General features: G+C 59.1%; 42 protein-coding genes and 3 pseudogenes (1 of these 45 running past the window's edge). 26 read left to right on the top strand and 19 right to left on the bottom strand.

Features of this window, described 5'->3' with window-relative positions; all coding sequences use genetic code 11:
• The first annotated feature begins 432 nt into the window (after window positions 1-432).
• The 10 genes and pseudogenes from NCR39_RS26120 to NCR39_RS26165 all read left to right on the top strand — a co-directional run bounded on the left by NCR39_RS26120 (window position 433) and on the right by NCR39_RS26165 (window position 13,293).
• Window positions 433-1,047 carry a tyrosine-type recombinase/integrase gene (locus NCR39_RS26120; RefSeq protein ID WP_250455315.1) on the top strand — a complete coding sequence of 205 codons (615 nt, stop codon included), beginning with the start codon at window positions 433-435 and terminating at the stop codon, window positions 1,045-1,047.
• A gap of 664 nt (window positions 1,048-1,711) precedes the next feature.
• Window positions 1,712-2,638, top strand: coding sequence for an SIR2 family protein (locus NCR39_RS26125; RefSeq protein WP_250455317.1), 927 nt, complete (start codon window positions 1,712-1,714; stop codon window positions 2,636-2,638).
• 229 nt (window positions 2,639-2,867) lie between these two features.
• Window positions 2,868-3,740: a hypothetical protein gene (locus NCR39_RS26130; RefSeq protein WP_250455319.1), complete on the top strand. Its 873-nt coding sequence runs from the start codon at window positions 2,868-2,870 to the stop codon at window positions 3,738-3,740.
• 322 nt (window positions 3,741-4,062) lie between these two features.
• The gene (locus tag NCR39_RS26135; RefSeq protein WP_250455321.1) at window positions 4,063-4,362 is read left to right on the top strand and encodes a hypothetical protein; all 300 of its coding nucleotides are present in this window, start codon (window positions 4,063-4,065) and stop codon (window positions 4,360-4,362) included.
• Window positions 4,363-5,031: 669 nt separating this feature from the next.
• Window positions 5,032-5,787 carry a lysozyme family protein gene (locus NCR39_RS26140; protein ID WP_250455323.1) on the top strand — a complete coding sequence of 252 codons (756 nt, stop codon included), beginning with the start codon at window positions 5,032-5,034 and terminating at the stop codon, window positions 5,785-5,787.
• Between the two features lie 340 nt (window positions 5,788-6,127).
• Window positions 6,128-6,820, top strand: a complete 693-nt coding sequence (locus NCR39_RS26145; protein ID WP_250455325.1) for a pentapeptide repeat-containing protein — start codon at window positions 6,128-6,130, stop codon at window positions 6,818-6,820.
• A gap of 1,313 nt (window positions 6,821-8,133) precedes the next feature.
• The gene (locus NCR39_RS26150; protein ID WP_250455327.1) at window positions 8,134-9,036 is read left to right on the top strand and encodes a hypothetical protein; all 903 of its coding nucleotides are present in this window, start codon (window positions 8,134-8,136) and stop codon (window positions 9,034-9,036) included.
• Window positions 9,033-9,953, top strand: a complete 921-nt coding sequence (locus NCR39_RS26155; RefSeq protein WP_250455329.1) for a S1 family peptidase — start codon at window positions 9,033-9,035, stop codon at window positions 9,951-9,953. The genes NCR39_RS26150 and NCR39_RS26155 overlap by 4 nt, the downstream gene beginning before the upstream one ends.
• A gap of 1 nt (window position 9,954) precedes the next feature.
• A complete protein-coding gene (locus NCR39_RS26160) occupies window positions 9,955-11,943 on the top strand; it encodes a S8 family peptidase (RefSeq protein WP_250455331.1) in 1,989 nt (662 codons plus the stop codon).
• Between the two features lie 729 nt (window positions 11,944-12,672).
• Window positions 12,673-13,293: pseudogene (locus NCR39_RS26165) on the top strand (ATP-binding protein).
• 74 nt (window positions 13,294-13,367) lie between these two features.
• On the opposite strand, the pseudogene NCR39_RS26170 reads toward NCR39_RS26165, so the two are convergent.
• Window positions 13,368-13,523 (bottom strand): annotated as a pseudogene (locus NCR39_RS26170) (IS3 family transposase); the annotation flags it as partial.
• Between the two features lie 456 nt (window positions 13,524-13,979).
• Between NCR39_RS26170 and NCR39_RS26175 the strand changes: the two are divergent.
• The 3 genes from NCR39_RS26175 to NCR39_RS26185 all read left to right on the top strand — a co-directional run bounded on the left by NCR39_RS26175 (window position 13,980) and on the right by NCR39_RS26185 (window position 18,714).
• Window positions 13,980-14,960, top strand: coding sequence for a hypothetical protein (locus NCR39_RS26175; RefSeq protein ID WP_250455333.1), 981 nt, complete (start codon window positions 13,980-13,982; stop codon window positions 14,958-14,960).
• A 40-nt stretch (window positions 14,961-15,000) separates the two neighbouring features.
• Window positions 15,001-17,016: a hypothetical protein gene (locus tag NCR39_RS26180; RefSeq protein ID WP_250455334.1), complete on the top strand. Its 2,016-nt coding sequence runs from the start codon at window positions 15,001-15,003 to the stop codon at window positions 17,014-17,016.
• Between the two features lie 474 nt (window positions 17,017-17,490).
• A complete protein-coding gene (locus NCR39_RS26185; protein ID WP_250455336.1) occupies window positions 17,491-18,714 on the top strand; it encodes a PDDEXK family nuclease in 1,224 nt (407 codons plus the stop codon).
• A 746-nt stretch (window positions 18,715-19,460) separates the two neighbouring features.
• Here the strand turns inward: NCR39_RS26185 and tnpC are convergent.
• Window positions 19,461-21,008, bottom strand: a complete 1,548-nt coding sequence (tnpC, locus tag NCR39_RS26190; RefSeq protein ID WP_502800286.1) for an IS66 family transposase — start codon at window positions 21,006-21,008, stop codon at window positions 19,461-19,463.
• A gap of 16 nt (window positions 21,009-21,024) precedes the next feature.
• Window positions 21,025-21,162, bottom strand: a pseudogene (locus NCR39_RS29940) (IS66 family insertion sequence element accessory protein TnpB); the annotation flags it as partial.
• A gap of 125 nt (window positions 21,163-21,287) precedes the next feature.
• On the opposite strand from NCR39_RS29940, the gene NCR39_RS26200 reads away from it, so the two are divergent.
• On the top strand, window positions 21,288-22,403 hold the full coding sequence (locus tag NCR39_RS26200) for a hypothetical protein (protein ID WP_250455340.1): 1,116 nt from the start codon (window positions 21,288-21,290) through the stop codon (window positions 22,401-22,403).
• An 849-nt stretch (window positions 22,404-23,252) separates the two neighbouring features.
• Here the strand turns inward: NCR39_RS26200 and bktB are convergent.
• The 7 genes from bktB to NCR39_RS26235 all read right to left on the bottom strand — a co-directional run bounded on the left by bktB (window position 23,253) and on the right by NCR39_RS26235 (window position 31,038).
• The gene (bktB, locus tag NCR39_RS26205; RefSeq protein ID WP_250455342.1) at window positions 23,253-24,449 is read right to left on the bottom strand and encodes a beta-ketothiolase BktB; all 1,197 of its coding nucleotides are present in this window, start codon (window positions 24,447-24,449) and stop codon (window positions 23,253-23,255) included.
• A 56-nt stretch (window positions 24,450-24,505) separates the two neighbouring features.
• Window positions 24,506-24,886, bottom strand: coding sequence for a BON domain-containing protein (locus tag NCR39_RS26210; RefSeq protein ID WP_250455344.1), 381 nt, complete (start codon window positions 24,884-24,886; stop codon window positions 24,506-24,508).
• A 24-nt stretch (window positions 24,887-24,910) separates the two neighbouring features.
• On the bottom strand, window positions 24,911-26,062 hold the full coding sequence (locus NCR39_RS26215; protein WP_250455345.1) for a porin: 1,152 nt from the start codon (window positions 26,060-26,062) through the stop codon (window positions 24,911-24,913).
• A gap of 22 nt (window positions 26,063-26,084) precedes the next feature.
• Window positions 26,085-27,761 carry a 3-(methylthio)propionyl-CoA ligase gene (locus NCR39_RS26220; protein WP_250455347.1) on the bottom strand — a complete coding sequence of 559 codons (1,677 nt, stop codon included), beginning with the start codon at window positions 27,759-27,761 and terminating at the stop codon, window positions 26,085-26,087.
• Between the two features lie 46 nt (window positions 27,762-27,807).
• Window positions 27,808-28,656 carry a TauD/TfdA dioxygenase family protein gene (locus NCR39_RS26225; RefSeq protein ID WP_250455349.1) on the bottom strand — a complete coding sequence of 283 codons (849 nt, stop codon included), beginning with the start codon at window positions 28,654-28,656 and terminating at the stop codon, window positions 27,808-27,810.
• A 10-nt stretch (window positions 28,657-28,666) separates the two neighbouring features.
• Window positions 28,667-29,647 carry a quinone oxidoreductase family protein gene (locus tag NCR39_RS26230; protein ID WP_250455351.1) on the bottom strand — a complete coding sequence of 327 codons (981 nt, stop codon included), beginning with the start codon at window positions 29,645-29,647 and terminating at the stop codon, window positions 28,667-28,669.
• A 74-nt stretch (window positions 29,648-29,721) separates the two neighbouring features.
• On the bottom strand, window positions 29,722-31,038 hold the full coding sequence (locus NCR39_RS26235) for an MFS transporter (RefSeq protein WP_250455399.1): 1,317 nt from the start codon (window positions 31,036-31,038) through the stop codon (window positions 29,722-29,724).
• A 270-nt stretch (window positions 31,039-31,308) separates the two neighbouring features.
• On the opposite strand from NCR39_RS26235, the gene NCR39_RS26240 reads away from it, so the two are divergent.
• Complete coding sequence (locus NCR39_RS26240) at window positions 31,309-32,310, top strand: AraC family transcriptional regulator (RefSeq protein ID WP_250455353.1); 1,002 nt, start codon at window positions 31,309-31,311, stop codon at window positions 32,308-32,310.
• Window positions 32,311-32,355: 45 nt separating this feature from the next.
• Here the strand turns inward: NCR39_RS26240 and NCR39_RS26245 are convergent, their stop codons facing one another.
• Window positions 32,356-33,414, bottom strand: coding sequence for a beta-keto acid cleavage family enzyme (locus NCR39_RS26245; RefSeq protein WP_250455354.1), 1,059 nt, complete (start codon window positions 33,412-33,414; stop codon window positions 32,356-32,358).
• Window positions 33,415-33,779: 365 nt separating this feature from the next.
• Here NCR39_RS26245 and NCR39_RS26250 point away from each other — a divergent pair, with 365 nt between their 5' ends.
• Window positions 33,780-34,583 (top strand): MipA/OmpV family protein, encoded by an 804-nt coding sequence (locus tag NCR39_RS26250; RefSeq protein ID WP_250455356.1) that lies wholly within the window; start codon window positions 33,780-33,782, stop codon window positions 34,581-34,583.
• A gap of 150 nt (window positions 34,584-34,733) precedes the next feature.
• Window positions 34,734-35,135 carry a hypothetical protein gene (locus NCR39_RS26255; protein WP_250455358.1) on the top strand — a complete coding sequence of 134 codons (402 nt, stop codon included), beginning with the start codon at window positions 34,734-34,736 and terminating at the stop codon, window positions 35,133-35,135.
• An 81-nt stretch (window positions 35,136-35,216) separates the two neighbouring features.
• Here NCR39_RS26255 and NCR39_RS26260 read toward each other — a convergent pair whose 3' ends face one another.
• Window positions 35,217-38,405 carry a bifunctional diguanylate cyclase/phosphodiesterase gene (locus NCR39_RS26260; protein ID WP_250455359.1) on the bottom strand — a complete coding sequence of 1,063 codons (3,189 nt, stop codon included), beginning with the start codon at window positions 38,403-38,405 and terminating at the stop codon, window positions 35,217-35,219.
• A gap of 307 nt (window positions 38,406-38,712) precedes the next feature.
• On the opposite strand from NCR39_RS26260, the gene NCR39_RS26265 reads away from it, so the two are divergent.
• The 3 genes from NCR39_RS26265 (at window position 38,713) to NCR39_RS26275 (ending at window position 40,934) form a co-directional block, all read left to right on the top strand.
• Window positions 38,713-39,945, top strand: a complete 1,233-nt coding sequence (locus tag NCR39_RS26265) for an NAD(P)/FAD-dependent oxidoreductase (RefSeq protein WP_250455360.1) — start codon at window positions 38,713-38,715, stop codon at window positions 39,943-39,945.
• A 148-nt stretch (window positions 39,946-40,093) separates the two neighbouring features.
• Window positions 40,094-40,381 carry a DUF4148 domain-containing protein gene (locus NCR39_RS26270; protein ID WP_284507375.1) on the top strand — a complete coding sequence of 96 codons (288 nt, stop codon included), beginning with the start codon at window positions 40,094-40,096 and terminating at the stop codon, window positions 40,379-40,381.
• Between the two features lie 121 nt (window positions 40,382-40,502).
• Window positions 40,503-40,934, top strand: coding sequence for a PRC-barrel domain-containing protein (locus NCR39_RS26275; RefSeq protein WP_250455401.1), 432 nt, complete (start codon window positions 40,503-40,505; stop codon window positions 40,932-40,934).
• A gap of 397 nt (window positions 40,935-41,331) precedes the next feature.
• Here NCR39_RS26275 and NCR39_RS26280 read toward each other — a convergent pair whose 3' ends face one another.
• A complete protein-coding gene (locus NCR39_RS26280) occupies window positions 41,332-42,009 on the bottom strand; it encodes a GntR family transcriptional regulator (protein WP_250455361.1) in 678 nt (225 codons plus the stop codon).
• 312 nt (window positions 42,010-42,321) lie between these two features.
• On the opposite strand from NCR39_RS26280, the gene NCR39_RS26285 reads away from it, so the two are divergent.
• From NCR39_RS26285 to NCR39_RS26295, 3 genes are all read left to right on the top strand, one after another.
• A complete protein-coding gene (locus tag NCR39_RS26285) occupies window positions 42,322-44,568 on the top strand; it encodes an alpha/beta hydrolase domain-containing protein (protein WP_250455362.1) in 2,247 nt (748 codons plus the stop codon).
• Window positions 44,569-44,605: 37 nt separating this feature from the next.
• Entirely contained in the window at window positions 44,606-45,355 is a 750-nt protein-coding gene (locus NCR39_RS26290; RefSeq protein ID WP_250455364.1) for a hypothetical protein, read from the top strand.
• A gap of 401 nt (window positions 45,356-45,756) precedes the next feature.
• Window positions 45,757-48,459, top strand: coding sequence for a PAS domain-containing hybrid sensor histidine kinase/response regulator (locus NCR39_RS26295; protein WP_250455367.1), 2,703 nt, complete (start codon window positions 45,757-45,759; stop codon window positions 48,457-48,459).
• Here NCR39_RS26295 and NCR39_RS26300 read toward each other — a convergent pair.
• The 6 genes from NCR39_RS26300 to NCR39_RS26325 all read right to left on the bottom strand — a co-directional run bounded on the left by NCR39_RS26300 (window position 48,456) and on the right by NCR39_RS26325 (window position 53,801).
• A complete protein-coding gene (locus tag NCR39_RS26300; RefSeq protein WP_250455369.1) occupies window positions 48,456-49,004 on the bottom strand; it encodes a phosphonate degradation HD-domain oxygenase in 549 nt (182 codons plus the stop codon). The genes NCR39_RS26295 and NCR39_RS26300 overlap by 4 nt on opposite strands.
• A 12-nt stretch (window positions 49,005-49,016) precedes the next feature.
• Window positions 49,017-49,859: a 2-aminoethylphosphonate ABC transport system, membrane component PhnV gene (gene phnV / locus NCR39_RS26305; RefSeq protein ID WP_250455371.1), complete on the bottom strand. Its 843-nt coding sequence runs from the start codon at window positions 49,857-49,859 to the stop codon at window positions 49,017-49,019.
• Window positions 49,849-50,751: a 2-aminoethylphosphonate ABC transporter permease subunit gene (locus tag NCR39_RS26310; protein WP_502800285.1), complete on the bottom strand. Its 903-nt coding sequence runs from the start codon at window positions 50,749-50,751 to the stop codon at window positions 49,849-49,851. Before NCR39_RS26310 ends, phnV begins: the two co-directional genes overlap by 11 nt.
• A complete protein-coding gene (phnT, locus tag NCR39_RS26315) occupies window positions 50,729-51,736 on the bottom strand; it encodes a 2-aminoethylphosphonate ABC transport system ATP-binding subunit PhnT (RefSeq protein ID WP_250455403.1) in 1,008 nt (335 codons plus the stop codon). The genes NCR39_RS26310 and phnT overlap by 23 nt, the downstream gene beginning before the upstream one ends.
• A 77-nt stretch (window positions 51,737-51,813) precedes the next feature.
• Entirely contained in the window at window positions 51,814-52,905 is a 1,092-nt protein-coding gene (gene phnS / locus NCR39_RS26320) for a 2-aminoethylphosphonate ABC transporter substrate-binding protein (protein WP_284507374.1), read from the bottom strand.
• 128 nt (window positions 52,906-53,033) lie between these two features.
• Window positions 53,034-53,801, bottom strand: coding sequence for a DUF2278 family protein (locus tag NCR39_RS26325; RefSeq protein ID WP_250455375.1), 768 nt, complete (start codon window positions 53,799-53,801; stop codon window positions 53,034-53,036).
• A 165-nt stretch (window positions 53,802-53,966) separates the two neighbouring features.
• Between NCR39_RS26325 and NCR39_RS26330 the strand changes: the two genes are divergently transcribed.
• From NCR39_RS26330 to NCR39_RS26340, 3 genes are all read left to right on the top strand, one after another.
• Entirely contained in the window at window positions 53,967-55,637 is a 1,671-nt protein-coding gene (locus NCR39_RS26330; protein WP_250455377.1) for a purple acid phosphatase family protein, read from the top strand.
• 172 nt (window positions 55,638-55,809) lie between these two features.
• A complete protein-coding gene (locus tag NCR39_RS26335) occupies window positions 55,810-57,360 on the top strand; it encodes a methyl-accepting chemotaxis protein (protein WP_250455379.1) in 1,551 nt (516 codons plus the stop codon).
• Window positions 57,361-57,463: 103 nt separating this feature from the next.
• Window positions 57,464-57,671: the 5' end (the start) of a GGDEF domain-containing protein gene (locus NCR39_RS26340; RefSeq protein ID WP_250455381.1), read on the top strand. 1,592 nt of this gene lie beyond the right edge of the window; only the first 208 of its 1,800 coding nucleotides appear in the window; its start codon is at window positions 57,464-57,466; its stop codon lies off the right edge, out of view.

Below are 57,671 nucleotides of genomic sequence, written 5' to 3' on the forward strand. Positions count from 1 at the left end.
TCGTCGAAACAATGAAAAGGTTAACAGGATTCATCGAGTGTAAACAGCCCTTCGCTCATTTTGTTAAAGGTTCTAAGTCCCTCACGCAGACGGTTGCCTGCTGTGCTACATCGCCAAGGTTAGCAATCTGCCAGGCCCCCTGACGTTTACCGCAACCGGCGTCCATATCTGCTGTGGCCGGGATGGCAACATACGTCGGCCGGCAGTGCGTTGGCTGCGTTGGGTCGTGAGTGTGAGTTCCCTGGTGCCGGCGGTTAAAGCCCCACCGCCCGCCGCCACCATGGTCAGCAACCTTCCAGGGTGCAGACGTTAAACGAAATCAGCCCCAATGTTAGCAAAGGCCGACTTGGGCAAAGAGGCTGCTCCAACGGTCACGGCGAAACAGTATGGTGGAAGACAATGTAACTCCCATCAACTCAATGGGAGGCTGTCATGGGAAACATTCAAGGCCGTGAGCCCTGGAACAAAGGCAAGTTAGTTGGTCAGAAGCCGCCGCTCAAGCCGAAGGACGTCTGGGCAATCCGGATTCACCTTCAGAACGCGCACGCGGTTCGTGATCTAGCGCTATTCAATCTTGCGATCGACAGCAAGCTGCGCGGGTGCGACCTCGTCAACCTCCATGTTCGCGACGTAACACACGGCAATCAGATACTGCCGCGCGCGATGATAATGCAGCGCAAGACCAAACGACCCGTGCAGTTCGAGGTTACAGAACCCGCTCGGGTTGCGGTCGCTGCATGGATCGAGAAAGCTAAGCTAAGATCCGACGAGTACCTTTTTCCAAGCCGCTTTTCTCGGTCGCCGCATATCTCAACGCGGCAATACGCTCGGAAGGTGCATCAATGGGTCGCCGCGATCGGGCTCGATCCGACCGCTTACGGCGCACACTCCATGCGCCGGACGAAGGCGACTTTGATTTACAAGCGGACGAAGAACCTCAGAGCGGTTCAACTTCTGCTTGGACATAGCAAGCTTGAAAGTACAGTCCGATACCTCGGCATAGAGGTCGACGATGCGCTCGAGATTTCCGAACAAACGGAGATCTAAAAAAGGTCGCGGCCGTGGGACAGGCTGTTTGTCGCTGGGGCCGCTGTCGCATTTGGGGCATCGCTCCTCTCGGCCACGAGCCGACGCTCGAAAGCGTCGTCGGTCAGACGTTCAGGCATCGGCTCCGTTCGGTAACCGGACATCCGAAGGTCAAGGTCGGACGCTTCCATCGGCCTCAGCGGCCATCCGCCGGAGCGCAATTCTGCGCGGTCTCGAACGGCCGCACTGGAGAAGATCGAACGCCGCTGGAGGACACGACGCGGCCATTTGATGCCCTCGACGAACAGTGGTACCTGTCAGAATCCTGGTCATTCTCGCCATGGCAGGTAAGCCAATTCTGCGTAGACGAGGGGCGAGTGGCATAAATCGACGCCGCACCTCCGAGGATGAGTTACTCGTCATCCTCGATGAACAGCGCCTGCTTCTGCCTAGATGGAAGCGAATGGCCACTTGCCAACTCGACGCCGATCAATCATATTCCGAACATTTGGTCTAAAAATAGGGGCAATGAGTGGGAGTCAAAGAACTAGACGCGGTGAATGTCAAATTTAAAGGCCAGTTAGCCTCTGGAAAATGGACGCTCTGCATTGGAGCGGGAGTTTCGCGAGACATTGTGCCGACATGGCAGGAACTGACACGCAGGCTGGTAAACGAAACGTTCGGAATGTCCCTGTCAGAGGCAGAGTTCGCAAGCTCGGCGTCTGACAGTGCATGGGGATTGGACAGCTGGATCCAAGCGTGTGCGAACCACTATCGGTTGAATGGTAGAACGGACCCTGAATTCTTTGACCTGATAGAGACCCATCTTTATTCAGATTTGCGATCGCGGGGAAAAGCTGCTGGCATTGAGACTGTTCTCGTTAACGTCCTAGATCGGCCGCAGAACGCATCGCGCGAGGACGTAATGCGTGTGTGCGAGTTTTTCGAGGCCGAGTACCGAGATACTTCGTTGCTGGCAATGGTACGGCTACTACTTTCCTGCCTTCAGCAGGACAAGTTGCCGCAAGCGGTTGTAAGCTTCAACGCAGATACACTGTTGCACACCTTGCTGGAGTTGTATCAGCGACGCGACCATTACCTCGGACCGCCACCGTATTCACATCCGAAATATGCGTTCAAGGCGGTGTACCGTCCGACGGACGTTCCACGCAACCGCACGCCTATCTACCACTGTCACGGATCGATCAAGCCGACGGCCGGGGGTCGTAAGCCCCCTAGGGACTCCAGAGATCGGCTTGTTTTTCTGGAAAGTGAATATATTCGCGTTGCAACAGTGGCGGCCTCGTGGGCAGAGACGCTGTTCATGTTCCACGCTCAAACGACAACTATGGCATTTCTCGGTTTTTCGATGTCCGATCCTAATATGCGTCGGTGGTTAGCGCTGTCGAACGACAGTGCGTTGCAAGATCTCAACGCTCTGACCAGCGTGACAGAGTTCACCCCTCGTCATATCTGGTTGACTCCGGATACAAAGAATGCGGCGCTTAAGACTTTGCGAAACGAAGCACTTGTTCACCTCGGAGTGCGACCGGGCTGGATCAGGGACTGGTCGCAGACGCAACTCGCATTCCACAATCTACTGGCACTTTGATGAACATTCGCGGGGCGCCGCGGCTCGCGCAGCGTTACATCACGGGCGTCCCGTCATAGTCGTTTTCCTTTTTGGAATTCTGTGTTGATCAATTCATTAGCGGCCAACATAGCGCGACGCTAAAACAAAACCTTGGATGTCGCTAATCGGGCTCAGTTGGTGCTTCCAGCACGTGAAATCCGATCCGCCATTCTAGAACAAACATCATGCGCATATGCATTTGCCACATATGAAAACGAATGCCGATACGAGCGTTTCAAAATTTGCTGGACGCGATTGGTACTACGACTTTAAAGTGCTGAGCACGCTTGAAAACAAAGCATGCACAAACGTCGCAGACCGGATGACTCAGCGTTACACGAAAGAAGCGAAATTGTGGACGGAGGAGCGGAACTCGGGATGGACCTGTCGTCTTTTTACAGCTGCGAAGCTGATCATGGCAGCGACCCTGCATGTAAATGCGTGCGACTATTCCGAAGAAAAGAATCTACGAGTTGTCGCCCCGTACCTCCGTTACTATGCTGTTCTGTCGCTCCTCCGAGCAGTCTGTCACACACTTCCCGAATTCGACTGGAATGGCGGCGCCCTTATACAAATGGCACATGGAAAAGCAATTGACGGTGCGATTAGCCATTTGCGAAGGTTTGATCCGGCAATCGCTGACGGAGCTCTCAAAGAAGTAAAGCTCCTTAAAGCGGAACGAGAGCTCGTTTCCTATCGGGCGCCCAGCGCGGGCGACGAAAACGTAGGCACTCGAGATGCGTTCGTCCGTCTCTGTCAACTGCTTTGTGACGTAGCTCAATTTAATTCCGAGCTTCTTGAGAGATGCATTATCAGACACGCGGACAAGTCTACGTTCCAGCTGCGCAATGAAGATGCAGAGAAAATAGCGTTTATAGATATCGACGGACATTACTTTCTCGACGATGAGGATGCAAGGCGATTGTCCTATTTATATCGGAAGCAGCCTTGTCCAACGAATCTGATGTTTTACATGAAGGAAGGGTTCGTCGACGATTTCTTTCAGGCGTGGGGAACCACGGAAGAAGACGAACGATTCAATCCTCATGATTCGATTCGCTGTATTTTTGATATTCCATGATACGCGTTCGAGCGCTGATACGGACCCTGACGAAAAACGCTCGTACCATTATTAGACGACTCTCGGCGCAATAGGGGCTGTACGGCGGAATCATTCCGGTGTCCCATGGGGATGATTCGCCGGCTGGTCTGTCACGATACTGATACGCTTGGCACGCCGCCGCGACAACAGCCTTCCCCTTGTGACAACCAACTTCGACACGCCGTTCGAGAGGGGCGTTGCGCAGCGAAAGAAGCGGCGAGATGCTTAGTCACGAGTGGTCGCGTGAAATAGACTTCTTCGGGTCACGGGTCGGTGGCGCGCGCCCCTGATGGCGTTCGCAATGACGTGGCTGACGGGGGTCATCGTTGCAGCCCTACCTTGCGCACTTCTCGCGCCTTTAGCGCGCCACTTTGCAATCAGCAACTTGCTTTTCTACCTGGTTGCCGGTGTTGGTATCGGGCTGATTCTGGTGCCGGTGTTTCTCGGCATTACCAACTTCATCTCTTGGTACACCGATCCGCCTGATCGAACGAACCTGACGATGCTTCAAGGCTTAAAGCATCTAGGGGCAGGCTTTGCCATCGCGGGCGCCCTCGCCGGTGCAATGTTCTGGAAGCGAGCCGGGCAGCATTATCACTAGGGCCGGTTTTCGCTTTATTCGGGCACTGACAAGTGCCGCCTCGCACGTTTTTCGGCGATTCGGGCAACGCTCCTCAATGCCTGAAACTGGGCGGGAGCGCCAGTTCGACTTACGATCCGCAGAGCGGGGGTTAAAACTTTCAGCAGCAGCTTTCCGGCGGACTTGGTGGATGCGCACTCCCGGCCATGAAGCGCCATTCACTCATGCCGTCACTCGGACATTCATATGTCCGCTGCGCTCCCGGAGTCGGCGCAGAGGCAACGTTTACCGAACTTCTAACAAACGTAAGAACGGTCTTTGCAGAGCGGGATACCCAAGAAAGTTGCTGCTAGCGAACTTACGTACGCGTTGCGTCAGCCTTGCAATTACCCGCTTCTCTTTAGGGCGACATCGTCGACCGCACCGGCACGTGATAGATGGCGCTACGCTTACAGGGGGTCTCAAAGAACCGCTTTTTTTCGGCCTTGCTGTGTCCTATGCTTCGCAGAAGCCGCCTTTCTTCCATGGAAATCACCAAAAAGCTTGAGCCTGAGAATGCACAAATCGATAACTGCGTTTCGGGGCCGCGCTCACGGTGGCAGCATACTGGCGCTAGCGTTCGCCATAGTGTGTCTCTCGAGTCCTTCGCTTGCTACACCCGTTTCCTGCGGGTTGCAGGCGCCAAAGCCGTTGAATCTGGATCTGGTCGAATCTGATTTCCGAAAACACTTTTGCGTCGGTATGTCGACCGAGCGGTGTGACCGGCGATGGGACAATATTTCACCGCTGATGTCGAAGCTTTCTACTGACCCGGCTGTGCCGACGGTGGGGACAGCGGCATATATGCTGGCAACGACTTTTGTTGAGACCGGGATTGCAGATTTCGATCCTGGTACCGTCGAACGAATGCCCGCAGACGGGTCAAAGCCAAAGTACTACCCCTGGATTGGACGAGGCTGGGTTCAGCTCACTTACGAGAACGAATACCGGAGGGCATCTCTTGTCCTCCAGTCGATGGAGCAGTTCAAAGGCCAGGATGTGGACTTGTTGAAAAATCCCGACCTTGCTCGCAAACCAGAGCTTTCGTACGTTCTTCTTGTACAAGCCATGACACAAGGCCTGCTTGAGCATTACCGTGTTTCCGCAGCTGGAGGGTGCGGCCCGAACAATGACAAGTGTATCGTTCCGATCAGGATATCCGATTTTGTTAACGCCTCAAAGGCGGATTACGGGCACGCCCGGGCAGTTATCAACGCAGACTGCGTTAATCCATTGGGCCGAGATGGGCGTCCCGTCAAGGGCGGCAAGCAGCCCTGCGCAAATATCATTTACGAAGATAAGGGCTACATCCCCGATGCCGGCCGGTTAGATGCAGGACCCTTAGCGGCTTCGCAGGCAGCCCAGTTTGAAGCAATGCTCTGTAAAGGGATGGGCCTCGGGCCATAGTAAGACTTCGCTGCTCTGGGCTTATCATCGCGTTTTGATATCGGATCAAGAAGGGAGGTTCATTAACGCGCTTTTTTTCGCCGGCAGCAAGACGAAGCAGTTGCAGCCCGTCAAGGGGCCCGGCCGATAGTCGGCAAATCACGACACTCCCGAAGGGCGGCAGAGGTCGCATTCGCTGGAATGCCAGTATCGGGCTCAAAGTTGGTTCGGTGACAGCGTTATCGTCTCTCTCTTTCAGTGCTCGCCTATACTCAAAACACCCGGATCGAGAACACCATCGAAGCCAACGGTCATGCGAAAGATTCGGAGGGTCACGCTTCGTAAGCCGTCAGTACGGCAAATGCCGATCAAAAGGCGGGCAACGCTGCTCGCCCGTCTGCGCGACGAGCTTTCCTTTCGGCTTTGGGTAGACATCACCACAATGCTGGCATCGATAGCAGCAGTAGTAACGCTCGTTCTTTTGCTCAGAGACCGGCCGATGGGCGAAAACACAAGTGCGTGGCAGCTGTTGGAAAGCTATCTCGTACAACACCCGCGCCCGAGATTCAACGAAGGGCAAGTCTTTGCAATGGAGACCTTGACATCGAATCACGTCGAGTTGACTAATATTGACGCAGCAGGTATCGACTTAAGGAATGCTCAGCTGCAAGGCATTGTGGCAGTGGGAGGCTCATTCATCGACGCCTATATGCAAGAAGATAATCTTTCAGGCGGTGACTTTCGATGGAGTAGATTCCGTAACGCCACTCTCAAATGGTGCGAATGCCGAGAGATTAGCTTTGAAGGTGCCGATTTGACGGGCGCGTCTCTCCTAGGAGGATCTTATGATCGCGCGAACTTTCATGGCGCTGACATTTCGGGGATTGTTATAGGCACAAATTACAGCGGTATGTCTATGGACGAGGATGCCATGCAAGATGCATGTTTCGACAAATCGCACCCGCCTGACCTCGGTGGCGTCAAGTCGCCGCTATATCCCCAGAGCGATGCTTGCGTCGCTGCTTGGGGAAAACAGTGGGCTTCTAAAAGATAGGACACGGCGGAAGAAGTTTTAGTACCGATGCATTCCCGGGGCCAATTACAAAATCGAGGAGGCAGCAGCTTAGGCGCCAACACGACTGTAGTCGAACTTCTTGGCAAATGTCGGCTGTGTTGCGATTCTTAAAAAAGTCAGTTGGAGAGAATGGGTTCTACATTGCAGTGCGTAATGCAGATAATGCAGATAATGCAGACTAACACGGCACAATATTCCGTGACCGGGGTCGAACTCTTATTCAAACACGTGGGAACCATCGGTTTCGATGAAGACACCGCAAACCCCGACGAGCTTCGAAGAGGCGCAGACTCTGCAGATAGCGCATTGGTGCGACCAGACATTTGTACGTCCGCTTCACTTTGACAGCAGAAATCGATCATATGGTGTTGGACTGACCGGATCGGGTCGCGTACGGTCCCCCCTCGTGAGACGGCACCCGGCCACTTTCTGCCGCTCGCGTGAGGCATCCACTTGTCACCCGAACGACTGCTCCACTTCGAAACCGGCCCGATAGGCAATATCCGCCCGTCGGCCACGCACCTCGCTACTCGTGAAACGACAGCCAACGATCAGGACTCGTTCGCCTTTCGCGCCAATCCACCTTCGGCCACGCCACATCGTGAACGGCAGCGAAGCAGCGAGCGGCAGCCTCACCGTGGATGCACGGTGAGTGTTGGCTAGGGCTGAGGCGCAAGGGTTTGTCGTGAGACAGCACGCGGCCAATGCCGCCGGTTCGTGGTTCGCAAACCCGATCACTCGCATGGCGTTTTGTCAGGAACTCGAGGAATCGCCTCGCAATTGAGCGCCCCTAGTGGCATCTGACAACTTTAAGAGACAGATTCAACATGGCCGATCGTACATTGCGGTTCTGCGATGGTGAAACAGAAAAAAAGTCCGTTCGTTCGGCAGTAGGTGATCAGATCGAGCGAGGTCCGATTGCTGGACTTGACGAACAGAGTCCCAAGCAATCAGTCGCTCCCGATAGTGAACTCTCGCGAATGGGATTGCTCTTGCACGTAGCGATGAGCGAGTTGCAGGATGAACTTACGCTGCTTAGAAAGTCTGACAATAACGCACGAAGTGTGCGCCTTGCCATGCGATAAATACCGTTCTATATTCAATCCTAGAAATCACCCCAAACTTGAAGACATGTTTGTCTCGAGCTGAGCGCAGCATTTTGATAACCTTCAACCTTTGCTATCGATCAGATTTCTTTTTTACATAATACATAGCACTACATATCAAAAAATAGTAAGAGACATGAATACCAAATTTTTAGAGAATCGTGATTAAAAATTGTAGGGGTAAAAATGAATCAAAAGAGAAGTCTCACATTTTGTCTAATTATTTCTTTTGCCGCAACCGGCTGCGGTGTGGTCCCACCCCGCGTTCAGTATAGCGAATATACTCCGAATATGGACGGCCAATCCGCGAACGGTGATCAGCTCATATTTCGCCTCCGACGGTCCGTTTTGTTAATAAAGAAGTCTTCGACGGCGTTTACTTTTGAAGCGAGTCCTTATGAACTGACGCCCGACAGTAAAGCTTTCATAAAAACTTATTACATGGCTGGTAAAGATGATCTGCGTTCAACGACTCAGCTAAAAATAACTTATCTTGATAGCACAAAGATTCCCGACACCATCACGGTAACAACTACCGATAATCTTGCCGACACGATTTCAAAAATCGGCGAGGTGGGCCAAGCGATCGCACCGGTCGCAGCGGCATTCGTTTCGGGCCAACAGGCGGTCCTTCCGCCTACGTTTAATGACACTACGCTCGATCCTGCCGAAGTCGCTGATGAAGCTATCGTGCCCGATCCAAGAAATGACGGTATTTGCCTCCGAGTTAGCAACCGCGTGACCGAACCTGGTGTTTCGGCCAAGGATTACATTGACGCGGCGAAGGCTGGTGCGCGCCATGACTTCCCAACTCCTGCCTGCGTCTCGGCCCAAGTCGAGGTCCTCCAATGCAGGACGGACGGTACTGCCCCTACTGTTCTTGCATCCGCGCACACGACTTTTGCATCTGATCAGATAGTCGTTCCAATGTTGCTCCCCTCGACCGGCTCATTAAAAATGAACACAGTTTGTGGAGCAAACGTGACACCTGCGGACAAAGAGGATCGCTATCAAGTCTTGACATATCTGCAAAATTTGATGAAGTCAGTTTCGAGCGTGCAGTCTGCGGTAAAGAGCGCGAAGAAATGAGTAAGCAAGGTCTTATCACAGTCGGCTTGCTTTTGCTCGCTACCGTGTCTTCGTCGTTGTCCGCTTATGCAGAGACCGACGTTTTTCCTTTATCTGAGAAGCTCGAAACCTTGGGTAAGCCGCTGATTGTGAACGGCAACACTGCTGACCCCAACGAATACCCTGCTTCCTTTCAAGCGGGGGACAGTGTCGACGACATGTGCACGTGGTTTCTTATCAATTCACAGACCTTGGTCGGCGCCGCTCATTGTGTTAAGTCGGCGGACAGAACGGTGACTATAGTTGCGAATGGAGCGAGATACTCGGGAAAATGCGCGACGCCATTAGACTACCTGGAAGACGCCTCGATTTCATATCCGGACGCCTGCCGGCAGTCAATTTACGATCCAAACGATCAAAGTCAGGACTGGGCACTCTGCTTACTCGCTAAGCCCTACGATGTGCCTAGATCCCCGACGATTCCCATCAGTGGATTTGAGGTCCTAAACGCCGACCCAAAGCGACTCGTTGAGAACCAGCGAATAGAGATTAGCGGCTTCGGATGCACCGATCCGAAAGGAGCTGTAACCGACAAGTATCAAATAGGCACGAGTGTAATTGCGGTATTGCCGCCGCGTGCACATATCCCGAACGTCACTGGACGAACGTCTAACGCAATTGAGGTCCGACAGGCACCCGCACTTCTCTGTAATGGAGATAGCGGTGGACCGGCGTTTCTTCTTCCAAGCACCGATCAAGCCATCCGCGTCGTGATCGGAACAAATTTGAAGACTGCTTTAGATTCGGGCCAGAGCTTCCTTGCCAGCACGAGTACGAACGATGCTCTGAAGTATTTCCGATGTTGGGCCGATGGTCACAAACAACGTCTTTGCGGGTTGCATGCAGACGCAAAAGGATGCAGACCTACGGCACCATGACATGATGAAACGATCAATCGCCTTGATGAGATTTCTATTCCTCTGGTTTGGTGCTGGCGTCTCATTTGCGTCCCATGCGCAGACTCCGTCTGCTCTTTCCATGAAACTAGCGCCAGTCTTCGACTCTCAGGCCCGAGAGAGGCTGTGGGCCAATCTTGATAAGGTTTCGGAGAATTCGTCGCTTAACGTATACGCCAGTGAGTCTGTCGTTGACGCCGTGAAGCGGCAGTGCGGCGGCGCGCCGAAGGATCTGGTTCAGATTGTTCGAGACAAAAATCCAGGCGTCAAGGAAGCGCCAGTAGACTTCGATCGAAAGTTGAACTTCATTCCGTGTCCATATTGGTATTTCGGCAAGGATTCTAAACGCCCCAGTATCCAAGTCAAAGAGGGCGAAAACTTGGCCAACGTCTTACCTCTATATACCGCGAGCAGCGCGAAGAGAACCCTGGATGTTGTCAAGCAATTGAATCCGGGGATGATTGGTCAAAACAATACTGTGGTGAAAGATGGGGCGCTCCAGATTCCCTATGTTGCGCGTAACCTCGTTGTCCCTTTACCCCCAACCGTTACCCCTCAAGAGGCGAGCGCGCTGGCGTTAAAGTTGGGGGAAACAGCGGCTCCCGCCGCAGTGCCCGTCGATCCCGTCGCGAACTCCTCCTTTGGACCGAATCAGTACCGCTTGGTCGAGGAAGCTGCATGGCAATCAGAGGACCCGCGAAGGGATTGCAACGGCCCTCAGATTGACACTCAGTGGCCCGTGGACATTGCCGCTGCAGTTAGCGCGCTGTCGGACACCCTAGCCAAGCTCAAAATGAAGCCGGACCCAGGTGTCGTGTTGATTGCCGACACGGGATTGGATGTAACAAATTCGGAATTCGCAGGCGCGCTTTGGACCAATTCGGGTGTTGCGAACAATCTGCCAAGCGTTGTTGAAAATTACACGAATGACCTTCATGGGGCGAGCATGGTTTTGCGCACGGGAAACGTCATGCCCGCCGGGGACTATAAGTACTCTACTCATGGCGGAGATGTCGCAAGGATATTGCTCAAGAGCTTCGACCCGGCACCTACGGCAGAGCGGCATGTCGTGGCAGCCATAGCCAAACTCAACGATGAGGTATCTCCGTATTTGATTCAATTGAATGCGATTCCAGCATCATTTTCTTATGCGCGGCAAATTCGTGCTGACGTGCTCAACCTCAGTGTGGTTATTGCGTCGCCGGATGATGGATTGAGAAGTGCGCTGCAAAGCGCGAACTTTTTAGTCGTTGCTGCTGCAGGAAACGATGGAGCATTTCTTGACCAGAAGAAACTTTTTCCCCCAGCATTTCCGGATTTGAGAGAGAGGATGCTCGTAGTCGGCGCGCACGACTGGAGTCGCGAGCTCGCGCCATTTTCGAACAGGGGAACCTTGGTTGACGTTTTAGCGCCAGGATGCGCAATTCCTACAACGCGCCCTGATGGAAGCATATCCTTGCTCTCCGGAACGTCATTTGCCGCGCCTTTCGTCTCGCAACTCGCCGCGCTCTTGCGCTCGGAAGGACTGAGCTTGGGCTACGTGAGGACCCGAATCCTGGCTACTGCGGATTATATAAGTGATATTGCCCTGCTTACACGCTATGGCGTAGAGCTAGACGTGCCGCGGGCCTTACGCATAAGGCAAGATTCCATTGCTTTTTCAGACGCCAAAAGAACAGTGCTATACGGTGAGCTCGACAAGTATCAGTCGTGGACATGCAAGGTCGGAGGTACCACCAGAGTTTTCTATCCGCAGACCGTCGTCAAGGTGATACCAGCGGCAAAGACTGCAGCTGGGGAGGTCGCACGGATCTGGACGCGATCTTCAGCTTCCGGGGGCTTTGAAGAAATTACTTGCGATGCTCCTCTCACGGAACCGTTGGCTTTCAAAAAGGACGGTGACTTAGAATTCAAGAAATACGACTGGAAACAAGTTAGCGACGTTGCACCGATGGTTTGGGCTACAAACTGAGCAAAGAAAGGAAAATATCCACCGGACTGTATTTCCCCGCAGGGGCAGTGGCGTCAATTTATTAAACCCGGCTAATCGCACCGAGTTGGCTAAGTGAGATCGGGTGGCTGTGACGCAGGACAAGTCTACTTCAAAGCGGTCTGAGAGACAAAGCGGTTCATCAACGACAAGAGATGAAGGCGCACGCTATGGCTGGGCAACCAGCAATGTGGGCTTCCTTCCAACCGCATCCTCGCGTCAGGAGTAGGAGATGTAAATATTGTCTGGTGCATCTTCGGACGCCGCCGCTGGAATTGCCCAAGGTCGAGCGGCGGGAGGGGGACGCGTGCCGAACTTCGCGGCGCCCACGGCTCGATCCGCGGTGTTCAAACTGCGATATCAGGTAGCGGCCACCAAGCGTCACTCAGTCGTGCACACGCCCGGACTTTCAGACGGCGCTGTTTCTCTGATGCAGCCGTCATTGCTGACCTGTGCTGAACCGCCAGACTACTGTCCTTGATTCAACCCGGTAGGAGAGGTGTTTGCGCGTTCGCGCGCCATCGAAGGCCGCCCGCACATCGCCCCCGTATTCGGAAGGTAACTGCCCTACATGCAATGTGAAGGTGGCGCTGAGGGCCAGCGGAGCTGGCCTTGGCGCTCACGCAGGAACCCCTGATCCGTCCAGGTGACGGATACGGCGAGTTCTTCAACGTCGGTGCGCAACACAGCGCCACTCTTATCCATCAACAAATGGAGAAACAGCATGAACGCCACGGCATCGAGCGGGCGCTCGGACTGCTGCGCCTGTCAGGCGTACGCGACACACTGGAAACCCGCGTGTTGCTTGCACTGGGCACCCAGCGGCCACTCCTCGAGACCCTCGTCCTCTTCTGCAGGCGAACCCGACCGGCCTCAGTCGCGGCTCATCGAGCAGCACCATCAGCAGGACTCGAGGAGAAGCTCATGCTCGCCGAGTTCGACTGGTCGTTCAATCCGAAAATCCCGCGTCAGGTGCTTCTAGCTCAACGCGCTGAAGTTCATCGCCGCCGGCGAGAACGGATTGATCATCGGCAAACCTGGCACCGGGAAGCTCACGTTGCCAAGGCCCTGTTCCTGGCCCGCTCAATACCGGACGAGGCCAGCGCGCTATTACAGACACGGGTCCATCAGCGCTATGGACTGCGCCGAAGCACCATAATCAACTCCACTCGCGTCGTACAGGACTGGGGAGCGTATCTCGGCGATAACAAGATGAGCACCACGATCCTCGATCGCCTCATGCATCACTGCCACCAGCTTGAGTTCAACGGTCGTAGCTACCGCCTCAATGAAGCCGCCGAGGCCCTTGCACAGAAAACGAAAGAGGAATAAAACTCGACCTCGTCCTGCTTCACCCGGTGGCGGATTTTAGGCGACTAAAACTGGGGGTCAACACACCGTCCGGGCGCCACCATTCCATCGAGATGCTGGCAACAGTTGTGGATCGTCTGCTCGCTTAATCCGTGCTTCTTCGCCACCTCGGCAACCTACATCTTGTCCGCCTCGCGCAGTATCGTGACCAGATGTCCTTCCGTGAGTCGACTTTTCTTCGTGCCATCCATTTCTTCGTTGTAAGCCATTCTTTTCACTTTCAACCGTCCGAAATCACCACACAGGTCACAACCCATGACTGCACTGTGACATTCGAAACATCTTAGGATACGAAATTCTTTGTGCTCGATCCGACGCCTTCATTCAGCTTCGTTGAGCTGGAGCCGGAATCTCGCTGACAGGCGCGTTGGTAAGTATGGTGAGTATAGATATGACGTTTAGCACGCGCCTACTAAGCAACCTGTAACTCACCGTAAAAATCGCTTATCTGGCCACTCTCAAGCCCGACGCTCGATGCCAGAACCGAATTGTTTGGCGAGATTGTCGAGGAATACGATCTTTTCCTGGACGCCAGCAGTTTGGTGAACTAGCTTATACGACACTTGTTCGTACAGTGCAGCATCTGGCCTCGGAATTGATACTTGTTCGAACGCAGAGCTTTCCCCGTCAAGAAGGGAGCCCTTGCCTTGGAAACGTCGCAGCAACAAGAGACAGCAGTCACCGAAGCTCTCCTACAAACTGAGCGTCGCTTGCGACTTGCTCGTCTGAAGGCCGAGCTTAGAGAGGTAACTTCATCGACAGAGTCGGTGAGTGCCGAACAAATTGATGGCCAAAGTCGGATGAATTTCCAAAAACTCCTCTTGGAACAAATCTCGGATCGGCTTAACGAGTTAAACGTCAGTCCGCCGTCGTACTTAGTTGCCGTGATTCACGATTGGGTCCGAACACACTGGGATGTAAGCCTGCGCGATGTTAATTTAACGTACGGGATACCGTTAACTTATATCAATAGCGCTCTCAAGGCACTGTTAGAACAAGAACACGAAGCTGAAGAAAACAGAGAAGAGGCACGAGAGCTTAATAATAACTCAACTAAAAAACAGAGTTTTTTGTCCTCGTTTGCTCCCGCGTTGAAAAACGGCCCAGAAATCCGTATCCAACGTCGTCAGCACCGAATTCAACGTCTTTTCGCGGAAGCAAGCGTCATCTTTACAGCAGCTGCTGCTGGCTTCATGTTTTGTATGCTTCTGATTGGATGTGCGGACCTTTTCAGAGCTGTCTATCAAGGTTCGTTGAGAGTCGTGCAGCATGTTGAGACGGAACAACACGAATTCCTTCTTACGAGTCTTGGGGCCTTGGAGGTGATACTTGTTGCACCATTACCTTATCTTTTAATTCTTTCACTCAATCGATATATTAAAGCGTTGGCATATCAAGAGAGAACGGATGAATTTCGTCGCGAACTTTTAGAATTTAAGGCTTTTGAAGTGGCGTTGTTCATCGCAATTATTGCTGCGACATCGGTAAGTGATATTCTCGATCATCATTTTGATCTGAAAGTAGCGTTGCCGACAATAGCAATAATAGGGATCCTGGCCATCTATTACTTTATCATAGAGCGCGCTTGCAGAGAATCCGGAGAAACTACGATGGGCAATCGGAAATAAGTTATTACATTGGTCGGATCAGAGGAACATGGAGAAAAAAATGTCTGCCTGGATTTTTGATGCTAGCTTGTATTACGAAGATCGGGCAACGGTGTGGTCTCCTGATGGGGACGACTTTGTCGCTCCCAATAGCAGGAAGCTCCTGGTAGTGGCTCCAAAAGGAATGGGCAAGACGTTTATCTTGCAGAACAAAAGCCGAGCAATACGGGCCGAGCGTATCGGAGCTGTTTTTATCCCGCCTTTGCACGTCCTTGAAAAGTTGGAAACGCTCGCACATTCATTTGACGAGGGCGCTTATCAGCAATTTAGTAATAAGGAAAGCTGGAAAGTGCTGTGGTCGACCGCCATCTCTCTTGCCATCCTTTATGCCTGCTATGAGGAATCCACGCCCGAACTGTTTGAGGCAGGACAGGTCGCAAAGCTCGATTTTACAACGCCTTTAAAACTTCGAAAGAGACAATCTATCGAATCACTAATTGTTATGCTCTTGGCGACGAAATATGGGCAATACTGTGACTTATATGCTGCGACCCTTAAGCCGTTGCTGACAGAGATTAATCACGAGGTTTACGTCTTCATAGACAGCGCGGATCAAGCGTTTGAGAAGCACGCTTCTGGCAGCGCAACGATGAACGAAGACGGTGCGATGAGGACAGGGTGGATTTCGGAGCACATTTGGGCTGGTGCACAGCTTGGGTTAATGGCCACGCAGCGTGATTTGCTATATGCAAATCCGAAAATTCGAGTTTTCAGTGGAATTCGCGCCGAGGCGGTCAATGCAGAATCAATATTATTTCAAGGCGATTCGCTAAGCTTGCAAGACGAATTGATTTATTTTAACCTTACCTATTCGAAGAGCTTAGTTGAACAGATATTCATTGCCAACATTGCGATGACGAATGCGAAGCGTTTAGCGAAGCCACACGCCGTCGATCCCTACGAAAAGTTTTTTGGCTTCAAGACCATTAAACATAGTAGTTTCGTTGATACTGCCGGGAAATCGATCGACGAGCCTGTTTTCGACTTTATTTTTCGGCATACCTTCGGTCGGCCGAGGGAAATCGTTTATATGGGCGCAAAAATCCAAGCACTTCCCCCAAGCGAACGGACCGAGAAGGCGATCAAACAATTAACCTATGAGGTAGCAAGACACCTTTATCAGCAATATCAAGGAAAAGAGATTTTCCCGATTTGGGATGATAGATATGATATTTTACTTACGTATTTAAAATCCAACGTCCTTCCTGAACGGACCGTATACTCGATATTCGATGCTATCCGAGAAATCGACTCATCAATAGAAGATCCTTTTTCCTACTATGTTAATAGAGGGCTAATCGGTTTTATTGCCTCGGACCCTGAAAGCAGAGCTGAGCGAATCGAGTTTCGACCCGCAGGCCATTACAGCAGCGACAAATTTGAGCTTGAGCAAAGCCCTTTCTATTTTTTGCATCCATGCCTCACCGCAATGATTAATCAAAAGAACACGAAATTTTTCGTGAATCGTTCGCAGATTGTTGGCGACGGAAATCCACTTACTTTGAAGCCTGAGACAGGGCTCTTCCGAGTAAGTCCTATGAGAAACCATCGATTTCGCTTTACATATAATGGTGAAGAGATTGCTGGCTTAAGTGGAATTGATGGCTTTGCTGCTATCCTGCCAGCAGCGTTGTTGTGCGCAATACAAACGACGGTGTCAAATAGAGTGGAGGCTTCTACAGTTGGGAGATTTCTCGAGTTGCTAATTTTTTCAAACCTCGTGAATGGGGAGCTAAAGGATGCTCCTGCGGCACGTGATGAAATACTTTTGCGTTTTGGACGCTCAACCGATTCTTTATCGACAGCCGATTTAAGTTTAATCCGAACGGTCTCGCATGCGCTTACAGATCTACCTTTGTGCAACTTAGCTACCGATCAGGATTGGGACGCGTCAGTGGCCTCGAAGGATGCTTTATATTGGGAGAACGGCGTCTTCTGTTGGAATCTTTGTGCTCCATCAAAGGTCGACGCGACTGACGTCCTGAATATCCTCGAGGCTTTCCGCGACCTAAAGTGAGACGAGCAAAGAGAAGGACCACGACGTCAATTCCGAGCACAAACGCTCGCAAGGCCGTGGTTTTCGTTGATGGCACCGGAATACGCAGCGTCGAGCAATACATTAAGGAGAGGCTGCAGCGGCTCGAGCTGCGTCCCTTGTGAGCCGGCCAAGAATGGTCATTCGTAGCGTCCGCTCTGGTTACTCTCGCCAGCCGCAGCGATCTTTTACAGCTGTCCGAAGCAACTTCGGAGCTGTCAATGACTGGCCAGAATTACGGATGACATGAACGGGTCGCGGAGAGACCAATGTCAGTCGCGTCGAGCGAAAGCGCTGTAGGGCGCTGTGCGGACCAGAAACACAAACCAACTCAGATTAGAGCAGCGACACGGTCCGCAACAAGGCGTCACTGCGGAGCCGTACAATCGGCGGCGTTTATAACATCCGCTCGCGCCTACTTAGACGCAGGGCGGCATAAAACCACGAGACCCGCGCATGGCCACTTACCTTTACGACGAGCGGACCTCCGACTCGCCCGCAGTCTTTCAGCCCGTCGCGCTGACCGCCGGCACCGGGCACAACGAACGCTGGCTGCAAGAGCGGATTTACGAGCTTCCTGCGTTGCTTCCCATGGCCGAGATCTTCGGCCACGGCGAAAGCTTCGTGCCGCTCTGCCGCGAGCTTCCGCTGCGTTATGGCTCTTCAAGCGTCTTCCTCGACATCCTGGGCGTTTCCGCGACTGGCCGCCTCGTGCTCGTCGAATGCAAGTTGTGGCGCAACCCCGAAGCTCGCCGCGAGGTCATCGCGCAGTTGTTCGAATATGCATCGTTGCTTTCCGAGTGGACGTATTCCGACTTGGAGGCGCGTCTTAAGAAGGCTCGTGGCCTTACTGGCCAAAATCCCATCTTCGGTGCGGTTAAAGCCGTGCATCCTGATTTGGACGAGGCAGCGTTCGTCGACTCTGTGAATCGGTCACTCAACCGCGGAGACTTCCTCTGCGCGATCGCAGGAGACGGCATTCGTAGCGACTTGCAGTCGTTGCGCCGGTTGCTCGGCGCGCAGGGCGGTGTCCTGTCTCAACTCGCGTTGGTCGAAATCCGCACGTATCGCGATGCGGCGGGGCGCACGCTTCTCGTGCCGTGCGTCCCGTTGCACACTGAAGTCCTGCAACGCGAGGTGCTCCTGCGCTCCGACGGTGTGCCGCTCGAGCGCGCAGCTCCGCTTGATGAAGTGGCGCCGACGCACGGGTCCACGGCTCAACCGAAGGCCCTTAGCGCGTCGAAGCTCCAGAATCGCGCGTTCTGGGACAATTTCATTGAGCAAGTAAAGTTCGACCACCCGGACCAGACGCCGCCCCGACATGGCGGGAACAACTTCGTCCGGCTGGATCTACCGGGCCCCGTGCAAGGACTCGTCGCCTACCGGGAGCAGCCGTCGACGGCGGGCCTCTTCGTCAAATTCGTTGGCTCGGACGGGCGAGAAGCCTTGCAAATTCTCATTGAGGACCAGGCAGCGCTAGAACAGGAAGTCGGACAGCCAATTCGGTTCACTATCAACGAAGGTCAGGATGGGGAGCGGGTAGCGGGACTTCTTAACGTTCGGTTCGAAGCGCAAGGAGGTGAAGCAGTGCGAGATGCCGAGCAGCTCGCATGGCTGCTGCGGACCTGTAACGCCCTGGTGAACGCACTTCGGCTGCGTCTAGGCGGTACGCGCATCTAAATCATCGAGTCTTCGGTAAAACGGCAAGATGATATCCGCGGCCGGCCACCGGCCGACCGCGCTGCAACCTACAGGACACGAGTCTTGGATGCGTACAGGCGGCCAATTTCGCTTTTCGAAGTCCGCCATCAGATCGCTGACAATCCCAAGGGGCAAAGCGCATCGACGACGTGATGCCCCAGGGACCGCCAGCAATGTGCGAGCCCTCAGCGGCGGCCGCTTCGTCGCTCACCCGCCCGGCCTCACCTACAGCGCGACAACGGACGGAACAATACCAACGTCATGTCCCAATATGTCCCATCGCTGGACATGACTTGCGATCCTCCTCTGGCTAAAGTCAAACCCGCGGCCTCACTAGTCTAGAACGGTGAACGGAATCGCCTCTTTATAATTGATTCAATTCTGGAGCGTGTCATGTCGGGAAGCAAAACGAACGGAAACAAGACAGCAGCGTCAAAACCGATGACGCAGGACCGCGCGTCAAAGATTCAAAGCGCTACAGCAAAAAGAACGGGTACGGTGACGCAGAGGGATTTCGCGGCCCGCGCAGGACGCGCCGCCGCAAAGAATTCGACTAGCACGGACCATTAATCGGAAAACGTTCAGGGAAAAGCGTGCGCTGCGAATCGCAGCGCACGCGTAGGGGGAGCATCGATGACAAAAGAGGCGATTGTCCGTAAGCGATCCGCGAACGACGCCCCTCAGAGTAAGGTGGTAGAGCGCGTGATGTGTGATAGCGAAGTGGGTCAGCGGAGATCTGCGGGCATCTTCCAGGGAAGCAGCGCGTCGTAGTCGTCGACGGTCTTCGCCAGAGGAAGGCGTTGGAATAACCAGTGGAGGTAACGATAGGGATCGATGCCGCCGGCTTTACACGTTTCGATCAGGCTGTAGAGGTTTGCACTTGCGTTTGCCCCTGCAACCGTGTCGCTAAAAAGCCATGAACGGCGCCCAACGACGAAGGGGCGAATCGCGTTCTCACAAGGGTTGTTCGAGATAGGCCAACTGCCGTTCTCGACATAGCGGATCAGCTTCGGCCACTGCTCGCGTAGATAGGTCAGTGCCTTTCCAAGCAGACTTTTTGGCACGATGCCGGGCGACTGCGCGAGCGCCAAGGCGTAGATGGCGTCGAGGATGCGCGTGCTATATCGCCGTCGCAATCGCTGTCGTCGCTCAGGCTTCCATTTCTTAGAGCGGGCCTCCGCAGCGAACAGCTTGCCGATCAGCGTGATGAAGCGTGTCGCGAGCAGATCGGGGGAACGCGCGACTTTCGGCACGTTGTCCTCCGCTTTGATGAAGTACCGCCTCAGGTGCGCCCAACATCCGAGGTGCACGAGGTCGTAGCGTTGAGCGATGTCGTTGTAGGGCTCGTAGCCGTCAGTTACTAGAACCGCGCCCTTGCGGATGCCCGTGAACAGCTTGTCGGCCAGCTTGGCGCCGCGTCCAGGTGTATAGCTGAAGCAGCGGATAGGGACGCCCGAGCCGGTCATCTGCGCCCAGAGGTAGCTCTTCGTTTGTGGTTTTCTCCCTTTCTCTTTCAGTACCTGGAACGTTGTTTCGTCGCAGTAGATCAGCTCTGCCTCGAGCAACGCATCGCGCATCAAGTTGATCACGGGCTGGGTCGCGAGGCCAACGCGAACCATGCTGGCGGCGATCGTGTTCGACGAGATGTCACCGCCGAAGCGACACAGCAAACCAGCCTGACGATACAGCGGCATGCCGAATTGATACTTGCCGGTGGCGATCCATGCAAGCGCCGATTCGCTGAACAGTCCGCGCGCGATGATGCGCGGCGGCGCCGGCGTGACCTTGATCCCGAGGTCACAGCAAGGGCACGCATATTTGACGCGCTGGTGTTGGATCACCCGAAGCTGCTCCGGGATCACATCGAGCTGCTCACTGATCTCCGCGCCTATCTCGACGAGCGCGTGCCCATCGTTCGTGCAGAAGCGTTCGGCTTCGGGCAGTTCGTGTCGCACGACCTCGCGCGGCAGATTCGGATCTAGCGGCTTGCGATGACCGCGCTTCTTGCGCTTGTGCGCGGCGACTGTCGTCTCCGGCGTGTCTTCCTGCGCGGGCGCGCTGTTCGCTCCGAGCGTCTCGGCTTCGTTGAACAAGCTAGGTTGATCAGAATCTCGTGCTTCACTCTTGGCGCCGAACAGTTCGCGACGATAAGCTCGGAGGCGCTCCTCGGCGAGATCGCGCTCGGTATTCGTCGTTGCCATTATGCTGCGACGCTGGCGAAATGCCTTTCTCGCGCTCCACCAAGTACTTCGCGATCCACTTGCGCAGCAGATTGGCGTTGATGCCGTGCTGCTGAGCCAGACCGGCGACTGATACTCCGGGACGAAGTGATGCCTCAATCAAGGCGCGTTTACTTTTTTCGTCATAGCGGCGACGACCATCGCTGCTACGACGTACTACTGCCAACTCTGAGTCTATGCCAGTCATAGGTGTCCACCTCAAGATAGGTGGACACCTATGGTCCTCGCTACTGTCGCTCACTGCCAGACGTCGGAGATGGACCGCTTACGATTGTCCTCAACGGTGACAAAGTCAGGTTCCGGATCGCGGAATTGGGCATCCCGCGAAAGCAATTGTTGGCTGGGATGCACGGCAAAACTTTGCAACGCATACTCAGAGGGGAGAAAACGTCGTTAGCCACTGCGCATCATCTAGCTCGGGACCTCAAAACAACATTGGAAGAGATCAAGGGGCCAGTCACAGACGACGATCTCACGGCCTGGTTGTCGGGACACTGGCTTTACGAAGACGGGCCAAAGACAAAACTCGACAAAAACACATCCAGCATGTCCTTCGTTGGAACGGGTACGAAGATGGTCATCGACTCACCACCGAGTGGATTCGGCAATCCCTTTGCAAAACTTCTCGCTTTCCGGCCTGAAATTTGCCGCAAGCTAGTGGTCCGTCGCGTCGGCGAAACGTTCGAGGTTGAGGTTCACTGTTTCGATTACGCTAATCATGGCCGGGAGATTGCCTATCAGTTTGGAGTCTCGTGTCGCTTCTTTCCCCTTTCACGTGAGGGAGACAACTTTCTCAAGCGCGCGATGAGCGCCCCGCTAAAACGGTACTTCTGGGCGTGGCTCCGCGAGACCGCCATCGCCAACGCGGAATTGCTCGAGATTGAGGGCGAAGAATTTCCAACGCATCCTCACGTATATCGCCCGTTGGTCATTTTTTCGAAAGGCCATACTAAAAACGAGGTAGGCATTCGTCTGTTTTCCCAACTTCAGGTTGATTTCCGTGAGTCGCTAATCGAATACTTAGACTCGCTTGAAGGTCGAAGGCTTGTCTTTGCTCGGGCCACGCGCCTTGGCATTTCTATCAGCATCCCGCCAACCGTCAAGGAAATTGTCGCGGACAATGAGTACGCACCGACAACGATTCATGTATTTCTCGTCTGGTCAACGCCGACCGGAAGCATGCGACTAGCTCCATGGCGATACGACCATCGCCAAGAGTTTGCAGCGGCAATCGCAGAACAACGATGGCGCGACTTCTATTCGCGCGGAATGCCAGTCCGTCAGTTTGCCGATGACTTTGTAGATGATCCGCCGGCTCCCCCAATGAGCGCTGATCCCAACATTCCTGTAGGGCTGCTGACGGCGCTTAGAGACATCGACTGGTACGACTCCGATGATCAGTTCTCCGCGCTCCTTGCGATCGATTGATCGCGCTGCGCGAACGCCATGACGAACTTGAATCCGGCAAGCAGGACGACCGGTACGAGCCAGAACAACCCAGGTTTCGGAGCAGCTCGGGTGATTAGCCGCATGCATCTCGAGCCGGGGAAACGAGCTGTGCGCTGAAGATACATCAAGGGATCGGACCAGCGGGTCCGACCAATCGCTGGGTCGAATTCGAACGGCCGCTTTCGAGAAATCCGGCCGGCCGGTTCGGGTCGCGAGTTCGCATTGGCGGACGGCGTACCGGTCATTCGAGGCAGGCTGACGTGCGAATGGCCGGAAAGCGGCGGTCAGCTGCCTGACCAAAGCCGATGCTCGAATGACGGCAAAGGCCGATGAGCGTGCGATGAGTCTCGGGCGGCTTCCGATTCGAACCGGTCATTCGAGTGACCGCTGGCTGTCTCAGCCGAGCGGCAGAAACTGGCCGCACAGCCACCGATGAGTATTCGCCGTCCGGTCATCGCTGTGCCTCTAGCCCGGTCTACCTCTTCGTCCCGCATCGCCTCCACTGATTGGGGGATAGGCCACGGCGCCTTTGATCCCGGTATAGCGGAGAAGCAGCGGCACAACGCGAAGATCCGTGTCGTGCCGGAGCCTTTTGAGACCGATTATCGCTTCGTGGCGAATGTGGCGGCAACGGTACAGTCACGTGCATCGCCGACACGTTGAAGCCGACGCACGTATGAGCAAGCTCCTACGCTGATTGAATAAAGTGGCTCTGCACGATGGGCGAGGCATTCACGACTATTCCGCGCCGTAGCAGAACGGCGCTCGCGCATCCGTTCGACAACGACACCCCGATCGATTCGATGTCCATGCGCCTGCCTGCATCGATCACTGAAGGTTTTCGAAGATCGCCGCGATTCCCTGACCGCCGCCGATGCACATCGTGACGAGCGCGTAACGGCCGCCGATACGCTTCAGTTCATAGAGCGCCTTGACCGTGATCAGCGCGCCGGTCGCGCCGACCGGATGGCCGAGCGAAATGCCCGAACCGTTCGGGTTGACCTTGGCGGGATCCAGTCCCAGTTCGTTCGTCACCGCGCAGGCCTGTGCGGCGAATGCTTCGTTGGCCTCGATCACATCGAGTTGCGCGACGTTCAGACCGGCGCGCGCCAGCGCCTTGCGCGTCGCCGGAACGGGACCGATGCCCATGTAGGCCGGATCGACCCCGGCATGCGCATAGGACACGAGCCGCGCGAGCGGCTTCGCGCCGCTTCGCTCGGCCGCGCCGCGCTCCATCAGCAGCACGGCCGCCGCCGCGTCGTTGATGCCCGATGCGTTGCCCGCCGTCACCGTGCCGCTCTCCTTGACGAAGACCGGCTTCAGCGTCGAGAAGTCGCCGGGGCTGGCGTCGTGGCGCACGTGCTCGTCGGTGTCGAAGACCGTCTCGCCCTTCTTGCCGGGCACGGCGATCGGCAGGATCTGATCGACGAAGCGCCCTTGCGCGATGGCTCGTGCCGCGCGCCGATGCGATTCGAGCGCGAGCGCGTCCTGCGCCTCGCGCGTGATGCCGTACTTGCGCGCGACGTTCTCCGCCGTCACGCCCATGTGAATTGTCTGGAACGGGTCTTGCAGCGCGCCGAGCATCATGTCGACGACCTTTCCGTCGCCCATGCGTTGCCCGAAACGCGCGCCCGGCAACGCGTACAGCGCGCGGCTCATGGTCTCCGCGCCGCCGCCGATAGCGATGTCCGCGTCGCCCAGCATGATCGTCTGCGCCGCCGACACGATTGCCTGAAGGCCCGAGCCGCACAGGCGGTTCACGGTCAGCGCCGGCACGTGCTGCGCGACGCCGCCGTCGATCGCCGCGACGCGCGCCAGATACATGTCCTTCGGCTCCGTATGAACGACATTGCCGAACACCACGTGACCGACGTCATCGCCCGTTACGTTCGCGCGCCGAAGCGTTTCGCGCACGACCATCGCGCCCAGCCCGGTAGGAGAGAAGTTCTTAAGGCTGCCGCCGAAGTCGCCGATTGCAGTCCGCACGCCGCTCACCACTACTACTTCACGCGTTGCTTCGCCCATCGAGTCGCTCCTGTTCGTTTGTTCGTTAGTTCGTCCGCGCGTTGGCGCAGCGCCGGTTACATGCCGCCAAAGGGCTTCTTGACGGTCAACCCGTTGCTGACCGAAACGACGCCAGGCACGCCCCTGACGATGTCCCCGACCCTGTTCACCTGGGACGCATCCGCCACCGTGCCGGTCAGCTTCACGGCGCCGTCCTTCGCGACGACGCTGATATTCCCGGCATCGATGTCCTTGTTTTTCGCGATGGCGCCGTACACCCGCCGGCGCAGCGCGCGATTCGCCTGTCTGCCTGTTGCGGGCGTCGCCGAACCGGAGATCGAACTCGATGCCGCCATCGCGGATGCACTCGCCGGCTCGCTCGTCTGGGACCACGCCGTCAGGGACGCGGCGGCGATGATCGCTCCCATCGCCAATGTGAAGGTCTGCATGTTCTTCATTGGATACCCCTGCGGATAGCGGAATCAGAAAGCGTGGCGAATGCCGAGCATCGCCGCCGTGGTGGACGTGCCGGGGGCGACCGGCGTTCCGTAGATGATCGTCTGATTCATGGTGCCCTTGTTGTCCACATACCCGACCTGCGCGTAAGCCTTGGTCCTCTGCGTGATGTTGTATTCCGCGCCGAGCGAGACTTCGCTCGAATGATTGGCCGAATGGTTCCGGTCCTTCAGGTAGTAGTAGCCCGAAGTAATCTTGAAGCGCGGATTGAACTGATAACCCAGCCCGCCCGATATCATTTCGAAGTTCGCTGCGCCGCTGTTCGACGGATTCTTGCCGATGCCGTACGAGCCGGAGATCGAGAATCCGGCGATCGTGTACATCGCGCCGAAGTAGTAGAAGCGGTTGTTCGCGAGGCCCGTTGCGGGGACGGCGGGCGTCGCCGGGTAAGTCAGCGGATACGGATTGGTATCGTGTCCGTTGTAATACACGGCGGCGAGGTTGAGGCCATAGTTCGAATACTTGAGCACCGCCGACTCGCGCGTGCCGCCTTGCGCCTGTCCGGCGACACCGCCCGGCGCGAACTCGAGCGCAAGCGAGGCGCCATAGAATTTCGGCGAGTTGTAGACCAGCGCGTTGCTGTCATAGAGCGCCCCGATCGGTGCATTCGTGCTCGTGCCCGGCCAGCCTGCAGCCTGATTGAGGCCGAGCCACGCAGTCAGAATACTGCCGAAGTACTGCGCGCCGCGGACATCGGTTTCCGACATCGCATAGATCATCGGGATGATCTGCCGGCCGGCGTCGAATGTGCCGAACGGAGTCGATGCGCCGATCGTCGCGAACTGGTTGAACATGGCGACCGCGCCGGGCGTATCGGATAGACCCACTCTGCCGTTCGAAGAGTTGAACGAGCCTTGCAGCTTGAAATTGATCTTGTATCCCCCGCCTATGTCCTCGCTCCCCTTCAACCCCCAGATGCTGGAATAGATGCCGCCATCCTTGAGTTGATACACATGTCCCTGGTTGGGCGCAGTCGGCTGGAACGTCGCCGCCGAGGTGCTTTGATACAGCAGTCCGCTGTCGAGAACCCCATAAAGAATCACCGATGATTGCGCGTGGGCGGCAGCGGCGAACGTGACCAGCGCCGCGGCGCCGCTCAACTTGAACTCCAGTTTCATTCTCTCTCCTGCGGCTCGTCGTTTATTCGTGTTGGCTGAGGGAAGCTGTGCTGCTGCCGGAGCGTTCCGTCAGGGCAGTCAGGTAGTAGTTCGCGTACTGCGCTCGCAACTGGTGTTTGAGTACCTTGCCGGTCGCGCCGAGCGGAATCGATTCGACCAGCACCACGGCATCCGGCCGCCACCACTTCGCGATCTTTCCATCCAGGAATGCGAGCAACTCACTGCCGGTGAGCGTGCTGCCCGGCCTGGTGACGATCAACAGCAACGGCCGTTCATCCCATTTCGGATGCCGCGCCGCGATGCACGCCGCCATCGTGACTTCGGGATGCTGGCTCGCGACGTTTTCGATATCGGCCGAGCTGATCCATTCGCCGCCGGACTTGATGACGTCCTTGCTGCGATCGGTGATCTGCATGAAGCCGTCCGCATCGATCTTCGCGACGTCGCCGGTCGGGAACCAGCCGTCTCGCAGCGGCGGCGGGTCATCCGTGCCGAAATACTGCCGCGCGACCCACGGACCGCGTACAAGCAGGTCGCCGGTCGCGTGGCCGTCCCACGGCACTTCCGCGCCGTCCGGACCCACGATCTTCATGTCGATGCCGAACACGGAGCGGCCCTGCTTCGCCTGCATCGCATAGCGATGCTCCCCCGAAAGCGCCGACTGACGCGCCTTGAAGCTGCAGACGGTTCCGACCGGACTCAACTCGGTCATGCCCCACGCATGCAATACCTCTACCCGATAGCACTCCTGAAACTTCGTGGCCATCGACGTGGGACACGCCGCGCCGCCGATCACGGTCCGGCGCATCGAGGAGAAAGCGCTGCCCTGCTCGACAACGTGCGATAACAATCCTTGCCAGACCGTCGGCACGCCGGCCGACAGCGTGACCTGCTCGGCTTCGATCAGCTCGTAAAGCGACTTGCCGTCGAGCGCCGGTCCGGGGAACACCAGCTTCGCGCCAACCATGCACGCGATGTAGGGCAGTCCCCACGCGTTCACATGGAACATCGGCACCACGGGGAGAATCACGTCGCGCGCCGAGCAGTTCAGCGAGTCGGGCAGCGCCGCGGCATACGTGTGCAGCACGGTCGAGCGATGGCTGTACAACACGCCCTTCGGATGGCCGGTCGTGCCGGACGTGTAGCAAAGCGACGACGCATCGTTCTCGTCGAGCATCGGCCAGTCGAAGGCATCGTCATGATGGTCGATCAGGTCTTCGTAGCACATCAGCGTGTCGGCATGACCGAGCGCTTTCGGCATGTGCGCGCGATCGGTCATCGCCACGAAGCACTTCGGGCTCTTGACGCGCTTCATGAGATTTTCGATCAGCGGCAAGAAGGACAGATCGAAGAACACGACGCGATCTTCCGCATGCTCGATGATGTAGGACACCTGATCGATATGCAGTCGAGGATTGAGCGTGTGCAATACGGCGCCCGACCCGGAGACGGCGAAGTACAACTCCATGTGGCGATAACCATTCCACGCGAGAGTCGCCACGCGCTCGCCCGGCGCGATGCCGAGCGCCGCCAGCCCGTTCGCGAGGCGACGCGCGCGCTGCGCCAGATCGCGATATCGATATCGGTGAATGTCCCCTTCCACACGCCGCGACACGATCTCCTGTTCACCGTGATGGCGTTCCGCGTGCATGAGCAGCGAAGCCACCAGTAGCGGCTGCTGCATCATCAGACCTTGCATCTTCGTCTCCTCGACTATTTTGTATGGCGCCGTGCAGCGATTGCTTTTAATACGGCCTGTCCCCGACGATCCCCGCACGCTCCATCTTGCGATGACAAGGCGGGTAATCCATCACCGCGTAGTGCTGCGTGCTGCGGTTGTCCCAGATCGCGATGCTGTTCGGCTTCCAGCGCCAGCGAACCTGATACTCCGGCAGGTACGCCTGGCTGATCAGATACGCGAGCAATTGCCCCGCGCCGGGATTCGCGTCCTGCCCGAAACGCACGCGCGCAGGCGTGTGGTAGTTGGTGAAGTGCGTCGTGAAGGCGTTCACGAACAGGATTTGTTCGCCGGTATCGGGATGCGTGCGCACGACCGGGTGTTCCGCATCCGGAAACTGCGCCTTCAACGCGAGGCGCTTGTCGATGGGCATCGCCGCACCGAAGCTCGCCTCGATGCTGTGGCGTGCGCGCAGATCCGCGATCTGCTCCTTCACATGCGCCGGCAGGTTCTCGTAGGCCAGCACCATGTTCGCCCACATCGTGTCGCCGCCGACGGGCGGGCACTCCACGCATCGCAACACGGCGCCGAATTGCGGCGCCTCGCGCCAGGTCGCGTCCGCGTGCCACGCGTTTTCGTAGCGGTCGTTGGGCTGCTCCGGCGACTTGTAGATGCGCACGAGTCCCGGATACTCGGGATCGCTTCCCGCGACCGGATGGTCTTCCAGCTCGCCGAAGCGTCGCGCGAATGCGACGTGCTCGGCGCGCGTGATGTGCTGATCGCGCAGGAACAGCACGCGATGCGCAAGCAATGCCGCGCGTATGTCGGCAAACAGGCTGTCGTCGTGGATCGCATCGGCGAGATTGACGCCCACGAGTTCCGCGCCGATCGAGCAGGTCAATTGTTCAACTTGCATGGCACGCTCCTCAGATGACGAAAACCGACGAGCCCGTCGTCTTGCGGGATTCGAGATCGCGGTGCGCTTGCCCCGCGTCGTCGAGCGCGTAACGCTGATTGACTTCGATCTCGATGCGCCCCGCCGCGATGTGCGCGAAGAGTTCATCGGCGAGTTCGCGCTTGTCGGCCGGATCGGCGATATAGTCCGCAAGCGCCGGACGCGTCATGTAGAGCGAGCCCTTCATGGCGAGCATCTGCGGATTGAAGGGCGGAATGGGACCGGAGGCCGTGCCGACGCAGACCATCAGGCCGCGACGCTTGAGCGAATCGAGCGAGCCCTCGAAGGTGTTCTTGCCGACGCTGTCGAACACCACCTGCACGCCCACGCCATCGGTGAGTTCGCGCACGCGTTTGGCCACGTCTTCGCGGCTGTAGTCGATGACGTGATCGCAACCGTGAGCGAGCGCGACAGCGGCCTTCGCATCGGACGACACCGTGCCGATCACGGTGAGGCCCATCAGCTGCGCCCATTGCGAAACGATCAGACCGACGCCGCCCGCAGCCGCATGTAAAAGGATCGTGTCGCCCGCCTTGAACGGGTAGATGCGGCGCATCAGATAAGCCGAAGTCAGCCCGCGCATGGTCATGCCCGCAGCGGTTTCGCACGAGATCGCGGCGGGGAGCTTGATGAGCGGCGCGGCGGCGATCAACCGTTCGGTGCTGTATGCGCCGAGCGTATCGATGAAACCCGTATAGGTGACGCGATCGCCTTCAGCGACGTTCGTCACGCCCTCGCCCACGGCCTCGACCACGCCCGCCGCTTCCACGCCCATTCCGGCGGGCAGCGCAACGGGGTAAAGGCCGCTGCGGAAGTAGGTATCGGCGAAATTCAGTCCTACGGCCTCATGGCGCAGGCGGACCTGACCGGGGCCGGGCTTGCCCACGTCGACATTCTCGTAGCGCAAGACTTCGGGACCGCCGGTTTCATGGAAGCGCACTGCCTTTGCCATCTTGATCTCCTCAAAGCATGGTGTTGCGTTCATGAGCACCGCGCCGATGCTCATGGACAAAATGAAAACGCCTTTCAGCGTGCGGACTGCTGGCGCAGCGCATCCAGACGATTCAGGTCGCCGGTGTAGTTGCGCCTGCCGATAAAGAACGCGAACGCCGCGAGCAACGGTGCGAACGGAACGAGCTGCAACGCGCCGGCGAGCCCGATGCGGTCAGCCAAGACGCCGGTCAGGAACGCAGCGGGCGCGAGTCCCAGCAGGTTGTTCGCGAGCGTGAGCGTGGCGAATGCGGACGAATGGATCGACGGCGGCGTGAGGTTCGCGACCATCGCGCCGGACGGGCCGCTCGCGCCCGCGCTGAAGAACATGCCCGCGCCGATCAGCAACAGTTGCAGCGGACCCGCGGGCATGTGAAAACCGATCGCGAGCAAGACGTAACAAGCGAGACAAAAGGCAATCGCCGTGCTCCATTTTCTTTCCCGCACATGCTTGCCGAGACGATCGGCCAACATGCCGCACACCACCATGCCGACGCCTGTAATCAGCACGAACAGCGCCGCGCTCATCGCTGCCTTGGCGGTAGGCATGCCGTAGTAGCGGCTCAGGAAACTCGGCATCCACGCCCATATTGCGGCGGGCACCAGCAGATGGATGCCGCTGCCGACGTAGGCGCACACGACCGACTTCGTCGAAAAGAGGCCCTTCATCAGCGCGCGAAAACTCATGCGCACACCGAGCGTCTCTTTGCTCGTATTGAACGGCTGCAACGGCGCGAGACGCTTTTCCGTGACGACGATCCGATACGCGATGACCAGCACGATGCCCATCGCCGCCATCGCGCCGAATGCCGGCCGCCAGCCCATGCGCGCCGCGATGGACCCGCCGAGCGCCATGCCCAGCACCGAGCCGAACGCGCCGCCCGCCATGAACGTGCCGGTGAGCGTGGCGCGCAGCCGCGCCGGGAAGATGCTGAGCACGACCGCGATGCCCACGCTCCCATACGCCGCCTCGCCTATCCCGACGAAAGCGCGCGCCAGCAGCATCTCGCCATAGTTCGTCGAGATCGCGCATCCGAGCGTCGCGAGACTCCACATCGCCGCCATCAAGACGATGCTCTTGACGCGGCCCCAGCGGTCGGCCAGCACGGACAGCGGAAACGTGAGCAGGCCGACCATCAGCGCGACCACGCTGCTCAGCGATCCCAGCCGCGTGTCCGAAAGATTCCACGTCGCCTTGAGCAGCGGAAACACGGCGTTCAACACCTGCCGCGACATGTAGTCGGAGAGCAGCAGGCCGATCGTCAGGGCAAACACTACCCAGGCGTAACCGCGTACATCGGCTTGCGTGGACGAAGCATCGTCCGTGGCGGACTCAGCGTGCTGCATGAGCATCATTCATCTCCTTTGCCTGTCTCCATGGCAACCGCGTCGCCCCTGGCGATTATCCGTCGCTCTCAGAGTGGGGACCGCGGGCGTGTCACCGCGTTGCCGGTCATGCCGGCGCGGCTAAAAATTTCTGAATCGAAACACAGCGTATGCAGGCACAATACGGGCATTGCGCACTGTTCTTTTATGATTTGCCGCCATACTTTTATCAATCGGTGCCACTGGGCGTAAACACCGGTGCCTGTCGATCCCCGGTAAAACTCATGGAGGTAAGCGATGGAAACGATGCTGCGTTCGATCGCCATGAGCGGCTATTTCGATACCGCCCGGCGGCTCGGACTGAACCCCATCGATCTGGTGCAACGGCTCGGGATCGATCCCGCCGCGCTCGCGAATCCGGACGAGCGCGTCCCCGCTGCCGCGTGTTGCCGTCTGCTCGAACTCACGGCGGAAATGGCGTCGTGCCCGAGCTTCGCCTTGCGCATGGCGGAGACGCGGCAAAAATTCGGCACGGGCGTGGTGAATGTCCTGCTCGCGCACAAGCGCACGCTGCGCGACGCGTTGCTGGCCGCTGCCGAATTCCGCCATTTGCTTAACGAGGCGCTCGCCGTCTATATCGAAGACGTCGGGGAAACAGTCACGATCCGCGAAGAACTGGTCGTCGATCCGGGCACGCCGACCCAGCAGGCGATAGAACTCGCAGTGGGCATTCTCGCGCGGCATTCCAGCGCGTTGCTGGGTAGCCACTGGAAACCGCGTTCGGTGCATTTCACGCATCGCGGTCCGGCCGATCAGACGTTTCATCGGCGCTTCTTCGCCTGTCCGCTCGAATTCGGCAGCGACTTCAACGGGTTCGTGTGCGCGGCGTCCGAACTCGATTACCCGAACCCGGCAGCAGATCCGGAACTGGTTCGATACGCGGAAAGCCTCGCCAAGCCGCTCAACGCAAGCAACGCGGATTCGATCGCCCTGGAAGTGCGCAAGGCGATCTACCTTTTGCTCCCGCTCGAACAGGGTACGGTCGAATACGCCGCGCGCCATCTGCGCTTGAGCGTGCGTACGCTGCAGCGCCGGCTTGCATCGGCTGATACGAGTTTTTCGGAACTGGTGGAAGAGGTGCGAGGCGAACTGGCGGTGCGCTACATGAGCAATGCGCGCTATCCGATCGGAAGAGTCGCCGCATTGCTGGGCTATAACCAGCAGGGCTCGTTCACGAACTGGTTCAACGCGCGGTTCGGCATGACACCGCGCGACTGGCGTAATCGTCAGGGCAAGTGAGACGAGCGGCGCACGGCGCGCCGCATCGTCGATGCCTTCCCGATATCAGACGGCCTTGCGCAGAAATCCCTGCGTGGCGCCCACGCGATTGGGCGCGAAACCGTTCGCGAGAAGCGTCTCTTCCACCGTGTCGTAGAAGACGCCGATCTTGCTGATATCGCGCGCCTCCTGCGCCGTCGCGACCTTGCGGCCGAACTCGCGTGACATGCGCACGAGCTGTTCGATCTGCTCGACGGTGCTCATGCGCGCCGTGCGCGACTGGTTCCAGATATTGTCTTCGATACCGCAGCGCACATGCAGTCCCGTCGCAATGCCGATCATATTGACGGGCAGTACGTTGCGCATCGAACTTTCCACCGTCAGCACCGCGCCGTCCGGCGTGGCGCGCAGGAAGTTCGACAAGTTGTAGATGTTCGGCGCATCCATGCCGCCGCCGATCGCCACCCAGTTCATGACCAGCGGACCTTTGTAGATGCCGCGCCGGATCAGACGTTCCACCGACTCCAGGCTGTTGATGTTGTAGCACTGAAACGCGCTCTGGATGCCCGCCGCGTTCAGTCGGCGGATATGCTCCTCGGCCCATCCCGGTTGCGCCGGCACGGTCATCTCCTTGTAGGCGTTGTACACGTCGGGGTCTGCCATCGAGGTGCCTTCGACATCGGCATCTTCCCAGTGTTCGACGACGTTCATCTGCGACGTGTTGATGGTCACCGTCACCTGATCGGGCTTGGGATCGAGTTCGGCCAGCATGTGGCGCGTATCGTCGCTGAGCCATTTGGCGGCTGCGCCTTCGGTCTCTGGTGCGAAGCTGATCGAGCCGCCCACCTGGATGATCATTTCCGGCACGGCGTTGCGCACGCCGGCAATCAGCTCGTTGAACTTCGACAGCCGCTTGCTGCCCTTGCCGTCGAGTTCGCGCACATGCAGATGAAGCACGGTGGCGCCGGCGTTATAGCAGTCCACGGCCTTCTGAATCTGCTGCTCCATCGTGACGGGGATATCTTCAGGAAAATCGGAAGGCACCCACGCCGGCGCATAGGGCGCGGCCGTGATGATCAGAGGCTGCTGATTTTCGGTGTAGAGCGAACCGTCGAGAAAGTTCATGACATGGTCTCCAGATTGGGTTGTGGAGAAGAAAACCGGGGAGCATCCGGCGGAAGGTTCATGTCGGCGATGAAGGACGCTGACCGGCATGAACCCGTCTGTGTCGCCTGCGCGTCAGGATGAAGAGACGCGACGGGATGCGACGATGCCGCGAAGATACGGCATCCCGCTCGACGGCTTTGCGTATTCGATGCCATTCTTTTAGGATTGCGCGCCATCGAACGATGGCTACGGCCCCGGGTTTTCCCCGACGCCATGCATCGCGCAAGACTCCAACGCGCGGCCAGTGTGTGATATCTCTCGCGTTCTGACGTCCCTGCTCTTTGCGCACATGTTTCGATTTGCTTCGACGTGAAAGGACCGCCATGAATGCGTTCAGAATCGTCATCGCAACATGCCTGACGCTCGTCTTCGACAGCGCGTTCGCCAGTCCAATCGATATCTCGAACGCGCTGCCCAACTTCTTCGGCGCGGGAATCGGCTCGACCACCGAGTATGCGGGCGGCAAGGACCGCATCGTCGGCGTGCTTCCGGGCATGCGCTACGTGACCGGCGGCGGCCATCTCTTCGAGTGGTACGGCACCTACGCGCAATACAACTTCGGCGGCCTCACCGGGCTGCAATGGGGTCCGGCGCTGGCGCTTCGTCTGGGCCGCCGCAATGTCGACGACGCCGTCGTATCGCAAGTCCACGACGTGTCCACCACGCTCGAAGGCGGCGGGTTCGCCGGCTACGAATACAGCCACGTCGGCGACGTGCCGTATCGGCTGCGTGGGGAAGTCACGGTCGTCACCAACGCGGGCGCGGTCTATACGGGCGCACGCGTCTCGCTAAACACGAGCGCGTGGTTTCCGCTGCATGCACGCGTGTTTATCGGCGCGGGCGCAGGCGCGACATGGGTGAGCGGCGGCTTCAACGAAACTTACTACGGCGTGACGCCCGAAGACGCGCAAAAGAGCGGGCTTCCCGCATTCAATCCGGGCGGCGGCCTCAATCAGTTGACCGGCTGGATTGCGGGTATCTACCAACTCGCCCCGAAATGGTATGTGGGCGCGATGATCTACTACCAGCGGCTGATGGGCGACGCGGCGGCCAGTCCTATCGTGACGCAACGCGGCACGCGCAATCAGTTGACCTACGGCGTCGGACTCGCCTACGCGTTCAAATGAGAAGCACGCGTGCAATGGGCATTTCAGCCGATCACGCGAACTCGTAATATCAACTAAACTGCATGCGTTACGAATGTTTTTCCACTCCGCGCAATGCGCGCCGTGTCTCATTCGATGATGCTTCGATTTCGAAAATATCAGGTTGCCGGCATGGCATGTCTCCTTGTCGCCAACCTCGTTTGCGCCGCTGAACAAGCCCGCTTCGTATTGCCGGAAAGAAGCGGCTCGGGGCTTTTGTTTTTCTCGTACCCTGCCGCCCTCTCGCTCGGCAACGAGACGCCGCTGCGCCGCGTTCGTTCGCATCTGCCCTTCGATAGCTCGTATATCGATGCAAGCGCGAACCGCGTCGCACCGTTCGGGTCCGGCTTCGGTTCGATCGAACCGAAGTATCCGCCGACGCCTGCGCCAAGCGTCATTTCCAGCCGGAACGCATCGCACGATGGCTTCGCGAATCAGGACGACGACGAGTGGCACTTCTCCGCCAGTCCGCAACTCGGCGCGAATCACGAACACGAAAAAAGCGTGACGTTCTCCGTGCGGCGTCCGTTCTAAGCGTTCGCGCTCTGCGTTCCTACGTGGGTATTCCCGCAATGCACGCGCCATTGCAGGCGGCTCACGTCCGTTCGCCTCTCGTCACGCCTCCTCGCGCGCCATCAGCGCCTCCGACCACGCGGGCAACGCGCTGCCCGGCATGGCTTCCGAGAACAGAAAGCCCTGCAATTCATCGCATCCGATACCGCGCAGCGTATCCGCCTGATGCGCGCTCTCGACGCCCTCCGCGACCACGCGCAGCTTCAGTTCGTGCCCGAGATCGATGATCGCCTTCACGATCGCGAGGTCGGCGGGCGCATCGAGCATGTCGTGCACGAACGCGCGATCGATCTTCAGCCGGTCGAGCGCGAAGCGGTTCAGATAGCTGAGGCTCGAATAGCCGGTGCCGAAGTCGTCGAGCGAGAGCTTCACGCCGAGCGCGCGAATCGCGTCGATTGCCTCGACGTAGCTTTCGGCGCTATCCATGAGCACCGTCTCGGTGATTTCGAGTTCGAGGCAATGCGGCGGCACGCCGTGCTTCGCGAGGCTGCGCGCGAGCACGCCGACGAGTTCGGGATCGCGTAGCTGGATCGCCGACACGTTCACCGATGCGCTGATCGCAAGCCCGCCGCTGTCGCGCCATTCCGCGAGCTGCCGGCACGCTTCCTCGATCACCCACGCGCCGATCGGAATGATGATCTTCGTTTCTTCGGCTACCGCGATGAACTGCGACGGCATCACGCTGCCGAGCAACGGGCTGTCCCATCGCAAGAGTCCTTCGACGCTCGCGAGCGCGCCGGTCCGCGCATCCAGACACGGCTGCCACACGAGACGCAATTCGCCGCGCTCGACCGCCGTGCGCAGGCTCGCATCGAGCGAAAGCCGGTAACGCGCGTGCTCGGCCATGTCCGCCGAGAAGAACTTCACCAGATTGCGGCCTTCGGCTTTGGCCTGATACATCGCGGCATCGGCGTTTTGCATCAGCGTGTCGATGTCCGCGCCGTCGTCGGGATAAAGCGCCACGCCCACGCTGCACGATACCTGCAGCGTCTTGCCGCTGACTTCATGCGGCTCGCGCAGCAGCGTCACGAGCCTTCGCTCGATGATCTGCATCACGTCGCTCGCGTTGCTCACGCCGGTGAGAATGACCGTGAACTCGTCGCCGCCGAGACGGCTCACCGTGTCGTTGCCGCGCACGGCTTGCAAAAGCCGCCGCGAGACGGAACGCAACAGCCCGTCGCCGACATGATGGCCGAGCGAATCGTTGATGTTCTTGAAGCGGTCGAGATCGATGAACAACACCGCGACGCGTTGCTGCGCGCGCTGCGCCTGAGCGATGGCCGCCTTCAGCCGCGCGCCGAACAGGGCGCGGTTCGGCAACTCGGTGAGCACGTCGTGCTCCGCGAGAAACTGGATGCGCGCTTCGCTTTTCTTGCGGTCCGTGATGTCGATGAGCGTGCAGATGTAATGCGACACGCTGCTCTTCTTGTCGCGCACGGTGCTCACCATGAGCCACGCCGGATAGTCGCCGCCCTGACGCCGCCGCACTTGCGCTTCGCCGTTCCATGTGCCGCTGCGTTCGCAGCGTTCCACGAGACGCGCGACGATCCCGCGTTCCTCGCCGTCGTCCTGTCCGACGATGAACGCGGGCGGCTTGCCGACGACATCGTCGTTGCGATACCCCGTCGCGCGATAGAACGACGGATTCGCGGTGACGAGACGCGCGCTGGCGTCGAGAATGACGATCGCCTCCGACGACGCCTCGAACACGCGGCCCCACAATTCCAGGCGCTGCTCCATCAGCTTGATCTGGTTGATCGGCGTGAAGGCGGTCAGGATGGCATCGCGCCCCTGAAAATCGAGGCGGCGCGCGGACAGCATCGCCCATGTCGGCTGCGCGGTGGCCTTCCAGTGAACCTCGAATTCGTCGATGGCTTCGCGGTCGGACAACTGCTGAAAGAAGCGCGCGCGCGTCGATGAATCCAGACCGAAAGCCCACGGGTCCGTCGAGCAGCCGTTGAGCCAGAAAAGGCCCGGCTTGTTCGCGTGCAGCACTTCGTGGCCGGGAATGGCGGTGACGACCATCGGCACGGGCGTCGCTTCGACGAGCGCATATTGCGCAGCCGACGCGCGTGTCGTCGCCGCGAGTTCCTTCTGCACGTCGCGTTCGTGATCGAGCTGCGCGAGCATTTCATTGAAGCCGCGCACGAGTTGGCCGATCTCGTCCTGACTGTGCCAGCTCGCGCGCAGCGAGTGGTCGCCCGTGCGCCGCACCGTGTCCATCACGCGCGCGAGCTTGCGCAACGGCGACGAGATCTGCTGCGCGACGAAGTACACCATCGCGAGAATGCCGCACAGCAACGAGAGCGCCGTGCCCAGATGCAGCCACATCTTCGAGAACAGTCCGTCCACGCGCGCGTGCAGCAATTGGTCGAGATGCTCGCCCGTCATGCGCCAGCTCGTGCTCGTGTTCATGACGAGCGATTGCTGCGCGGTATCGATGATGGAAAGCATCGCGGCATCCGGCGCGCTGTCGCCATCCACGACGATGCGCGCCGCATGACGGAACGCATCGACCGCCGTGCTCATGCGCGAGAACGACGGCGTGAGCGATGCTTCCAGCGCGTGATTGGCCGCGCCCGCTTCCGCGAAATCGGAACGCAGGCCCTGCATCACGGCATCGAGCTGGCCTTCGAGCACGAGATAGCGCGTGCGCACTTCGTCACGGGAGCGCGCGGTGCGTCCCTCATGCAGATGACGCCCGATGCCGTTGACCGCATCGATCAGCGCGGGATAGCGCAGGATCGACTGCGACATCGCGTAGTAGCTGTCGAGGTCGGGATCGAGAATCAGATTCGATTGATTGCCGATGCGCGTGATCAGTTCGCGGCATGCATCGAGCGCTGCGTGGCTCGTCGCGGCGTCCGGCTGCTTGTCATGCGAGAGCGCCTGCAGCGCATCGCGCAACGTGCGATTGAGCGCGGCGCTTTGCAGCGGCTCGCCGTATTGCGCTTCGGCGGCGGCGAGCTGATCCAGCTTCGCGCGCCATTCGGCGGGCGGCAAACGCTGGCCTGCGCCCGTCAGCGCGACATCGACCAGCGCGTTCGTCACCACCCGCACATATGCGTTGCCGACGATCTCCTTGTTGGAGAAGTCGATCGCGAGATACTTCTCGTGAATCAGAATGCCGCTGATATAGATGACGGCGCTCAGGTCCAGCAAATAGATCAGCAGCAGCTTGTGGCCCACGCGAAGGCGGGCGAGCAGCCGGAAGAAGGGATTCGACTTCATCGCACGCAAGCGGTGCAATGCCGGCCGTAAGAAGAAAGATGCATCAACGGGAACCTCGTGCGTTCGTGCGATGGGCGCGCCGGCCTGAATGTGAGCCGGACGCTTACATCGACATTTACGGCACGCGTCTATTCAACTTTAATTTTCGATCGAATTTCCCTATAGCGGTGCGCGTTTGTGCGTCGGCGGTGCGCATGCGTCATGCAAGGGCGCATCGCGTATTTCGTTCAGCGCTGCCGCGCCTCCGGTCTCGCGACGCACAGGCGACGGATTATCATGCGGGCGATGTGTCTTCAAAGGGCAACGCATGGACTTCGATGCAATCGTATTGGGCGGTGGAATCGTCGGAACGTCGGTCGCCGTGCATCTTCAGCGCCGTGGCGTGAAGGTGGCGCTCGTTGACCGCAGACCGCCCGGCAACGAGACTTCCCTTGGCAACGCCGGAATCATTCAGCGCGAGGGCGTGTACCCGTACGCCTTTCCTCGCGACCTTGCCACTCTCGCGAGATATGCAGGCAACCGAGCGACTGACGTGAGGTATCACCCATCGGCGATGCCGAAATTGATGCCGTTTCTTTTCCGCTATTGGTATCACTCGCGCGCCGACCGCCATGCGGACATCGCTAAAACTTACTCCACGCTCATCGCGCATAGCGTCTCGGAGCATCGCGAGCTAATCGAGGCAGCGAACGCCCAATCGCTTCTGAGAACAAACGGCTGGCTGAACGCGTTCCGAACGACCAAGGCCTTTGAACTGGCATTAGCGGAGGCTTCGCGTTGGCGGGAAGAGTACGGCATCCCCTTTGAAGCGCTCTCGATTGACGCGCTACACCGGGCGGAGCCTTCGCTTGGTTCCTCGCTACTGGCAGCTATTCGATACACCTCCGCAGACTCCGTGAGCGATCCGTCGGCGCTCGTCACGGCCTACGCGAAACTGTTCGAGAAGCTGGGCGGCACTGTTTGCATTGGCGATGCATCGACGTTCGAACAAGGATGGAAAGTCAGCACGGAACCTGGCGTCATTACCGCGAAGCAAGCCGTCCTTGCGTTGGGACCATGGTCAGGGGATTTGACCACGAAGCTCGGTTACAGGTTGCCGCTTGAAGTCAAACGGGGCTACCACATGCATTACGCGTCGAAGTCCGGAGCGGCCTTGAATCAGCCTGTTCTCGATGCTGAAATCGGTTACGTCCTGACGCCGATGACCCGAGGCGTCCGGCTAACTACCGGCGTGGAACTGGGCTACCGGGATGCGCCGAAAACGCCGGTGCAACTGGCGGCAGTCGAGCCTTTCGCTCGCGAAACGTTTCCGCTCGGCGAGCGCCTCGATGCCGAGCCGTGGCTCGGGCGCCGTCCGTGCACGCCTGACATGATGCCTGTTATCGGCCCGGCGCCGCATCATGCCAATCTATGGTTCGCCTTCGGTCACGCGCATCATGGTCTGACGCTGGGGCCGATTACCGGACGGATCATCGCTGAACTCATGACCGGCGAGACTCCGCTCGTGGACCCAAGCCCGTTCCGTGCGGACCGGTTTTGATTGAATGGCGATGCGCTTCGAATTACCCGGAATGCGTTTTGCTCAACGCCGATATAAGCAACGACGAGGAGGCGAATATGGCAGACCAACATAAGCGCGCGGCGACTCATTGCGAGTAGCCATCGTGCGCGCAATATGCAAACACTTGCTGATCGCCTTTGCGTCGGCATCCTTGCTCGCCGGTTGCGTCGTCGGCGAGATGCCGCCGCCAGGAAGGTATCTCACTGACGGCGAGTGCCGCGACCTGACTGCGCTGAAGACGAATGCGAACCCCACGATGGCTGAACATCAGTCGGAGTTGGCCGCGTTGCGAAAAGCGGGATATGACCCATCCCCGTTCTGGGACGACCCTTACTATCCCGAGGACTTGCAGGCCGCACAGCGCCTCGTCGACTACTGGTTTCAGCACGAATGCACGCCGATACGCACGCAGTGAACCGGTGACCGGCCGTCACGCGCCACGAACATGGCTGCTCGATGCGAATCGATGGCGGAAGCCCGGCACTAGGCCTGTTCTTTGCACCACGGTTCAGCCAATCAATAACGGAGGAAAATCCATGAAATCGCTGCGATGCCTCGCACTCGCTACCGCAATCGGCGCTGCAAGCCTGGGCGCTCAGGCCCAGGTTGCCGGGACTCAACCGCTGAGCGTCACGGTCGAGCAATCTCAAGCGCTGCTTCAGGGCTGGAGCACGAAGAAGAGCATCCTGGGAAAGGCTGTCTACAACGACAAGAACGAGAAGATCGGTTCGATCAAGGACCTGGTGGTGTCGCCGGACGCAACGGTTTCTGCCGCCATCATCTCGACGGGCGGTTTCCTGGGCGTGGCCACGCATGACGTGGCCGTGCCGATCGCTTCTCTGGACATTCGCAACGGCAACTTCTATCTGGCGGGCGCCACGAAAGACGCGCTCAAGAATACGCCCGAATTCGAGTACAACAAGGTGAAAGCGCCGCCGAAGCCGCATAAGCTCAAAGACACGCAATAATCGCGGAAAAGACGAAGCCCCGGCCGATGTTCGGACCGGGGCTTCGCGTACCCTCTTGCGTGGTAACTTCGTACAACACTTCTCGCGTCAACTTCCCCGTAACGACTCAATGCCAAATCGGAGCGATGAAACACGAGTCGCTACAGCGACGACCGGTGGTCCGGAAAAGAGTATAGGCAGGCCGGCATGCTCGGTGACTTTCCTTCGCGACTCGTCGTTTCGTTTCATCGCCACGGAAAGAAGTGTACGGGTCCGGCGTGGACTGCGAAACGTCGAACAGAGGCAGAAGTAGCACGCTTTCCGCACAAAAGAATCACGCTTCGCAACCGATGAGGCGGCCGGCAGAGGCACGTACTTGAGTGCTGCCCTCGCCCGGTTCCATGCGATGTCATCGCCTTCATCCCACGTTCGCCTGCGCCTGCACTTGCGCGAGCGCCGCGATGAGATCGCCGAAGCGCTCGCCTTGCACGACGATATGTCCGCGCAACGCGGCGGCGGCGGCATCGCCATCACCGCCGGCGAGCGCATCGACCACCGCCTGATGCTCCCCGAACGATTCGTTCATGCGGCCTTTCACGCGCAACTGCAAACGCCGGTAAGGACGCAGCAGCTTGTGCAGCGCCTTGGCCTGATCGCGCAGATAAGTGTTGTGACTCGCTTCGTAGATGAGGCAGTGGAAGCGCTCGTTGAGGTGATAGTAGCCGTCCGTGTCGCCGGCATCGTGCGCGGCCTGACACGCGAAGTGCGACGCGCGCAGCGCCTCGATCTGTTCGGGACTCATGCGTCTTGCGGCAAGACGCCCGCACATGGCCTCCAGTTCGGCCATGACTTCGAACATCTCGACCAGGCGATCCAGACTGATCTTCGCAACCACCGCGCCATGACGCGGCCGCATCTCCACCATGCCCGCCGCTTCGAGTTGCAGGAGCGCTTCGCGCACCGGCGTCCTCGACATCTGAAAGCGCGCGGTCAGCTCCGCTTCGTCCAGCGGCGCGCCGGGCAGAAGCGCGCCCGTCGCGATGTCTTCCTCGATGGATTCACGCAATTGGTCCGCGCGCGTGAGCTTGTTCGACATGGCGTTTTCCTCGGTGGCGATGAACGCAGACAACGTTCAAAGATACGCGTAAACGCTAGTAGGAAATGCGATTAAGCGAATTATAAATACATAAAAAGGCGTTGCGTATATTTAAGCATTCCAAAGCCTTACGTGATTTTTTCAGTATCACCCGCATTCCTTCCCGCGCGCTCGCCCGGCGTAAGCCAGCCCATCCGACGCGCCTGCACGTCCCGCATTCTAGAGACTCGCGGCCGTATCGAACGGTCCGCTGGCACGACGCCCGAAGGCAGTCTGTTGGGAGACACGACGATGAGATCACGATATGTAGGAATGCTATTTACTGCCAGTGTTTTCGCTGCGATCACGAGCGGATGCGGCCACAGCGACGACCACGGTCCATCGCCCACGGACAAGGGCGCGGGCTTCATCAACAGCTTCCAGATCATTTCCAGCGCGCCCGCGTTCGGCGGTGCGACACCTGCGGGCGCGGCGGGACCGTATCAGGTCATCACCGCCGTGGTGCACGGCGAACTCGATCCGAACAATCCGCTCAATGCGGGCATCGTGAACATCAAGAATGCGCCGAAGGGCGCGGATGGCTATGTCGCGTATGCGACCGATGTCGTCATCCTGCGTCCGGCGAGCGCATCGAACGCGAAGCGCGTGCTCTTCTACGACGTGGTGAATCGCGGCAGCAAGATCGGCGATGCGTCGTTCATCGGCGGCGGCGCGCTCGATACGGGCGCAGCGCCCCCGGCGACGTTTCCTTCGTTGCTGCGTAACGGCTGGACGATTCTCTGGAGCGGCTGGCAAGGCGATGTGCCGCTCAACGGCACGAGCGCGCTCGCGGGCGCGGGCCTGCTCGGCACGAGCTTTCCGGTCGCGACCAATCCCGATGGTTCGCCCATGACCGCCTTCTCGCGCGAGGAGTTCATTCCCGACTACGCGGGCGGCAATCCCACGCAGATTCCGCTCACCTATCCGCCCGCCGATCTCAACGACAAGACCTCGGTGACCTTCACCGCGCGGCAGTCGTGGCTCACGGCATACGGCAGCATTCCGGGAGGCGTGGAGACGTATAGCGCGCCATCGGTGCCCGTCACGTCATGGAGCTACGCGAGCACGCCCAACAACGTCTACGAAGGCAATTACTCGGTGACCTTCAGCCCGCCTTCGACCGTGCCGGGACCGAATGGCCAGAGCGTCGCGCCCGATGCAGGCACGATCTACAGCTTCGTGTACAAGGCCGCCGCGCCGACCGTCGATGGCATCGGCTTCGCGGCGCTGCGCGATCTCGTGTCCTTCCTGCGCTACGAGAACACGGATGCGCAGGGCGTCGCCAATCCGCTCAACGATCTGAAGGGCGCAGCCTGCGTGGCCACGACGTGTTCCACGAGCACGAACTTCGATATCGCCGTGGGCGAAGGCATTTCGCAATCCGGCCGCTTCATGAAGGACTTCCTGTATCAGGGCTTCAACGCGGACAAGAACGGCAAGATCGTCTTCGATGGCATGTTCCCCATCATCTCCGCCGCGCGCCGCACGTGGACCAACGCGGCCTTCGCGCAGCCGGGCCGCTGGTCCAAGCAGCATGAGGATCACTTCATGCCGGGCTTCCAGTTCCCGTTCAGCTATGCAGTGATGACGGACCCCGTGAGCGGCACGACCGATGGCCTGCTCAAGCAATGCACCGCGACCAATACGTGCCCGAAGATCATGCAGCTCGACGGCGCGTTCGAATGGTGGGGCGGCGGCGCATCGCTGGTCGTGACCGATGGGCGCGGCAACGACATCCAGCTTCCGCAGAACGTGCGCTATTACCTCGTGCCGGGCACGCAACACGGCGGCGGCAGCGGTGTGACCACGGGCAACATGACCTTGCCGGTCGCGGGCAGTCAGTGCCAGTTGCCCGGTTCGCCCGTGGAAGAAACGCCGGTCGAACGCGCGCTGATTCCCGCGCTCGTCGCGTGGGTGGGACAAAACACGCCGCCGCCTGCATCGCAGTATCCGACGGTGGCATCGGGCAATCTTGTCGCACCGACGCAAACGGCGACGGGCTTTCCGAATCTCGCGAACGTGACCGTGCCGAGCGGACCCAGCGCCACGCCGACACCGCTCAAGCTCACGTTCAACGGTGAGTACAACCAGCTCTTCGTGACCGACTACAGCACGGCGACGCCCTTGGTGAACACGGCGCAGCAGTACACCATCCTCGTGCCGAAGGTCGATGCGAACGGCAACGAAACCACCGGCGTGGCCGTGCCGGACGTGAGCGTGCCGCTCGCGACCTACACGGGCTGGAACTATCGCGGCCAGGGTCATGCGATCGGCGACGGCTGCATCTCCAACGGCGCGGCGATTCCGCTCGCGGTGAACGCGGCGGGTCAGGCGGGCGGCGTCGATTCGCGCGCCACGCTCCAGACGCTCTACGGCGGCAGCCGGTCGCGCTATCAGTCGGCGGTCGCGGCGGCGGCGAACGCGCTCGTCAAGCAGGGCTATCTGCTGCAGGACGATGCGAACAACGTCTTCATCACGAATGCGTCGCAGGTCTCGCCGACCTTGCTGCCGCAACCCTGATCCGATGAAAAAACGCCTTGTTTCAAGTATCGGAGCGATGTTGGTGGCGTCGTGCGGCGGCGGTGGCGGCGGGGACAGCAGTGCGCCGCCGCCGCCCGCACCGGCCGCGACCGCCTATCAGAACAGCGTGCTGCTCGGCGACACGACAGCCGTCTCGCTCTCGATCATGCCCGCGACGACGACATCGAATGCGTCGCTTGCAAGCCCCATCGCCGCGCCGTTCGTGGTGGCGGGCAATAACGCGCTCGCATCGCTCTATCGGCCGTCCAGCTATGCGGGCGCGGGCATCGCCTGCGTATCCGCGCCGACCAACAGCATCGGCACTGTCGTCAACGTGAACGCGGGCGTGAACATCAAGAGCGTCGCGGCATTGTTGAATGCGGGATGGAGTCTCGTGCCGAACGCGACGGCGACCTGGAGCACGTTCGGCGCGAGCGCGAAGGTGTTCGATGGCTGGGAGAACTGCGGCGCGAAGGCGGAAGGCAGCCCGTCGCCCGCATCGACGCTGACGGTGAACGCGGACGGCAGCTTCTCGGACAACGTGTTCGACGGCAATCCCTCGACGACCGTGCGCATCGTCGATCAAGCCTTCAGCGCGACGCAGGCAAGCGCCATGCTCTCGGATGCCGGCCTCGCCGATACGAGCCAGCCGAACGCGCCGCAGACCATCCGCCTGCACATCTATCAAAACGCGGCGAACCAGACGGTACTCGTCGAACAGGCCATACCGGCGAGCGGTGCGAGCACCGATCATCCCGGCTATGTGGCGATCTACTTCGCGCGCTGAGCGCTGACGAGGGCCGTCGCCGCGCGCGTTGTGCAGCGCTTATCGAAAGCGCGCATCCGTTGTCGCTCCCGAATCTGCAACGCACGCTCATCGGCTGCGTCGCGTGCGGCCATGCCAAGGCACGCGCACTGCTGATACAACTCCCCTGATCGCATCGTCTTGAGGCTGCTACGCAGCCTCTGCCCCTTGCTGGCTGTCGACGAGGATCGACGATGCCTTCGTCGCCCGAGCAAGACGTCACGTCGACAATTCAGCCAGTCGAGACCCACGGACACGCGCTATGACGCGCCTTCGTCCCACACGCGGCCCCTCCATTGCTGATTACAAGTTGCAAGAACAAAAGTGGGACACAATCTGTCGAGTCAGTTCGACTGTCCATTCAGGCCCGTATAGGAGTTGTAATGTCGGTTCGCTCAATACCCTCCCCGTTCGCCCTTGAGCCCGATTTCCGACTTCTATTCGAGGCCACGCCCGTTCCCTACCTGATTCTGACGCCCGATTTCATCATGGTTGCCGCTAATGAGGCGCGGCTGCGCGCCACCATGTCGACGCGCGCGCAGATTCTGGGGAAGAACGTGTTCGAGGTATTTCCCGATAATCCCGACGATCCCACCGCCACCGGTGTCCGCAATCTCCGTGCTTCCCTGTCGCGAGTGCTCAGGAACAAGGTGCCCGATGCAATGGCGGTGCAAAGATACGATATTCCCGTGCGTGATTCGGCCGAAGAAGAATTCGAAGTACGCTACTGGAGTCCGCTGAACACGCCGATACTGGATTCCTCGGGAGAGGTCGTCTACATCATTCATCAGGTCGAAGACGTCACGGAACGCGTACTGAAACAACAGGCCATTGAAGAAAGCGAAGCCCGCTTTCGGGAAATCGCCAACGCGATGCCTCAAATGGTGTGGTCGACTTCCCCCGAAGGCGATCACTACTACTACAACAAGCAGTATTTCGATTTCACGGGTGTCTCCCCGGATTCGACGACTGGGGAAAGATGGGGCAACGTACTACACCCGGACGATCAGGAGCGCGCTTCGCAGGAATGGGGAAAGTCCCTTTCCACCGGCGATCCTTACCAGATCGAATATCGCGTGCGGCATCGGTCGGGCGAATATCGATGGGTGCTTGCGCGGGCGCTGCCTATCCGCGACGAATCCGGCCACGTCTTGCGCTGGATCGGATCAAGCACGGACGTCCACGAGCAAAGACTCGCTGAAGAGGCGCGTGTCAAATCGGAATCCAAGTTCCGGAAGATTGTCGAATCCGACATCATCGGCATCTACGAATTCGATTCCATCGGCAGAATAACCGCAGTGAATGAGAAATTCCTGCATATGCTCGGCTACACGCGGGACGAGTTCGACCAGCACGGTTTGTCCTGGCGTTCGCTCACGCCCGCCGAATGGGAAAAGCCGGACGCATGTGCGTTGGAAGAACTCGAATCCAAAGGAAGAACGCGGCCCTTCGAAAAAGAGTACTTCAGGAAGGATGGTGCGCGCTTACCGGTCTACATCGGCGCAGCGACGCTTGGAAACACCGACGCCGAAGCGATTGCCTATGTTCTCGATATATCGGAACTGAAGAAAGCGCAGTCCGATGTGCGCGAAAGCGAAATCCGCTTCCGGGCACTCGCTGAAAACATTCCGCAACTGGCCTGGATGGCGAATAGCGACGGGTCGATCTTCTGGTTCAACAATCGCTGGTTTCAATATACGGGCACGACGCTGGAGGAGATGCAGGGCTGGGGCTGGCGCAGAGTGCATCATCCCGACTATGTAGAAGCCGTCACGGCCAAGTATTACAACAGCATCGTGGTAGGCAAACTCACTTGGGAAGATACGTTTCCGCTGCGCAGTGCGGATGGACGATATCGCTGGTTCCTGTCTCGCGCAGTGCCTATCCGCGATGAACACGGGAATGTCGTGCGATGGTTCGGTTCCAATACGGACGTGACGGATCAGCGTCAGGCAGAAGAAGCATTGCAGCAGGAAAACCGCCGCAAGGACGAGTTCCTCGCAATGCTCGCCCATGAACTGCGCAATCCGCTCGCACCCATTAGCACGGCCGCTCAACTTCTCGTATTGGGCGATCGCAACGAACATGACGTCAGGCGATCCAGCGACATCATTTTCCGTCAGGTAAAGCATCTCACCGAGTTAGTCGATGATCTGCTGGACGTCTCTCGCGTGACGCGCGGTCTCGCCACCATAGACAAGGAAGAAGTGAGTATCAAGGAGATCATCAACAGTGCGATCGAACAGGCCCGGCCGTTGATCGAGGCAAGACAGCACGACTTGACTATTCAACTCACTTCAACGAACGCGGTCGTATTGGGCGATCGTACGCGCCTCATTCAGGTCGTGGCCAATCTCTTGAACAACGCTGCGAAATACACACCGAGAGGAGGAAAGATCGAACTCGTCATGAAAATGACCGGCTCGCTCGTGTGCATTGACGTGATAGACAATGGAACGGGAATCGACGCAAAGCTACTCCCGCATGTGTTCGAGCTATTCACGCAGGCGGAACGTACACCCGACCGCATTCAGGGCGGACTCGGCCTCGGACTCGCCTTGGTCAAAAGCATCATGGATTTGCACGGCGGCACCGTGACAGCAAAGAGCGATGGCCTCGGCAAAGGAAGTGTGTTTCTCGTGACGCTGCCGATTCTGGAAACTAACAGGTTAATCGCCGAGCGCCCTCTTGCTTCGGTCGAAGATCATGCCACGATCAATCCGCTGCGGATTCTGATCGTCGACGACAACGAAGACGGAGCGGAATCGCTGGCGACGCTGCTTCGACTGGGAGGACATGACGTCGCGACGCGCCATACCGCGCTTGCCGGACTCGAAGAAGCAAGTTCTTTTCTTCCGCAGGTCTTCATTCTGGATATCGGGTTGCCGGATATGGACGGATACGAACTCGCGCGGCGCCTGCATCTGGACTCAAAGAACGATCATGCCTTGTTTGTCGCGCTGTCCGGCTACGGGCAGGCGCACGACAAAGTGCTCGCCAAAGGCGCCGGCTTCGATCATTACTTCATCAAGCCGATCGACATCGGCGCGTTGCAAAAGGCGCTCGCGTTAGTGGATAGCCGTTAGCTCGACGCGACTCGCCTCACCACCGCCATGTAATGATCGATCGAAGGCGTCTTGCGCGTGGGCGACTTCGCGAGATCGTCCCATCGGCGGAGCGCGAGCGCATCGTGCGAATACGGTTTCGACATGAAAGCGGCCGCCTGTTTCTCGTCGAACACGCCGCCTTGCAGCTTCAGGCTGCGCACGGAATCTGCCGAGAGATTGCCGACATACTCGGCATCGATCGCGCACAGGCAGCGCTTCGCATCGACATGAAGACGGATCGGTTCGAGCACGGCATCGCCGAATAAGGGCCGCAAAAAAGGCAGCGCGTAATACTGATGAAGATCGTCGATGCCCCGCTTGCTCGGCGTATCGCCTTGCAGGTTAATCAAGTGCCCGAGATCGTGAAGCAGGGAAGCCGCGACGAGCGCATCATCCGCGCCGGCTTCTTCCGCGAGCGCCGCGGTCTGCAATGCGTGCTGCAACTGCGTGACCGGTTCGCCGCTATATGCAATGCCGCCGTGCCGTTCGAAGAGATGCCGGATATCGGCGAGTGAGAGTGACATGCGATCCTTCAGCTATCGATTGATGCGCAATCGCGGCGCCTTCGCGGCGATCAGCAGCAGCGCGGCCAGCGACACGCCGAGCAGAATCAACGAGAGCGCCGACGCCGGCAAGTAATAGCCGCGATTCACCTGCCCGACGACGACGATCGGCACCGTCGCGAACCCCGGCGGATACACGGTGAGCGTCGCGCCGAGTTCGCCGAGCGACAACGCGAACGCGAGCGCGAGGCTCGCGCGAACGGCCGGCACGAGTTGCGGCAGCACCACGCGCACGAGCACCATCGCGGGCGGCGCGCCGAGACTCGCCGCTGCTTCGCGCAGCACGGTCAGTTCGGGGCGCAACGCCGCAGCCGCGCATCGATAACAAAACGGCAGCACGAGCGCCAGTTGCACGAGCACGACGATAGCCGCCGAGCCCGAAAGATCGAGCGGCTTCTTGTGATACGCGATCAACACCGCGAGGCCGAGCACGACGCTCGGCACGCCGTTGGGCATCATCGCGATCATGTCGACCCACGCGCCGACGCCGCGCCGGTCGCGTCCTTCCAGCGCAAGCGCGAGCCAGAGACCGAGCACGGTGCCGAGCACGGCGACGCCGAAGCCGACTTCGAGGCTCGTGGTGACGGCGTCGAAGTCGCTGCTGCTCAGTCGCTCGAACCAGCGCAGGCTGAAGCCATCGGGCAACACGGTTCCCGACCAGTGCGACGCGACGCTCGACAACGCCACGACGACCACCGGCAACACGAAGAGCCACACGCAAAGCAGCGCCGCGATGCCCGCGACCAGCCACGCGCCCACGCGCCTCGCGGAAAACGATCTTGCAGCCGATGCGCGCAGTTGCCATTCAGCGGCCATCACGTCCTCCCGCGCGCACGTTCACGCGCCGATACAACGCATAGAGCGACAGCGACATCGCGAGCATCGCAACCGCGCCTGCCGATGCTGTCGGCAAGTCGAGATCGACGGTGGCCGCGCTATAGATCGCGGTCGGCAACGTGATGAGATGCGCGCTGCCGAGCACGAGCAGAATGCCGAACTCGTTCAACGTCAGCAGAAAGCAGAGGATGGTGCCCGCCGCGATGCCCGGCCACGCGAGCGGCAGGATGACCTTGAACGCGACCATCGACGAATCCGCGCCCAGACTCTTCGCCGCTTCGACGAGCCGCATGTCGAGCGTTGCGAACGAGGCGAGCGTCGGACGCACGACGAACGGCGCGTAGAACACGACCTCTGCGAGGATCACGCCGCCGATGCCGAACAGGAAATCGAGCGGCGGCGCCTGAAGACCGAAGAGCTTCTGCATGCCGATACTCACGGACCCTTGCGAGCCATAAAGAAAGATCAGCGTGAACGCGACCAGAAACGAAGGGAACGCAACGAAGAGTTCGAGAAAGCGCGTGACCAGTTTCGCGCCGGGAAACGGCTTGAAAAACAGCATCGATGCGATCAGCACGCCGAGCAATGAAGCAAGCGTTGCGCTCGCGAAGAGAATGCCGAGCGTCGTGCCGATGACGCCGCGCGTCTCGGGATTGCCGAAGAACGCGGCATACGCATGCAGTGTCAAGCCGTGTGCGCCGGTGACGCTGAGCGCGGCCAGGCGCATGAGCGGATAGATGACGAGCGGCCCCAGCACCACGACGAGAATGCACCACAACTGCCACTGCGCACGGCGCGCGCGACGCGCCTTCGCTCGCGCATGCGCATCGCGATGGCCGGACAGCGCATCACTCGCCGACAAGGACGACATCTTCGACCTCATACTTCAAAGACACGCGCGCATTCTTTGCAGGCATGCGGCCGTGGCCGCGCTGCATCGAAACGAGCACGGGTTCGTCGGGCAGCGCATCGAGCACGACGGAGATCGACAACGCCGATCCATACCATTCGACCGATGCAATCGTGCCGTGCAAACGCGCATCGCCGAGCGGCACGATCGAAAGACACTCGGGACGAATGCACGCGAGCTTTTTGCGCTCGCCGTGACGCGCATCGCCGAGCGGGAACAGGATCGACGGCGGCAGCAGATTCGCCGCGCCGAGATAGCGCGCGACGAACGCATCGTTGGGCGCGTCGTACAGTTCGCGCGGCGTGCCGAGTTGCGCGATACGGCCATCGCGCATCAACAGCGTGCGGTCCGAGAGCACGAGCGCATCGTCGCGATCATGCGTGACGCAAACGATCGTGAGATTCGGCAGGCGCTCATGCAGCGCATTAAGCTCGCTTCGCACCGATGCACGCAGATTCGCATCGAGCGCGGAAAGCGGTTCGTCGAGTAACAGCACATCCGGCTCGATGACGAGCGATCGCGCCAGCGCAACGCGTTGCTGCATGCCGCCCGACAATTGCGCGGGCATGATGTGACCCGCGTCGCCGAGTTGCACGAGCTTGAGCGCATCGGTGACGCGCCGCGTGATGTCCGCCTTCTTCAAACGCCGCGCGCGCAAGCCGAACGCGACGTTATCGAATACGGAGAGATGCGGGAACAGCGCATAGCTTTGAAACAGCACGCCGAGATTGCGCTGAAACGGCGGCACATGCGTGAGATCGCGCCCCGCGACGGTGAGCCGGCCCGCGAGACCATCGGCATCGACGAATCCCGCGATGAAGCGCAGCAAGGTCGTCTTGCCGCAACCGCTGCGGCCGAGCACCGTGAGGAACTCGCCGCGCGCGATGGTGAGCGAGAGATCGTCGAGCACCGTGCGCGCGCCGAAGCGCACGCTCAAGTGCTCGATGCGAACGCCATCGAACGCGTGCTCATGCGCAAGCTCGTTAGCGTTCTCGCGGCTGCGCGGAGAAAGCGCGAGCGTGTTCACGACTTCGGCTTGACCACTTCGGTCTCTTTGCCCGAATTGCCGATCACGTCGTTTTTCCAGCGCGTCGTCCACGCGGCCTTCTTGTCCATCACATGATTCCAGTCGACCGGAATCAGCTTCACGCCCGCGATAGCCTGCTTGACGGTCTCGCCGTTCTTGCCCGTCAGCGGCACGTCGGTGCGGCCCGGAATGCCGTAGATGTCAGGCACTTTCGCCTGCACTTCCTTCGACATCAGATAGTCGACGAGCTTTTTGCCTTCGGTCTGATTCGGACCGCCCTTGATGAGGCCGATTGCATACGGAAGCTGGAACGTCGTCGGCGCGTCGCCCGGTTTCGCGGCGAGGAACACGGGCTTGAGCGAGAGGCCGCCGTTCGCGGCATCGTCGAGATCCATCTGCAAGTCGCCGTTGGCGAACGCAATCTCGTTACGCGAAAGCAGCACGTCGAGATAGCCCGTGCCTTTGGTATGGAATTTCGCGTGCTTCTCCAGATCGCGCAGATACGAGAACGCGTTGTCCTCGCCCATCAACGCACTCGTCAGGATGATGACCGCCATGCCGTCGCCCGCGGTCGCGGGATTCGAATATGCAATGCGACCGCCGTAATCGGGATGCAGCAAGTCCGCGAAGGTCTTCGGCGTGTTCTTCGTGACTTCCGGGTTGATCGCGAACGAGAAGTAGTTGTTCACGAACGTGGCCCACGATGCATCCGGCGCCTTCGCAATCGCGGGCACGTTCGCATAGTTCGCGCTCGCATACGGCTGCAGCAAGCCGCTTTGCGACGCCTGCTGAATGAACGGCGGCAGCGTCACGAGCACATCGGCTTTCGGCGAATCTTTCTCCACCGTTGCGCGATTCACGACTTCGCCGCTGCCCGCCGTGACAATATTCACCTTCACGCCTTCCTTCTTTTCGAAGGCAGGCAGCACGTCCTTGTAGAGATTCTCGAGACCGTCGGCGGTATAGAGAACGACGGCATCGGCCGCGAACGCGGACACCGGTGCAAGACCGGTCATGACCGCGCCGGCAACCGCGAGCGCGATACGCGCTGCTGGGATATGCACGGCGCCGAGACGATTTCGCTTCATGTTGCAGGATCTCCGAAAGGATGCGGACGCGCGCAGGATAAGAATCGATGCATCGCCAGCACGCTTGGTTCATCGTGCTGGCGACATCCTTCGAGCATCGCAGGCTTTCGTTACACCGGCGTGACTGTTCACGGCGTGCGCTTCACACTCGCATTCGATTGCAATATCGGATGCGACTCGCCGGGAATGGGCCGGCCGCGATTGTCGGTCGGCACGAGTTGCGTCTGGAACGCGACGAACAATGCCTGAAACTTGCCGTCCACTTCGACGATCACTGCACCGTCCTGGAACACGCCGTTCTCATTCGAATGATCCTTCACATGACTGCCCGGCGCGGGCTTCGGGTTGCCCTGATTCATGTGCGTTTCATGCAGGCCATCCTCGCCCGGCTCGAAGAGAAAGCCGAAGCCGTACACGGTCACGTCTTTCATGGGCTTCCATCCGAGGCGATTGTCGCGATAGCCTGGTGTCGGATAAACATAGTCGACACCATCGACGGACATGTCCAGTTGCAGCATCTCGTTCAACAGCGCGTTGATGTCGTTGTGCTCGTCCTTCGTATCGAGCGGGATGGGACGCATCGCGGTGAGATCGACGAGCCGCTTGTCATGCACATAGTCGAGTTTCGGAAAGCCCGTCGTCGTGACGCCCGCGGCGAGCTTGTCGAGGTCCCCATTCATCGGATGCTCGAAATGCTGGTTCCACACATAGAGCACGAGATAACCCGCTGGCCCGGTGAGCGAACTGTCGGACTTCACGTTCGTGACGATGCGAAACTCCTTGCCGCTCGGGTCTTCGCTGACGATCACATAATGCGGGTCGCCTTTGTAACCGTCCAGAAAGGGAACGCCGAGCGTGACCTTGCCTTTGAACACGACATACTCATTGCTTGCCATGCGTTTCTCCTTCTCGTGAAAACTCATTGGATGCGGGCATTGCCGCGCTGTTCCGTACGCTCGATTGAAACCTTCCGTAAGCTCTGTCATGGCGAGGTCACACGCCTGACCATAATGTCTGCGAGACGCGAACGTATCTGTTCCCCACACGGAGATTAAACGTCCATGGTCAAGAATAACCAGCAGGATGAGGCATCGATCGCATCCCGCCGGGGCTTCCTCAAGCTCGCGGGCGCTTCAGGGCTCGCTACCGCCGCGAATGTCATGAGCGGGCCGGCGCAGGCTCAAACGTCGAATGCTGATGGAACGCCTGAACAGGTTCACTTGACGTGGGGCGAAGATCCGACGAGCGAGGTTGTCGTGAGCTGGGCGTCGCTTGCGCAGGCGATCAAGCCGCGCGTACGCATCGTCGAACACAACGGCCACGCGCACGACATTCATGCCGTGCAGCGCACCTACACCGATGGTCTCAACGGCGAAACCGTCTTCACGTATCACGCACGGTTGCACGCGTTACGCGCCGACACGGCTTATCGCTACGAAGTCACCGCCGACAACGACAGCAACGCCGCGCAGCCCTTCAGCGCAACGTTCACGACCGCGCCGCGCGGACGCCGCACATTCCGCTTCACGAGTTACGGCGATCTGGCCACGCCGAACACGGGATGGGTGTTGTCGTCGCCGCAAAGCCGCTTCGCGGTGCAGGCCGTCGAACGATTCCAGCCGCTCTTTCATCTGCTCAACGGCGACCTCTGCTACGCGAACCTCAATCCCACGCATCAGCCTGAAGTGTGGCGCGACTTCGGCAACAACGCTCAGACATCGGCGGCGAACAGACCGTGGATGCCCTGCCCCGGCAATCATGAGATCGAGTTCAACAACGGCAAGCAGGGCTTCGATTCGTATCTCACGCGCTATACGCTGCCCGACAACGGCACGCATTTCCCCGGACGCTGGTACAACTTCAACGTCGGCTCGGTGCTCTTCATCTCGCTCGACGCCGACGATGTCGTCTATCAGGACGCCGCCGCGTTCGTCGCCGGTCCCGCGCCGCTCGCGCCCGCCGCGAGCACCGGCCATGCCGCGATCGCGCCCGGCACGTCGTTCTATGTGCGCGGATACAGCAACGGCGAACAGACGCGCTGGCTCGAACGAACCTTGCGCGAGGCATCGCATGACGACGACATCGACTGGATCGTCGTGCAGATGCATCAGGACGCGCTGAGTTCGTCAAAGACAGGCAACGGCTCGGACAAGGGCATCCGCGAGGCATGGCTGCCGCTCTTCGACCGCTATGGCGTGGACCTCGTGCTATGCGGTCACGATCACGACTACGAGCGCAGCCATCCGGTGCGCGGCTGCAATCATCACGCGGGCCGCGATGCAGTGACCGGCGAACGCGTCGATACCTTGCAGCCGCGTCCCGTGACGACGGCACAGCGCGCCAACGATCCGATCGACACGACGCACGGCACCATTCATCTGATACTCGGCGGCGGCGGCACGAGCGCGCCGCTCGACGTGTACGGCACCGATCCGGGCAATGGCCTGCCGCAAGCGCAAGTGTTCACGAAGCCGAACAGGCCCGTGCCCGGCGCGACGGCGGGTACGTTCGTGCGCCCTGTCGCCGATGCCGTCGAGGATGCGATCTGGTCCGCGCAACGCGATACCGGCACGGGATACGGCATCGCCGTGTTCGATGTCGATCCCGGCGAACGTGGCGGCAAGAGTTCGATCACGATGCGCTACTACCATGCACCGGGCGCGGACCAGACGCCCACCGGCGAGTACGAACTGTTCGAGACCATCGTGCTTGAGAAGACGTGCCGTACATGATTAGCGCATCGCGCGTGACATTGTCATCTCATGCGTGCACCAATGCGATGCATCGTGTCACAAACAATTCATTGAATTAAGCCCGTACATGGCCGTTAAAGCCTGCATCTGACGCGTGCCTGCAAACCATCGCCACGCGTTCGCCTTTGCCCTACCCCGATGCAGGAGCTTCATGCGTAACATCACGGTTCGAACTCATCTCATCATCGTCAGCATGGTCGCGGCGTTAGCGCTCGCTGCGGCCGGGACAGCCGGACTGCTCGCCGCATCGAACGGCACGGCTGCACTCAAGCGCATGTTCGAAGGGCGCGCGCAGTCATTGCAGAACATCTCCATCATCAACGAAGGCACTACCGAGACCACGTTCGCGATCAGCGATGCCATCCTCGATCCGTCGGCGGACAAGACGAAGCGCGTCGTGGATTCAGCGGCGAAGCGCATCGACCAGATCGACCGCATGATGCAGCAGTACCTCGCTCACGAACTCGACGCCGACGATCGCGCGCTTGCGAACCGCTTCGCAACCGACTGGCACGCACTGCGCGACAAGGGCTTTAAACCCGCGATCACGCTGCTTTCCGCGAATAATCTTTCGGAAGCGCAGTGGATTCAGACGCAGAGCATCGAGCCGATGTCGAAGAAGCTTCAGGACGATGGCCTGCAATTGAGGCAGCGGCAATTGACGGCCGCGCGTGATGAATACACTCGCTCGATCGTCGATGCACGCGTGCTTCAGGTCGTCGTACTCGTGCTGAGCGGTGTCGGTCTCGTGATCGTCGGCGTGTTGTGCGCTTCGCTTTCGCGCAACGTGCTGCGGCAACTCGGCGGCGAACCCGCCGTTGCCGCGCAGCTTGCGAATCGAATCGCATCGGGCGACCTGTCCACCGAAGTGCCCGCGAAGCATCCGCGCAGCCTGCTCTCCGCCATGGAAGCAATGCGCCAGCAACTCGCGACGATGATCGGCCAAATCAATTCGCTTACCGATGCCATGGCGCACACCACGGCGACGTTCGCGAACGGCAACACGAGTCTCTCGCTTCGCACCGAGCAACAGGCGGCGAGCCTGCAGCAGACATCGGCCAGTATCGACGAACTCGCCGCGATGGTCCGGGACAACGCGGGTCACGCATCGCGGGCGCGTTCGCTCGCCAACGCGGCGTCATCGCAAGCAAGAGACGGCGATAAAGCCGCGAAGGAAGCGGTCTCGCGCATGCGCGGTCTCGTCGAAAATTCCGCGCGCATTCGCGACATCACGTCCGTCATCGAAAGCATCTCGTTCCAGACCAATCTGCTTGCACTCAACGCAGCCGTCGAAGCGGCGCGAGCCGGCGCGCAAGGCCGAGGCTTCGCTGTCGTCGCTCAGGAAGTGCGCAGCCTTGCGAGCCGCACGGCGGCCGCCGCGCAAGAGATCGCATCGTTGATCAAGGGCATGACGTCGGAAGTGGACAACAGCGGTGTCGCCGTCGAGAAGGCGGGCAGCGCGACTTCGGGACTCATCGGCACGATGGACGGTCTCGTCGGCCTGATCGATTCGATTGCAAGTTCATCGGCGGATCAAAGCCGCGATCTCGACGAACTCAACGGCGCAATGTCGATGCTCGATCGCACCACGCAGGAGAACGCGGCCTTCGCACAGGACGGCGTGCAGGCCGCACAAGGTCTGCGCACGAAGGCCGAAGCCCTCACTTCGATGATGCGCGCATTCACACTCGAAGCGTGCTGAACGCACGCGTTCATCGCCTGCATGCCTCAGCGGTCCGATCATTCCGCTGAGGCATTTATTCAACGACTGCACCCTCGCGCGCGGGTGCGAATCGACGGTGGCTATGCCTTCTTCATCAGTGGAATGTGACACGAGCTTCGAGCCGGTCATCTCGCGGCTCATCGAATCGTGCGCGTTGAAAGCGCTGTTTCAGCCCATCGTGCGGCTGTCGGACGGCGCGGTCATCGGGCATGAAGGCCTCATACGCGGTCCCGCAGGCGGCGCGCTGGAGTCGCCGGTCGCCCTCTTCGCCCGCGCACACGATGAAGAGC

The sequence above is a fragment of the Caballeronia sp. ATUFL_M2_KS44 genome, from assembly GCF_023630965.1.
Taxonomy (GTDB): Bacteria; Pseudomonadota; Gammaproteobacteria; order Burkholderiales; family Burkholderiaceae; genus Caballeronia; species Caballeronia concitans.

Coding starts and splice junctions, on each gene's coding strand:
- NCR39_RS26300 (WP_250455369.1), bottom strand. CDS start 49,004: ATGTCACTCTCACTCGCCGATATCCGGCATCTCTTCGAACGGCACGGC.
- phnS (WP_284507374.1), bottom strand. CDS start 52,905: ATGAAGCGAAATCGTCTCGGCGCCGTGCATATCCCAGCAGCGCGTATC.
- NCR39_RS26310 (WP_502800285.1), bottom strand. CDS start 50,751: ATGTCGTCCTTGTCGGCGAGTGATGCGCTGTCCGGCCATCGCGATGCG.
- NCR39_RS26215 (WP_250455345.1), bottom strand. CDS start 26,062: ATGAAACTGGAGTTCAAGTTGAGCGGCGCCGCGGCGCTGGTCACGTTC.
- NCR39_RS26150 (WP_250455327.1), top strand. CDS start 8,134: ATGAATCAAAAGAGAAGTCTCACATTTTGTCTAATTATTTCTTTTGCC.
- NCR39_RS26290 (WP_250455364.1), top strand. CDS start 44,606: ATGTTGGTGGCGTCGTGCGGCGGCGGTGGCGGCGGGGACAGCAGTGCG.
- NCR39_RS26135 (WP_250455321.1), top strand. CDS start 4,063: ATGACGTGGCTGACGGGGGTCATCGTTGCAGCCCTACCTTGCGCACTT.
- NCR39_RS26145 (WP_250455325.1), top strand. CDS start 6,128: ATGCCGATCAAAAGGCGGGCAACGCTGCTCGCCCGTCTGCGCGACGAG.
- NCR39_RS26295 (WP_250455367.1), top strand. CDS start 45,757: ATGTCGGTTCGCTCAATACCCTCCCCGTTCGCCCTTGAGCCCGATTTC.
- NCR39_RS26330 (WP_250455377.1), top strand. CDS start 53,967: ATGGTCAAGAATAACCAGCAGGATGAGGCATCGATCGCATCCCGCCGG.
- NCR39_RS26335 (WP_250455379.1), top strand. CDS start 55,810: ATGCGTAACATCACGGTTCGAACTCATCTCATCATCGTCAGCATGGTC.
- NCR39_RS26325 (WP_250455375.1), bottom strand. CDS start 53,801: ATGGCAAGCAATGAGTATGTCGTGTTCAAAGGCAAGGTCACGCTCGGC.
- NCR39_RS26285 (WP_250455362.1), top strand. CDS start 42,322: ATGCTATTTACTGCCAGTGTTTTCGCTGCGATCACGAGCGGATGCGGC.
- NCR39_RS26185 (WP_250455336.1), top strand. CDS start 17,491: ATGGCCACTTACCTTTACGACGAGCGGACCTCCGACTCGCCCGCAGTC.
- NCR39_RS26275 (WP_250455401.1), top strand. CDS start 40,503: ATGAAATCGCTGCGATGCCTCGCACTCGCTACCGCAATCGGCGCTGCA.
- NCR39_RS26210 (WP_250455344.1), bottom strand. CDS start 24,886: ATGAAGAACATGCAGACCTTCACATTGGCGATGGGAGCGATCATCGCC.
- bktB (WP_250455342.1), bottom strand. CDS start 24,449: ATGGGCGAAGCAACGCGTGAAGTAGTAGTGGTGAGCGGCGTGCGGACT.
- NCR39_RS26255 (WP_250455358.1), top strand. CDS start 34,734: ATGGCATGTCTCCTTGTCGCCAACCTCGTTTGCGCCGCTGAACAAGCC.
- phnV (WP_250455371.1), bottom strand. CDS start 49,859: ATGGCCGCTGAATGGCAACTGCGCGCATCGGCTGCAAGATCGTTTTCC.
- NCR39_RS26240 (WP_250455353.1), top strand. CDS start 31,309: ATGGAAACGATGCTGCGTTCGATCGCCATGAGCGGCTATTTCGATACC.
- NCR39_RS26235 (WP_250455399.1), bottom strand. CDS start 31,038: ATGCTCATGCAGCACGCTGAGTCCGCCACGGACGATGCTTCGTCCACG.
- NCR39_RS26230 (WP_250455351.1), bottom strand. CDS start 29,647: ATGGCAAAGGCAGTGCGCTTCCATGAAACCGGCGGTCCCGAAGTCTTG.
- NCR39_RS26225 (WP_250455349.1), bottom strand. CDS start 28,656: ATGCAAGTTGAACAATTGACCTGCTCGATCGGCGCGGAACTCGTGGGC.
- NCR39_RS26260 (WP_250455359.1), bottom strand. CDS start 38,405: ATGAAGTCGAATCCCTTCTTCCGGCTGCTCGCCCGCCTTCGCGTGGGC.
- NCR39_RS26250 (WP_250455356.1), top strand. CDS start 33,780: ATGAATGCGTTCAGAATCGTCATCGCAACATGCCTGACGCTCGTCTTC.
- NCR39_RS26130 (WP_250455319.1), top strand. CDS start 2,868: ATGAAAACGAATGCCGATACGAGCGTTTCAAAATTTGCTGGACGCGAT.
- NCR39_RS26160 (WP_250455331.1), top strand. CDS start 9,955: ATGATGAAACGATCAATCGCCTTGATGAGATTTCTATTCCTCTGGTTT.
- NCR39_RS26180 (WP_250455334.1), top strand. CDS start 15,001: ATGTCTGCCTGGATTTTTGATGCTAGCTTGTATTACGAAGATCGGGCA.
- NCR39_RS26220 (WP_250455347.1), bottom strand. CDS start 27,761: ATGCAAGGTCTGATGATGCAGCAGCCGCTACTGGTGGCTTCGCTGCTC.
- NCR39_RS26125 (WP_250455317.1), top strand. CDS start 1,712: ATGTCCCTGTCAGAGGCAGAGTTCGCAAGCTCGGCGTCTGACAGTGCA.
- NCR39_RS26155 (WP_250455329.1), top strand. CDS start 9,033: ATGAGTAAGCAAGGTCTTATCACAGTCGGCTTGCTTTTGCTCGCTACC.
- NCR39_RS26280 (WP_250455361.1), bottom strand. CDS start 42,009: ATGTCGAACAAGCTCACGCGCGCGGACCAATTGCGTGAATCCATCGAG.
- NCR39_RS26120 (WP_250455315.1), top strand. CDS start 433: ATGGGAAACATTCAAGGCCGTGAGCCCTGGAACAAAGGCAAGTTAGTT.
- NCR39_RS26245 (WP_250455354.1), bottom strand. CDS start 33,414: ATGAACTTTCTCGACGGTTCGCTCTACACCGAAAATCAGCAGCCTCTG.
- NCR39_RS26265 (WP_250455360.1), top strand. CDS start 38,713: ATGGACTTCGATGCAATCGTATTGGGCGGTGGAATCGTCGGAACGTCG.